Source organism: Novispirillum itersonii, from assembly GCF_014205675.1.
In the GTDB taxonomy this organism is placed as follows: domain Bacteria; phylum Pseudomonadota; class Alphaproteobacteria; order Rhodospirillales; family Rhodospirillaceae; genus Novispirillum; species Novispirillum itersonii_A.
Map to the genome: position 1 here is coordinate 226,475 of NZ_JACIIX010000004.1, position 40,625 is coordinate 267,099.

Genomic DNA, 40,625 nt, shown 5'->3' on the forward strand with positions numbered 1-40,625 from the left:
CGGCGGATGCTGAAGATCACCGTCCATCAGGACGACAACATCCCCGGCAGCGGCCCGCAGACCGGCGGCCATCCCGGCTTCCTTGCCAAAGTTACGGGCAAACCGGAAGCCCCGGACCGCCGGATCCACCGCCGCCAGATCGCGGATGACCTCAAAACTGCTGTCGCGGGAACCGTCATCAACCAGCACGATTTCCCAGCGGCTCAGGGGCATCGCCCCCAGCACTGCGGTTAACCGCGCATGCAGACTCCGCAGAGCCTCGCCCTCGTTATAGACAGGAACAACAACTGACAGAAACGGGCCACGCCCGGTTTCCCCCTGCACCGTTTCGTCGGTCATCACCGTCACACCATCATCCAACGCACAAGCCACGTTGCACCTGTCTCTAAACCCGTCTGCCACCCTTGCCCGGCTCTCTCCCGGCGGAACCCCAGTCCGCCTTGGCCTTGCAATCCGGCTGACGCCTCTCTAATACCTTGAAGTGGGCCAGACCGCCATAGACCGGAAGTTCCTCTATGACCAAATTCGCAAGTCCGGTACGCAGAATTCACCCGGTTGTCATCTGCGCAGACGATTACGGCCTGTCCCCCGGGGTCAGTCAGGCGATTGAAGGCCTGATTGCGCAAGGCCGCCTGAGTGCCACCAGCGTGATGACCACTCTGCCGGACTGGCAGACGTCCGGAGCCGGTCTGAAAGCGCTGACCCGGCAGCATCCGGCGGATATCGGCCTGCACCTGACTCTGACCGAGCAGCCGCCGCTGACCGCCTGCGCCGGACTGGCGGAAGGCGGACGCCTGCCGCCGGTCGGAACTGTCCTGTCCCGGGCCCTGCTGCGTCGCCTTCCGGCTGCCGCGATCCGCAACGAGATCCGTGCCCAGCTCGACCGGTTTGAGGATGTCTGGGGAGATATCCCGGATTATATTGACGGCCACCAACACGTTCACAGCTTTCCCCAGATCGGCGGCCTTCTGGTGCAGGAGATGACGCGCCGCTATGGGCATCTGCCCCGGCGCCCCTATCTCCGCTCCGTCTTTGAAACCCCCGGGCGTCTCCGCCGCCATGGCGGGTCCACCGCCAAAGGCCTGATCCTGACGGCCCTCTCGCTGCCGTTTGACCGGCTCGCCCATCGGGCCGGATTTCAGGCCAACAGCAGTTTCCGCGGACTTTATGATTTTTTTATGGCGGAGGACTACCGCCCCCTGTTCCGTCGCCTGCTGCGCGATCCGGGGCCGCGTACCCTGATCCACTGTCACCCCGGGCAAACTGATGACGTGCTGAAAAGCCGGGATGGCCTGACCTGGCCCCGGGAGCGGGAACTGGCCTATCTGTCCTCTGCCGCCTGCGCTGAGGATCTGGAGGAAGCCGGGGTCCGCCCGGCCCGCTTCAGCGCGTTGGCAGACTGACGCCATCTCCTCTTGCCAAGCGGGGCGGAAGGCGTTACCTCCTGCCCACACGATCTGGCCCGAGCATTCTGGCTGACCCCCGCAGCACCGCCCCGCATCAAACCGGCTGGCGGTTTTGGCTGTTGAGAATACGGATTTTCACCGATGACCAAAACCATCGCCCCCGCGCCGCGCGTCGGCATCGTCAGCCTCGGCTGCCCGAAGGCCCTTGTTGATTCCGAACGGATCCTGACCCGCCTGCGTGCGGAAGGCTACGAAGTGTCGCCGACCTATGAAGGGGCTGACGCCGTCATCGTCAACACCTGCGGTTTTCTGGATTCGGCCAAGGCGGAGAGTCTGGAGGCGATCGGTGAGGCTCTGGCCGAAAACGGCAAGGTGATCGTCACCGGCTGTATGGGCAAAGACGAAACCCTGATCCGGGAACAGTTCCCGAATGTGCTGTCGGTCACCGGCCCGCATCAGTATGAAGCGGTGGTGTCCGCCGTCCACGATGCAGCGCCGCCGCAGCATGATCCGTTCGTCGATCTGGTGCCGCCGGAAGGCATCAAGCTGACCCCGCGTCATTACTCCTACCTGAAGATTTCCGAAGGCTGCAACAACCGCTGCTCCTTCTGTATCATCCCGTCGCTGCGCGGCGATCTGGTCAGCCGCCCGATCAACCGCGTGCTGGCCGAGGCCGAAAAGCTGGTCAAGGCCGGGGTCAAGGAACTGCTGGTAATCTCGCAGGATACCAGCGCCTACGGCGTTGATCTGAAGTATGCCGAGGCCGACTGGAAGGGCAACCCGATCAAGACCAATATGCTGGAACTGTCGCGGGCGCTGGGCGACATGGGGGTGTGGGTGCGCATGCACTATGTCTATCCCTACCCCAGCGTGGACGCGGTGATCCCGCTGATGGCCGAAGGAAAGATCCTGCCGTATCTGGACATCCCCTTCCAGCACGCCAGCCCGAATGTGCTGAAGTCAATGCGCCGCCCGGCCAATCAGGAAAAGGTTCTGGACCGCATCAACAAGTGGCGGGACATCTGTCCGGATCTGACCCTGCGCTCCACCTTCATTGTCGGCTTCCCCGGCGAGACCGAGGAAGACTTTGAATTCATGCTCGACTGGCTGAGCGAGGCCAAACTCGACCGCGTCGGCTGCTTCAAATACGAACCGGTTGAGGGTGCCACCGCCAACGATCTGCCCGACCAGATCGACGAAGAGGTCAAGGAAGAGCGCTGGCACCGCTTCATGGAGCATCAGCGCCAGATTTCCGAAGTGAAGATGGCCGCCAAGGTCGGCACCCTGCAAAAGGTAATCATCGACGAGGTGGATGAAGACGGTGCCATCGGCCGGTCCACCGCCGATGCCCCGGAAATCGACGGCAGCGTGTTCCTGAACGGCGACACCGAGGTGAAACCGGGGGATATTGTCACCGTCCGCGTCGAGCATGCCGACGATTATGACCTGTGGGGCATCCGGATAGACTGATCAGTCTCCACCGTTTCTCATCAAAAAGCCGGGCAGAACACTCTGCCCGGCTTTTTGGTTCTGAAGCACCCGCTGCTCAGGTCCGGATCAGCGGGGCTGACCAGTCCAGCTGCTGCCACTGGGTCCGGCGGCGACGCTTGTCTTCATACATCCGGGTATCGGCGATGTGCAGCAGGTCAGTCTGGTTGCTGCCATCCTGAGGGGCCAGAACGCCGCCGATGCTCATTTCAATCTGGATTGGTTTTCCCTCCAGAACCACAGACCCGGATACGGACAGCCGCAGCCGGTCGATAAAGCGGTCAAGCCGCTCACGGGTGTTCACCTCACTCAACAGAATAACGAACTCATCCCCGCCCAGTCGGGCCGGATGCTCGCCGTCCCGGCAGATCTTCCGCAGGCGTTGCCCGATCTCAATCAACAGAGCATCCCCCATCGCATGACCGTTGACGTCATTGACCTGCTTAAACCGGTCAAGGTCAAACAGCACCAGCCCGAAGTGCTCCCCGGTCCGATCCAGCGCCAGCAGGGATTCTTCCAGCAATGCATCCATCTGGCGGCGGTTGGCCAACCCCGTCAGCGGATCCAGACGGGTCAGGGCTTCCAGCTCCCCCTGCTTCCGGTACAGCACCAGCGCCGCTGCCCCGGTCATCCACAGCAGAGTCCAGACCGTGAAGGTGAAGAACAGCGGCTCGTTGACCGCCTGCGCCCCCTGCTCCGTGCTGCCCAGCAGATAACGCAACGCATAGTTCCAGCGCATGGCAAAGCCGATGGCAAGGCAGAACAGCACCGCCGCACACAGGGTTTCCGCTGCCCGGGTGGCCCGGTCCTGCCGGTACAGCAGAATCAGGGCCCCGGACAGCAGCAGCAGCAGGTAATAGGTGTCGCTGAACATGTAGCGGTACGGCGGATAGGGGGCGGTGATCACCGAAACCGTCACCACAACCACGAAAAAGGCAATCCACCACGGCAGACGCCCCCGGATGGAGCCGATGCCCTTAAACCGCAGGATCCCCTCAAAATACAGCGAAAACAGCGTCATGGTCGCAACATTGACGCCCGCATTCCAGAACAGGGTATTAAAAACACCCAGCATCCCGCTGGAATAGGCGGTCATGCAGATGATGGAGGCAATCATCCAGCACCCGGGGCCCCGGGTCCCCGGCGTGGTCCGCCAGACGATGACCATCATCGCCACCGACGCGATATTGATGAACGCGTTGGTGATCGCCAGGGTCGCCGGATGCAAAACAATCGAAAACACCTTATCCCCCTTTTCCTGATCCCCCCGTTGCGGGCCGGATCACACCACGGTTTCCCCGGTGATATCGCCTGCGTTTTCTGCGGCCGGGCGCGGCCATGATTTCCGGCGCCGTTCCTGCTTGGCCTTATACATGCGCTGGTCCGCCACATGCAGAACGTCGGTCTGGTTGATGCCATCCCCGGGCACCAGCGCCCCGCCAAGGCTGAGACGGATCATCACATCCCGGCCATCCCGGGTCAGGGCCGGGCCTTCCACGGCAGCCTGTAAACGGGCCATCACGGCGGCCAGATCGTCCTCCGTGGCCACGGCCTTCACCAGTATCACGAACTCGTCGCCGCCAAACCGCGCCGGAAGATCGCCGGACCGGCAGAACGCCCGCAGACGCCTGCCAACCTCAATCAGGCAGTCATCCCCGGCAAGGTGGCCGATGGTGTCGTTGATTTCCTTGAAGCCGTCGAGATCGAAGGTCAGAACAGCAAAGGCCGGATTGGCCCGCGGCGGGGCAGCTCCCCGGATCCCGGCACGCTCCGGCACCGCCCCCGGCACCAGCGGCCGGACCGCCGCTTCAAACACCCGGTCGAACTCCCGCCGATTGGGCAGCCCGGTCAGGGCATCTTCGCGGGTCAGCGCCTCAATCCGGGCCTGAGAGCGCTTCAGGACCATCAGCACCACCGCGTAGGTCCACCAGAACGACCAGACAGTGAACAGAAACTGCGCAGTTCCATCTTTGGACCGCAGATCGATACCGGGTTCACCCTGATAAAAATCATAGGTATTCAGCCATCGGCTGATCAGGCTGCCGCCGATCATGACAAAGGCAATGCACCCGAAAATACGGATCGGAATACTGATATCCGGGGCACCGCGCAGGACCAGAAGCAGCGCCGCCACGATCAAAAGGATCAGGGCCGCATCCTGCGCCAGCAGACGCAGTGCCGGTTCTGACACCATATGGAACAGGACCGGCCCAGAGACCGCCGCGATCCCCAGCACCACCAACGGCCGGACGATCCCTCTTGCCGGGTCAGCAGCGCGGTGTCCGGCAGCCATAAACCGGATCACCCCTTCAATCACCAGCACCAGCAGCATTGCCACCAGCGAGGTATAGGCCATTTCCCACCGCAGGGGCGCTGCGCCCTCCCCGGCATCCCGCAACAGCACCGTCACCCCGGCAACGGCGGGAGACAGCAGGCTGCCAAGAAACCAGTATCCGGGGCCCGGCATCCGCGCATTGGCCCGCCAGATCACCCCCATCAGGATCACCGTGGCAACCCCGATGCAAATACTCAGCAAAGCCATTGTTGGCAAATCAAGCGTCCGCACCAGCACCCCCACACCCAAATAACGCGGTTTACAGCCTCCGCCCGCTCCGGCGGCCCGGATCCGATATCCCGGACATCAAAGGCTACCGTGGCGCAGCATCCGGGTAAAGAGCGCTTAAGACAACAAGGATAAAGTCATACGCAATTTAACGACCGAAGACCTGATTTCCTGCGGCGTATAAGCGGCAAAACCGATCAACAGGCCCTGTTCCTGAACCGGTGGTTGACAGTAAGAGGACAATGCCCGGACCATCACCCCGGCAGCCTCGCAGCGGGTCGCCAGATCCTGATCGGACCAGCCCGCCGAAACCACCCGTGCCGTCAGCCGGGCCAGAACGTGCATCCCGGAAGGCTGTATCTCCGGGATTGCCAGCCAGTCAGAACATTGTTCCGCCAGCGCCGTCAGCAGGCACTCCTGCCGTTCAGCATAGACCCGGCGCATCCGGCGCAGATGGCGGGCATAAGCGCCGCTGTCCATGAACTCGGCCAACGCCGGTTGCAGGGCCAGAGAGGCGCGGGGACCCGTCGCCTCCAGACAGGCGCGGTAGCGGTCGATCGCAGTCTCCGGGACCGCCAGATAGCCCAGCCGGACCCCGGACGCAAACACCTTGGAGAAGCTGCCCAGATAAAGCACCCGCCCGCCATGATCCAGCGAGGCCAGCGCCGCCAGAGGACGGCCGCCATAGCGGAACTCACTGTCGTAATCATCCTCCAGAATCATACAGTTATTGTGACGGCCCCAGTCAATCAGCGACAGGCGGCGGGACAGCGGCATGGTAAGGCCAAGAGGAAACTGCCGGGACGGCGTCACCATGATCAGACGCGGCGCACAATCCCCAGCCGCCTGCCGGGCAGCCAGACTGTCAAGGCAGAGACCGCTGCCGTCCACCGGGCAATGGATCACCTGCCCGCCACGGTCCGCCACCATATTCCGGGCCGGGGAATAGCCGGGGTTTTCCAGCACCACTCCCGCCCCGGCCTCAACAAAGGCCCGCAGGGTCAGGTCAATGCCCTCCCCGGCTCCGGCGGTGACGATGATCTGATCCGGCGTCACATCGATCCCCCGCCAGACCTGAAGGTGACGGGCCAGCGCCTGCCGCAGGGCGGGATCACCGAACACCGTCTCGCCGTGCCCCAGCACTCTGGGCGACGGACGGCGCCAGCTGTTGGACAAAGCACGGACCCAGTCAGCAGAGGGAAACAGCCGTCCATCCGGCTCCCCCGGCTGGAGGGGGGGAGCCCATCCCGGCGTTTCCTGCCAGTCTGCGGCCACCGTTTTCAGGGGCGGAGCGGAATTGACCGGGCCGGCAGGCCGACGGGCCGGGTGCCCACCGGTCACCATCAGGGTATCCTCCGGCAGCGGACAGACATACATGCCACTGCCCGGACGCCCGGCGATGTATCCCTCCCCGACCAACTGATCGTAGGCGGCAATCACCGTAGCCCGCGACACCCCTAGCTCTGTCGCCACCAGACGGCTGGACGGCAGCCGTTCCTGCGGGCGCAGGGCCCGGCGCAGGATCAGGTCACGCAGCTGCCCGTACAGCTGTACATATACCGGCCGGTTTCCCTGCGGATCCAGTGATACCCCAACCCATGCCCCGGCCATCTGCCCTCCTGCGGTGATACGGACGCCATCTTTGAAGGCGGTTTCAGGCCCAGCGGGCTGTCCGGAGCCGGAAACCCTCTCGGGATACAGCCCACAACTGGTCTGTATATTTTATCAAAAAGTGGATCTTTTTAACAGACCAGTAATCTCTGATTTTAGGCGGCAGAGCATCCCCTGCCCCCCAGACATCCGCTTTTTTCAGGAATTGGTAACGATGACCCATCAGGCTCCTCCTCCCTCCCCTCAGGCCACCGTCAAGCGGGGAGCCAAGCGCGCCAAGTACGATACGGACACCCTGTACGCCATCCTTGATGCCATGCCGCTGTGCCACGTCGGGTACATCATCGACGGGCGGCCGGTGGTGATCCCGACCCTGCAATGGCGGGAAGGCGACACCCTGTACTGGCATGGCGCCAGCACCAGCCGCACCATCGCCGCCGCAGCGGAACAGGATGTCTGCGTCACCGTCTCCATCCTTGATGGTCTGGTGATCGCTCGCTCGGCCTTCAACCACAGTGTCAACTACCGCTCGGTGGTGGTACACGGCCGTCCGCGCCTGATCGACGATCCGGAGCACAAGGAAGCCGCCCTGAAAGCGATGATCGAAAGCCTGACCCCCGGCCGCTGGGATGCACTGCGCCCGATGCATGCCAAAGAATTCAAGGCCACCGGGGTTCTGGCGCTGGATCTGAGCGACGCCTCCTGCAAGGTCCGCTCAGGCAGCCCGGTAGACGATGCCGAAGATTATGACCTGCCGATCTGGGCCGGGGTTCTGCCCCTGCGCAGCCAGTGGGGGACACCTGAACCCGACGGGCGGGTTCTGCCCGGCGTGGAAACCCCGGAAGCCATTGCCAGCTTCCCGCAGGGGCCGATGTTCCGCGGCCTGTAAGCCGTCTCCGGTCGCAACGGCCCCCTTCCACGCAGGATAAGGCCGCTGCCGAACCCCCGGTCCGCACCACCCCGGACCGGGGGCTTTTTTATGATATGCCAAGTGGCGACGAGGCAGAAAAAACAAAACCCCGAGGTTTCCCTCGGGGTTTTGATGGTGGGCGTGGCAAGGATTGAACTTGCGACCCCTGCGATGTCAACACAGTGCTCTCCCACTGAGCTACACGCCCGTCTGTCACATAACCGCTTGGAAGTTTTCGTTTTTTCCACTCAGTCACCGGCTGCGCCGTCGTGAGGGCGGCTTTATATCCAGCCAATCAAAACCACGCAAGCCCTTTTTTTGATATTTTGACTTTTTTGTTCCCAGCCCCCGTCCGGGGCCCCGTCAGGGCCGCATTGCCCCTGCACACCTCCTCACCGATGCCCTTTCATCCGGCACCCGCCGGGGATAAGGCAAACCCACGAGATTTATGTGAGGCTGGAAAAGACAAAACCCCGAGGTTTCCCTCGGGGTTTTGATGGTGGGCGTGGCAAGGATTGAACTTGCGACCCCTGCGATGTCAACACAGTGCTCTCCCACTGAGCTACACGCCCGTTTCGCGGTGCGTCGGATCGTTTCCGGTTCGTCGCTGCGAGGACGGCTTTATACTCAGCCAATCCGGGGATGGCAACACCTATTTTTCAAATCATTGCATTTTTTTGATGCCCCCGCTCCACATCGCCGACAGACACGCCTGCCCCCTTGGAGGGGGCAAAGGCTTGGTGTAGCGTGCCGGTATGGAAGCAGGATCCCGACACCCCCTTTCCGCGCCCCCCTCCCCCCTCCCCGCCTCTCACCCGGCGGCAGAGCGGCAGCCCTTCATTCTGGAACAGCCCCACCGGCAGACGCTGCCGCTGGTGGTGACCTCCCCGCACTCAGGCGATTATTACCCGCAGGCGTTTCTGGCCTCATCTCACCTTGACCCTCTGAGCATCCGCCGCTCAGAGGACTGCTATGTCCATGAGCTGGCATCCGACATTGTCGCCCTGGGGGCCCCGCTGCTGCGGGCGGTCTACCCGCGCGCCTATCTCGATCTGAACCGGGAACCGTGGGAACTGGACCCGGAGATGTTCGACAGCCCCCTGCCTCCCGGCATCAACACCCAGTCTCCGCGCGTTGCCTCCGGGCTGGGGACGATTGCCCGCGTGGTCGGCAACGGCAACACCATCTATCGCGGCAAACTGTCGTTTGAGGATGCCGAGGCCCGGGTTCACACCCTGTACTACCCCTACCACCAGACCCTGCGGCAGCTGATTGACGAGACGCAGCGGCAGTTCGGCTACTGCGTGGTGGTGGACTGCCATTCCATGCCGTCTGCCACCGTCCCTGCCGGACCACCCGCCACCGGGTTTGTTCTGGGGGACTGCTACGGCGTCAGCTGTCACCGGTCCCTCAGCGATGCCGCCCGTGCCGCTCTGGAACGCGGCGGCTGGCGGGTGATGCGCAACACCCCCTATGCCGGGGGCTTCATCACCCGCCATTATGGGCAACCCGAGAGCAGGGTTCACGCCCTTCAGATTGAGATCAACCGCAGCCTGTACATGGACGAAGCCACCTACGGGCAGCGGCGTGGCTTTCCCACCGTACAGGCCCTGCTGCGCGACACCCTCGCCGCAATCGCCCATCGTGCCGCGATTGTCCTGCGGCGATGACGGCCATCACTGTTACATAAAAAACAGTGTCAAGATTATTTTTTCCGGGACTCGGTGGTTTTAAGGCTCGACACCCATGCTGTGATCAGTACTATGCCGCGCAACAACGCCCTTTACGGCACAGGATCCGGCCAACACCGGCCACGCAGGGGTTCTGCAAGCAAGCCCAGAGAGTTAAATCCCACTTCAAAGTCATTCGATGATGATTTTGTCGGAATACTCTGAGTTTTCTTTCTAAACTGACTGTGTTCCCGGTTGACACCCCGGCTTATGTCGCCATCATTCTGGCGTTGCAATGAAATTGTCGTGTTGGTCTGGGTTTTCCGGGTCGACTCGCCAAACCCAAGCAAGCTGATCCCAGCCGGACGGGACCGCCCCGACTGACAGGGATCAGACACCAGGATCACGAACTTCTGCCGATCCTCTATATCACGGCAGATGACGGCAGAGACGGGGGACTTGATGCGGTTTTGCAAGCCGATGCTGTTTGCGGGTCTGGGTATGGTCTGTGGTGCCAGTTCTGTGGCACTGCTGGCGTCCCTCCTTCACTCCCAGCCGGAAACCGCCGCAGCACCGCAGCCTACGGCACCGCAGGTTGCTCAGGCCGGAAAACAGTCTGACACCAAGCCTCAGACACAGACCGCTGAAGCGCAGATCCAGAACAGCGACGCCCGTAGCCTGACCGGCCCCCGGACTCCTCCGCGTCCGCTGGGCCGGACCCCGCAGCAGGGCGCACAGAACCCGATCCAGACCGTTTCCCTACAGGCCGGTGACGCGGCGATCGCGCCGTCCTCTCCTGCTGAAAGCGTCAGCACCCGCGTGGTCACGGTCGGCCGCGGCGATACCCTGATGAGCGTTCTCGGGGCCGGGGGTGTCGAACGTCAGGATGCCGTGACCGCCGTCGAGGCCCTACAGGACATTTACAACCCGCGCGCCCTGCGCGTGGGCGATGAACTGACCCTGACGTTCTCAATCAACGAAGACGGCGAACAGGCTTTTCAGGGGTTCTCCTTCACTCCCAATCCCGGGGTGCAGATTCTGACCTCGCGCAGCGAGGACAACGGGTTTTCCTCCAGCCAGCTGAAAGCCAAGCTGACCGAGGAACTGGTGCGCTTTAAGGGCAGTATCAACAGCAGCCTGTTTGATGCCGCCATCGCCGCCGGGGTTCCCCACTCAGCGCTCAGCGAATTCATCCGCGTCTTCTCCTACGATGTCGACTTTCAGCGCGACATCCAGAAAGGCGACACCTTCGAGCTGGCCTTCAACCGCAAAGCCACCGCCGCCGGCGAAACGGTGGATGTGGGTGATCTGGTTTATGCCTCAATGACCCTGTCAGGCAACACCATCACCCTGTTCCGCTTCAAGTCGCCTGACGGAAGTGAAGACTTTTATAACAGCAAGGGCGAAAGCATCCGCAAGGCCCTGCTGCGGACCCCGATCAACGGCGCCCGCCTCAGCTCCGGCTTTGGGTCACGCAATCACCCGGTTCTGGGCTACACCACCATGCACAAGGGCGTGGACTTTGCCGCCCCGACCGGAACCCCGATTTACGCCGCCGGGGACGGCGTCATTGAAATGGCGTCGCCAAACGGCAGCTACGGTAACTATGTCCGGGTCCGCCACACCCCGGACTATTCGACCGCCTACGCCCATATGTCCGGTTTCGGAAAAGGGATTTCCAGCGGCGTCCGGGTCCGTCAGGGTGATGTGATCGGCTTTGTCGGCACCACCGGCCGGTCCACCGGCCCGCATCTGCATTATGAAATCCTACAGGGCGGCAAGCAGGTTAACCCGATGGGGGTCCGCTTCCCGACCGGCCGTAAGTTGGCTGGGGCTGATCTGAAGAAATTTGAGGCAGCCCGCGCCGGAATGGAAAAGACTCTGGCTGGCCTTCCAAACGGCATTCCGTCCAGAACTGCCAAGCGCTGAAGGTCCGAACACCTGCCAAAAACCCCCGGAAGATCCTGTCTTCCGGGGGTTTTTCTTTTCTCTGTTCCGCAGCCTTGACAGGGGCAACACTTTAGCGCCTTAATAACTGACCAGTCAGTTATTAAAAGGCAGATCATGCCGGAAGTCCCCCGTAACCGCCGCCGTAAACAGGCACGCCCCGCTGAAATTCTCGCCGCCGCGCTGGAGGAATTCAGCGAACGCGGCTTCGCCGCCACCCGCCTTGATGCCGTCGCCGCCCGGGCCGGGATCTCCAAGGGCACGCTGTACCTCTACTTTCCGACCAAGGAAGAGCTGTTCAAAGACATGGTGCGCCAGACCATCCTGCCGATGGTGGCCGCACTGGACCAGACTGTCGGGCAGGCCACCGACAGCCAGCGCTCCGCCGACCTGCTGCGACAGGTCCTGACCGGGCTGGCCCTGACACTGGCCACATCCTCCGCCGGGCGGCTGCCGAAGCTGATTGTGGCGGAAGCCACCGCTTTCCCCGATCTCGCCGCGTTTTGGGCCGAGGAAGTGATCGGCCGCGCCACCGCCATGCTGCGCCGCCTGATCGAACGGGGCATCTCCCGGGGGGAATTTTCTGCCGGAGAGACCGATCCGCTGCTGCTGTTTGCCCCCTTCCTGCTGATGACCCTGTGGAACACCGCCATTGCCCCGGCCACCGGCCGGGACATTGACCCTGTATCCTACACCCGGCAGGCGGTGGACCTGCTGTTGAACGGACTCCTCCCACGCCCGGAGGCCTTACCATGACCCACTCTCTCTTCCGGACAGTCTGCCTGAGTGTCGTCAGTCTGGCCCTGCTGACCGCCTGTCAGGACGACACCACCACCGTCACCGGTTATGTTGAGGCGGACCGGATTCACGTCGGCCTGCCTGCCGGGGGGCAGATTACGGCAGTTGAGGTGACCCGGGGACAAAGCCTTCAGCCCGGCCAATCCCTGTTCCGGCTGGATGACCGGGCAGAACAGGCCCGCCGGAACGCCACTGCCGCCCGCCTTGAGCAGGCCCGGGCCCAGCGGGATGACCTGCTGACCGGCCTGCGCCCGAACGAGATTCAGGCCCTGCTGGCACAACGGGATCAGGCGGCGGCGGATGCCCGGCAGGCCGGAGCGGAACTGGCCCGGCAGCGTGGCCTTAGCCGGGCCGAGGCCAGTGCCCGGACCCTGCTGGACAGGGCGGAAGCCGACAGCGCCCGCGCCCAGGCCCGGATTGCCGAACTGGAGGCCCGTATCGCACAGGCCCGGGAGGGCGCCCGCAGCGCCGCCGTTAATGCCGCTGAAGCCGCCATCGCCGCCGCCGAGGCCGATCTGGCGGCCACAGAGTGGGCTCTTTCCCAACGGATAGCCACTGCACCGGCAGCGGCCCGGGTCGAGGATATTCTGTTCCAGCCGGGGGAAACCGTTGCCGCCGGTGCCCCGGTGGTGGCCCTGATCGATCCGGACCGGATCATGATCCGGCTGTACCTCGGGCCGGAGCAGATCAGCCGCATCCGCCCCGGTCAGGCGCTGCCGGTCCGCTGCGGTGGCTGCCCGTCCGGGATGACCGCGCAGGTCCGGTTCATCGCCGGGGAGGCCAGTTATGCCCCGCCGGTGCTCTATTCCCGCGACAATGCCGCCGCGCTGGTGTTCCGGGTTGATGCCGCTCCGCAGGCGGTAACCGGGATCCTCCACCCCGGCCAGCCGGTGCAGATAACCCTGCCCGGTCCGGACGGAGGATGACAGCATGAACACCGCCATCGCCGTTTCCGGGCTGACCAAGCGCTTTGGCAGCAAGACAGTGGTTGACCGGCTGACCATGACGGTTCCGGCCGGGCAGATCGTCGGCTTCCTCGGCCCCAACGGATCGGGCAAAACCACCACCCTGCGGATGCTGTGCGGCCTGTTGACCCCCGATGCCGGAAACGGCACCTGTCTTGACTTAGATATCCGATGTCAGGCTGCCGAGATCAAAAGGCAGATCGGCTACATGACTCAGAAATTCTCATTTTATGAAGATCTGAGTATCGCCGAGAATCTTGACTTTGTTGCCCGGGTCCATGGCCTGCCGGACCGGCGGAATCTGGTGATGGTAACCCTTGACCGGCTGGGCCTGTCGGAGCGGCGGACCCAACTGGCGGGGGAGCTTTCCGGCGGATGGAAGCAGCGGCTGGCCCTTGCCGCCTGCATCCTGCACCGCCCGCGCCTGCTGCTTCTGGATGAGCCAACCGCCGGGGTTGACCCCAAAGCCCGCCGCGCCTTCTGGGAAAACATCCACGATCTTGCCGCCGACGGGATGACGGTTCTGGTCTCCACCCATTACATGGATGAAGCCGAACGCTGCCACGCCATTGCCTATATCGCCTACGGCCAACTGCTGGCACAGGGAACCGTGCAGGACGTGATTGCCTCCGCCGGGCTGACCACCTTCACCGTCCGGACCACCGGAGACAACCATCACACCCTGAATACCCTGACCACCGCCCTGCGGAAAGCGCCCGGGGTTGATCTGGTTGCCGCCTTCGGGGCGGCCCTGCATGTCGGTGGGGCGGACAGGAGCGCACTGCTGGCAGCCATCGCGCCATGGCGGACGGACCCCGCCCTGATATGGCAGGACGACCAGCCGACGCTGGAGGACGTGTTCATCCATCTGATGGCCCGGTCGCAGGACCAGTATGCCGCACCGACAGGGAACAGACCATGACAGCAGACGGCTTTTCCCTGCCCCGGCTGTGGGCGATGATCGTCAAGGAATTCATTCAGATGCGGCGGGACCGCCTGACCTTCGCCATGATGGTCGGCATCCCGTTGATGCAGCTGGTTCTGTTTGGGTTCGCCATCAATTCAGACCCCAAACATCTGCCGACGGCCGTCGTCGATGCCGATCATTCACCGGAAGGGCGGACCCTGATCGCCGCCATGCAGGCTTCCCGCTACTTCGCCATCACCGCCGCCCCGGAGACGGACACCGAAGCCGACCGTCTTCTGGCAACCGGTGCCGTACAGTTTTTGGTCCGCATCCCCGCCGGGTTCAGCCAGCAGCTGCGGCGGGGAGACCGCCCGGCCCTGCTGGTGGAGGCAGACGCCACCGACCCGGCCGCGACCTCCGGCGCAGTCGCCACCCTGACGGTTCTGGCCCGCGATGCCCTGATCCCGGATCTGACCGGCCCGCTGGCATCACTGGCCCCAAAACCGCCGCCCTTCGATCTGCGGGTTCACCGTCGCTACAATCCGGAGACCAGCACCCAATATAATATTGTCCCCGGCCTGATGGGGGTGGTGCTGACGATGACCATGGTGATGATGACCGCGCTGGCCGTCACCCGGGAACGGGAGCGCGGCACGCTGGAAACCCTGCTGGTCATGCCGTTACACCCGGCGGAGGTGATGCTGGGCAAAATCATTCCCTACATCGCTGTCGGCTACATACAGGTGGCGATTATTCTGCTGGCGGCCCGCTGGGTCTTTGCGGTGCCGCTGGCCGGGGGGCTGGGATTGCTGACCGGGGCCAGCATCCTGTTCATCGCCACCAATCTGGCCATCGGCTACACCTTCTCCACCATTGCCCGCAATCAGATGCAGGCGATGCAGATGGGGTTTTTCTATTTTCTCCCGTCCATCCTGCTGTCTGGCTTCATGTTCCCCTTCCGGGGTATGCCCGGATGGGCGCAGGTGGTCGGGGAATGCCTGCCGCTGACGCATTTTCTGCGCATCATCCGGGGGGTGATGCTGAAGGGGAATGGCCTTGCCGACAGCGCGGTGGAACTGGGAATTCTGGGGCTGACCCTGCTGCTGACCACCGCTGTTGCCCTGCGGCGATACCGTCGGACGCTGGATTGAGGCCCCCTCTTCGGCCGAGCTTTTCTGACTCAGCCGAAGGCTGGTTATCCGGCCGCCCCGACCTGCCCGGCCCGCACCAGAACCCGGAAACCTTCCGCGCCCAGCCCCAGAGCAATCGACCACATCACCAGCGCAATGATCACATCCAGAATCCGCCACGCCCGCGGGCTGCGGAACACCGGCCGCAGCAAACGCGCCCCATAGCCGAGAACACTGAACCACGTCAGGGAGGACAGCATCGCCCCGATGACAAAGGCCATCCGCCCCTCTCCGGTATAGCGGGCGGAAATGCTGCCAAGCAGGATCACCGTATCCAGATAGACATGGGGATTCAGCAGGGTCACCCCGGCCAGCGTCAACAGCAGGGCTTTCAGCGGTTTCGCTGGCTCCTCGGTCGGCAACAGCGCCCCGGGCCGCAAAGCCCGGCGGGCGGCGGCAATACCATACCACAGCAGGAATGCCGCCCCGCCAAAGGTCACCACCAGCAGCAGGGATGGCACCGCCTGAATCAGCGCCCCCAGCCCGAGAGCCCCGGCGAGAATCAGCACCGCATCACTGACCGCACAGAAGGCCACCACCGGCCCGACATGGGACCGCAGAAGCCCCTGCCGCAGCACCAGCGCATTCTGCGCCCCAATCGCAACAATCAGGCTGGCCCCCAGGCCAAACCCCTCAACCGCCGCATGAAAATCCATTCTCTGTCCCTTGATCCAGACCACCACCGCGCCTTCCCGCCCTGTCGGGCAAACTTTCAGCGTCGTCGGGCTGTCAGGTCGGGGACACCATTACGTTTCAAGGACATCAGGCACACCTGAACGGAAGCTCCGGAGAAAACCGCCCTCCGGGGGCGATCCGTTCCTGTATGGCATGAAACCGACCGGATCCGCCACAAGAACAAAACGGGGCTGCCCGAAAGCAGCCCCGCTGTTATGACCTTTGACGGTCAGGATAAAACCGGCTGTGCGTTCAGTGCGCCGCAGACGGGGTTTCCACTTTGTCCGGAGCCGGAGTTTCCTCATCCCCCAGCCCCAGACCGGCTTCACGCTGACGGCGGGCCAATTCCTTGGCGCGGTGATCATCAGCGATAAAGGTATAGATCACCGGCAGCACAAACAGGGTGAACAGGGTACCGATGGTCAGGCCCCCGGCGATCACCACCCCGATGGAGAAGCGGCTGGCCGCCCCTGCCCCGGCTGCCATGGTCAGCGGGATAACCCCGGCAACCATCGCGGCGGTGGTCATCAAAATCGGCCGCAGACGCAGCGCCGCGGCATGGGCCACCGCGTCCGTCTTCGACTTCCCGTTCTTGACCTGCTCTTCCATCGCCACTTCGCAGATCAGGATCCCGTGCTTGGTGATCAGACCAATCAGGGTGATCAGGCCGACCTGCGTATAGATGTTGAGCGTCAACACCCCCAACGCCAGCGGTATCAGCGCCCCGACCATCGACAGCGGCACCGAGGTCATGATCACCAGCGGATCGCGGAAGCTTTCATACTGGGCCGACAACACCAGATAAATCACCACCAGCGCGAAGACGAAGGTCAGCATCAGCGCCGAGCCTTCCTTGACAAACTGGCGCGACGGACCGGCGTAATCAACAGCAAACCCTTCCGGAAGGATTTCCTTCGACTTCTGCTGGAGGAAGGACAGCGCCTCGCCCATCGTAACGCCGGGCATCGGCACGGCGGCAAAGGTGGCAGAGTTGAGCTGATTGAACTGGTTCAGGCTGTTGGGCCGGGTCCGGTGTTCCAGCGTCACCAGACTGGCCAGTGGCACCAGAGACCCGTCCCCGGCGGTCACATGCAGCTTGGTGATCTGTTCCGGATCAAGGCGATACTGGCGTTCCGCCTGCGGGATCACCTTGTAGCCACGGCCTTCCAGATCGATCCGGTTAACTTCCCCGGCCCCGAACACCGTACCAAGGGCATTCCCGATCGCCTGCATGGTCACGCCGTATTTCCCGGCGCGGTCACGGTCAATGGTCACCACCACTTCCGGGTTTTCAAAACGCAGGTCAGACGTCTGGAAGATGAAGCGCCCGCTGGTGCGTGCCGCCTCCTCCAGCTGGGTCATCACCCCGAACAGGGTGGCATAATCCGAGGTCGTCGAGACCACGAACTGGATCGGCAGACCATCCGACCCCGGCAGCGGCGGCAGGGAGAACGCGGAAATCTGAAGACCGGTCACCGCATTCAGGCCACCCTGAAGGGATTCCGAGATCGCCTGTTCGGTCCGCTCCCGCATCGCCCACGGTTTCAGGATCACCCCGGCGATACCGTCGCTGACCCCTTCACTGCCGTTAACGAGGAAATATGTTTCCTTCTCGGGAACCGCATCAAAGATCTGACCAACCTGACGGCCATACAGGTTCATGTATTCCGGGTTGGCCGTGGCCGGGCCGGTCATCTGAGTCAGGACAATGCCCTGATCCTCCGGCGGCGCCAGTTCAGACGAGGCAAAGTGCAGCATCACCGGCAGGGTTGCCAGAACCACCGCTGCCAGCATCAGCGTGCTGCCCCGGCGGGTCAGGGACCGCTCCAGCAGATGTTCATACTTATCCGACAGGGCGGTGAACCACTTGTCGATCAGTTGCGCCATCCGGCTGTCATCATGGGCTTTCAGCAGGCTGGCACACATCATCGGCGACAGGGTCAGCGCAATCACCCCGGACACCGTGACCGCACCGGCCAGAGTCAGGGCGAATTCCTTGAACAGCGCCCCGGTCAGACCGCCGAGGAACGCCATCGGCGCATAGACCGCCGCCAGCGTAATGGTCATGGAAATCACCGGAGTGGCAATTTCCCGTGCCCCGACAATCGCGGCGTGGAACGGGGTTTTCCCTTCCTCGATATGGCGGTGAACGTTTTCCACCACCACGATGGCGTCATCGACCACCAGCCCGATCGCCAGAACGAATGCCAGCAAGGTCATCAGGTTGATCGAAAAGCCCATCGCCAGCATCACCACGCAGACGCCGATCAGCGACAGCGGAATGGTGACAATCGGGATGATCACCGACCGCAGCGACCCCATGAACAGGAAGATCACCACCACCACGATCACCGCCGCCTCGGCGATGGTCTTCAGCACTTCCTTGATGGATTCCTGAATGAACACCGTGGAGTCATAGCTGACTTCCAGACTGATCGCCGGGGGCATATCGTTTTCAATGGCGGGCAGAACCGCGCGGACGCCCTTCACCACCGTCAGCGGATTGGCATCCGGGGTGGAGTCGATGGAGACGAACAGTGCTTCCTTGCCGTTGGCCAGCACCGTGGTGTTGGTGCTTTCCGCGCCCAGCGTGATCTGCGCCACATCTTTCAGGCGGACCACCCCGTCCTTGGTGGTTTTCACCACCAGATTCTCGAAGGCAGAGGTATCGGAGATATCGGTCTGAGCCTTGATGATAAGGGTATCATAATACCCCTTCAGGCTACCCGCCGCCGATTGGAAGTTGTTGGCCCGCAGGATCGACTGCACCGCCTCGGCGCTCAGGCCCTGCTGTGCCATCTTCTCCGGGTCCAGCCAGATGCGGATCGCAAACTTCTGGGCCCCCAGCAGGTTGACTGCCGCCACACCCGGCACCGTCGACAGACGCGGCTTGACCGCCCGGCTGACATAGTCGGTGATCTGCGCCGTGGTCAGGCTGGAACTGTAGAACGCCAGATACAGGTTAGAGATACCGGAACCCGACTTCTTGTCGATCACCGGTTCCTCGGCACCGCTGGGCAGATCGCCCTTGGCGGCAGCCACCTGCGCCATCACGTCCGTCATCGCCGCATTGGGATCGAAGTTCAGACGGATGCGCGCGGTCACCACCGATGAGTTGGCCGAACTTTTGGAGGTGATGTAGTCAACACCGTTGACCTTGGCCACCGCCGCCTGAATCGGGTCGGTGACAAAGCCCTGCATCAGCGCCGCATCGGCCCCGGCATAGGAGGTGGTAACGGTGATCACCGTATTGGAGAGTTCAGGATACTGCCGGACCTGCATATCCTGAATGGACCGCAGGCCCATCAGCAGGATCAGCAGACTGACCACAATGGCCAGCACCGGCCGCCGGATAAAGGGATCGGTAAAACGCATGATGCCGCCCCTTTCTTACTGCACGCCGATTTTCGGCGTGACGTTCAGGGTGGCGCCTTCGACGACCGTCACCTTCGATTTATTGTTCAGTTTCAGGGCTCCGGTGGTCACCACCTGATCCCCCGCCTTCAGGCCGGAGCGGACTTCAACCACCCCGTTCTGGCGGTGCCCCAGCGTCACGGAACGGCGTTCCACCCGCATATCGCCCTTGTCATCCTTGCCGATGACATAGACGGAGTCGCCATACAGCGAATAGGCCACCGCCGTCTGCGGTACCGTCATCACCGCGTCGCGGGTCGCCATTTCGATATCCAGCTTGGCGAACATCCCCGGCCGCAGCTTTCCGTCCGGATTGGGGAAGCGGGCCTGAATCTTGACCAGACCGTTGGTATCCACCAGTGGCTCGATGGCACTGAGGGTGCCGGAAAACTCTTCATCCGGATAAGGCGTCAGATGCGCCTTGACGGTCTGCCCGACCTGAAGCGACGGCAGAGCCGACTGCTCCAGCGTTGCCGTCAGCAGAAGCTCCGACAGATCCTGAATGTTGACAACGGCCTCCCCGGCCTGGAGGTACTGCCCCTTGTCAATCTTCACAATCCCCAGCACCCCATCGAACGGGGCATTGATCACCTTTTTGGCAATGGTGGCGCGGATCGAGTCCGCCTGCGCAATTGCCATATTGAGGTTGGCTTCAGCCTCGTCGAGTGTCGCCTGCGAGGTCGCGTCGGAAATACGCAGCGACCGCAGGCGGTTGACCGTCAGGCTGCCCAGCTTGACCTTGGCTTCGGCAGACTTCAGGTCCGCCAGTTCCACATCATGGTCCAGCTCGACGATGCGGTCTCCGGCCTTCACGGTTGCCCCGGAGCGGGCCTGAATCGTCTTGATAAGCCCCGGCTGGGAGCTGGCGATCATCACGCCGTTGACCGCCTCCAGCGTACCGATGGCGGGAATTGTGCGGGTCCAGGTTTCCGATCCGACCGGTGACGCCGAAACAGAGATGGTCGGTTCCGGCATATTGGCCAGAAAATCAGCGATCATCGTTTCGCGGAACTTCGCAAATCCGATCACCCCGCCCAGCACGACCACGGTCACGCCAATAACAATATACGACTTTCTCATCTTCCAGCCTTTCGCGGTCATCCAGCATGGGTGCCGCCATTCTATCTTATTCCTGACTCAGCGGCTTTACTTTATCAGCCCTGCTTCACGAACAATCGCGCCACAACAGCGGGGATTGGCCTGCTTTACAGGGATAAAAAAAGCGGCGCTTTTGCGCCGCTCTGCTTACTTTTTCTCGATCAGCTCGATCTTGTATCCGTCGGGATCTTCGATAAACGCGATCACCGTCGTTCCATGCTTCATCGGCCCGGGTTCCCGGGTGATTTTCACCCCGTCTTTGCGCAGACCGTCGCAGGTGGCATAAATATCCGGCACACCCAGTGCCAGATGCCCGAAACCGGTGCCAATGCTGTAGGGTTCCGCCTGATCCCAGTTATGGGTCAGCTCCACCACCGTATTGGCCTCTTCGGAGCCATAGCCGACAAAGGCCAGCGTAAACCGGCCATCGGGATAATCCTTCCGACGCAGCACCTGCATGCCAAGGTGACGGGTGTAGAAATCCAGTGATGCCTCCAGATCCTTCACCCGGATCATGGTGTGCAAAAACTGAAAGCTCATCGCGTTACCCTCTTCTCAGCAAATTCAAGCACAACGGAGGCCGCCCGCCTGCTGGGCAGGTCGGCACCTCCCCCCAGATGGGCCAGCGCCTGCGAAAATGCAAGCCGTTGCTCGGTCCGCGCCGCCTCATCCCGCAATAATCGCAATGCTGTTTCCGCCAGACGGCCCGGTGCGCAATCTTCTTGCAAAAGCTCCGGGATCGCCAGCCGGTCCAACTGAAGGTTGATAAGATTGACGAATCGGATCCGCGTCAACCGCCGGAACAGCCATGCGGTAAACGGTGCCACCCGGTACGCCACCAGATGCGGCACCCGCGCCAGCGCCAGTTCAAGGCTTACGGTCCCCGAGGCCGCGATTGCCGCATCAGCCGCCGCAAAGGCATCATACCGCGCACGCTCCCCATGAACCACCGTCACCGGAACCGCCCAATCCCCGACCGACCGCTCCACCTCGGCAGCAACCGTGGCCACCGTCGGCATCACCACCTTCAGGCCGGGCACGCGCTTCGCCATCTGGGCGACTGCATCAGCAAAGGGCGGCAAAAGGCGGCTGACCTCGCTGCGGCGGCTGCCGGGCAGCACGCACAGCAACGGTGCCGACAGGGGAATACCGTGTTTCTCACGAAACCCGACACCATCCCCACGGTCCGCCCCGCCTTCAATGACCGAATGGCCAACATGGGTGCAGGACAGGCCATGCTTCTGGAAATAGGCAGGCTCGTTGGGCAGCAGACACATCAGGTGGTTCACCGTCCGCGCCACGTCCTCCGCCCGCTTTTCCTTCCACGCCCAGACCATCGGCGCCACATAATGCAGCCGGGGGATCTCCGGGCAGGCGCGGGCCACCGCCTGCTGAACCCGCTTGGTGAAGCCCCAGCTGTCAATGGTCACCACCACGGCCGGGCGACGGGTGGCAATGGCGGCGGTCACCTCCCGCACCCGGCGCAGGACCAGCGGGATCCTAGGAACCACCTCAAGAAAGCCCATCACCGCCAGATCAGACTGGTTCACCAGCGTATCCAGCCCTTCAGCGGCCATACTCTCGCCGCCGACACCCATAAAACGGACCCGGCTCCCGCCCCTGTCCTTCAGCGCCGCCATCAGCCGGGCGCCGAGAAGGTCGCCCGAGGGTTCCCCGGTGATGATACAGATCAGCAGATCGTCCGACGGTTCCACACCGTTCATGGCGTCCCCTCTTCGGTCAGCCCGATCACAAACAGCCCAAGCGCATCGGCCTGACGGCGGATCTCCGCGACATCCACCAGAACCGCCGCCCCCGCCTGCACACCAATCCCGCGCAGACCGGCCTCCGCCGCCCGCATCACCGTCACTGGCCCGACAGTCGGCAGATCCGCCCGCCGATCCTGCTGCGGCTTACACATTTTGACCAGAACCCCTCCGGGGCCTTCCCGGCGTAATCCGGCACAGCGGGACAACATGGCATCGGTGCCTTCAACGGCTTCCGCCGCAAGGACGATCCCCTGCTGGACCACAACGCCCTGCCCGACATCCAGTTGCCCAAGAGCCCGCGCCACTGCCGCCCCATGCGCCAGATCAGCCAGAGCCTGATCATCCGGCTGAACAGAGCCCAGAGTCCCGCGCCGCGCGACATGGCCCCCCAGAATCTGGTCAACCCCGATCACCCGGAAACCTTCCTGCTCCACTTCAGCAATCACGGCCCGCAACAGCCCATCATCACCAAGGGCCTTCAGGCCAACCTTGGCAAACAGCCGCGTCGCCCGCCAGTCCGGACGCAGATCGGCAAGGCTGGGGCGGCGGACCGGACCAACCATGACGATATCCTGAACATTGTGGGCATGCAGATGCCGGAACCCCTCCCCGGCCGCGCCGAGCCGGATCCACGCATGGTCCACTTCTGCAAGGCAGTCGGGGTTGGTGAAGCCCTCAAGGGCCAGTACAAACAGGGGGCGTCCAGCCTCCCGGCAGGCGGCGATCACCCGGGCGGGCAACTCCCCGCCACCGGCGATCAGCCCCAGTTTGCGCAGATCCGCTGCGGCCGGCAGAGGATCAGAATATCCGGGGTCAGGCGGCATGGCCCCCTGCCGACGGACGACACAGGGCACGGGACGAATCGGCCTCGATGAAGTCGATGACATCCTTGACCGCCGACAGACCGGCATAGGCCGTCTTCACCGCCTGCACACGATCCGACAGGACCGTGTCATCAGCGGTCAGGAACAGATCCTTGTAAGCATTGCGCAGCCCATGGATCTCTTCCCGGCTGTAGCCGCGGCGCTTGATACCGACCAGATTCAGGCCTTCAAGGCGGGCGCGGTTGCCCATAACCGTTCCGTAAGGAATGACATCATTCTCGACGCCGGACAGGCCGCCGATCATCGCATGCTTGCCGATCCGCGCAAACTGGTGAACGGCAGAACCGCCCCCCAGCACCGCGTAATCCCCAATGACGACATGGCCGCCAAGCAGCACATGGTTCATCACCAGCACGCTGTCGCCGATCAGGCAGTCATGGGCGACATGGCAGCCGATGGCCAGCATGCAGCGGTTGCCGACACGGGTCAGCATCCCGCCGCCTTCGGTGCCGATGTTGACGGTGACGTGTTCCCGGATGATCACGTCAGAGCCAATGTCCAGCCGCCCGGCCTCGCCTTTGTATTTCAGGTCCTGCGGGATCTGGCCGACCGCCGCGAACGGAAAAATACGGGTGCCTTCGCCGATCGAGGTATGCCCTTCGACCACGACATGCGACATCAGTTCGACCCGCTCGCCCAGCTCCACGTCGGGACCGACGATGCAATAGGGACCAATGCGGACGCTTTCCGCCAGACGTGCCTTGGGGTCTACGACCGCCGTGGGATGGATGTGAGGCATTAAAAACCCTGAAAACCGGATCAGAACAGAAGGACCACAGACCGGAAAACCGGGATCAGTTGTCCAGAATCATCGCCGCGTAAGTGGCTTCCGCCACCAGCGTACCGTCAACCTTGGCCAGCGCCTTGAACTTCCAGACATTACCACGGGACCGTTCCTTGGTCACATGCAGTTCCAGACGGTCCCCCGGGCCAACCGGCTTGCGGAAGCGGGCTTCGTCAACGCTCATGAAGTAAACCAGCTTGCCTTCGGCGTCTTTCCCAAGGGTCGCCACCACCAGCACCGCCGCCGTCTGCGCCATCGCTTCGATGATCAGAACTCCCGGCATCACCGGGCGCTGCGGGAAATGCCCCTGGAAGAAATTCTCGTTGATGGTGACGTTCTTGACGCCAATGGCGCTCTCGTTCAGATGAACGCCGATTACCTTATCAATCAGCAGGAACGGATAGCGGTGCGGGATCATTTCCATGATCCGCTCGATGCCAATATCCGGCAGGATGTTATCCGGGGTTGCGGTGTCGGTCGTCACGTCGTTGCTCATCCGCCTGTACCAGTCTCGCTCTCTAAATCCACTCAGTCTTGCGTCTTCGGGCCGGTGGGTTTGCGGGCCGCCAGTTTGCCGACCGCCGCCACTTCCCGCCAGAATTCCTTGATCGGCTTTGCCGGGTATCCCATGACCGTGGTGCCCGGGTCAATATCGCGCATGATGCCGGACTGCGCCGCCACCTGCACCCCATCCCCCAGCGACAGGTGCCCGGCAACCCCGGTCTGGCCGCCCAGCACCACGAACCGCCCGAGCTTGGTGGAGCCGGAGATCCCGACCTGCGAGACCACCACACAGCCCATGCCCAATTCGACGTTATGGCCGATCTGCACCAGATTGTCGATCCGGCAACCGGACCCGATCACCGTATCCGGCCCGGCACCCCGGTCAATGGTGGTGTTGGCACCGATCTCCACGTCATCGCCGATCAGCACCCGGCCCAGCTGCGGCACCTTCAGGTGCCCCTTCGGGCCCATGGCAAAGCCGAAGCCATCCTGACCGATCCGGCACCCCGGATAGATATGGACCTTGGCCCCGGCAATGGTATGGCTGAGCGAGGCATTGGCCCCGACCGACCCCGCCGGGCCGATCACCACCCCCTCACCGATCACCGCATTCGGCCCGATGATGGTCCCGGCCCCGATTTCCGCAAGGGCACCAATCACGGCCCCGGCATCAACCTGTGCCGTCGGATCGACCACAGCGGTTTCGTCAACGACAGCCCGCGGGTGGATCCCCGGGACGGCCGCCGCCCGCGGATAAAACAACGCGGCAATCGCCGCATAGGCCCGGTAGGGCTCCGGTGTCACCAGAAGATCCATTCCCGCCGGAGCAAGCGCCGCCAGATCGGGGTGAACAATACAGGCTCCGGCGGCGCTGGCCTGAAACTGCTTGATATAATTGCGGTTATCGAGGAAAGAAATCTGATCCGCACCCGCCGTGGACAGCGGGGCAACGTCAGCGATCATCCGGGCATCATCAGCCGCACGGGCCTCAGCCCCAACCGCCTCAGCCAGAGATTTAAGGGAAAAAGGCCCCTCATTGCGGAAAAAACGGCTATCCGCCATGGTCAGCGCCCTCCCTTTTTTGTGGCCGGTGTTTCGGTGTCTATCTTTTCAGGATCCGTCATCGTCACCGACGGCAACACCCGGTTCAGGCGGGCGATCACCTCGTTGGTCAGATCCATTTTCGGATCGAACAGAAAAGCCTGCGACCGATACAGCACAAGGTTCATCCCGCGCTCCGTCGCCACCTCTTCGGTGATCCGGACAACCGTATTCTGGACTTCTGTGATCGCCTGAGCATACGCCCGTTCAAGATTCCGCCGCTTCAACTGGAGGAGCTTCTGGAACTCATTGACCTGACTTTGAAATTCCGTCATCCGGGCGTTGAACATTTCCGGAGACAGCGTTCCACGCTCTGTCGACAGTTTTTCATCAAGCACCCGGAGGCGCTTTTCCTCATCCGCCGTAAAAGCCTGATAAACGTCCTGAAACTTATCTCTCTGCGTACTGGCGGCCCGGGCTGCGGTTGAATCCGCCATCACCCGCTGCTGATCAATAACGCCAATGACCGGACGCGGCGTCGCGATCCCACCCGTCGGCTGAGATGCCGCACCCGCCTGCGCCCCCGCTGCCTGCACGGCACCGGGAAAGAGAGCCGCAGCGATCACCGCAGCAGCAAGCCATGCCCGCCGAGATCGGGGGAGTCTGTTACAGCCCCCCCGCTGCCCCTGCATCAGGCTGAAAGACATCAGAACTGGGTCCCGAAGTTGAAGCGGAAAATTTCTTCCTTGTCGAAGTCTTCCTTCATCAACGGATAGGCAAGATCAATGCTGACCGGACCCATCGGCGACTTCCAGACAATCCCTACACCCGCCGAGGCACGGATAGAGCTGGAATAGTTCATCGCCGAAGCATTCACCCCATCCGGTTTGCCAACCATCCCGGCATCGGTAAAGGTTTTCCCGCTGATACCAAGCTCTTCCGGCAGACCGAGCGGGAAGCGGACTTCCGCCGTAACCGTTCCGATCCAGGTGCCGCCGAGAACGTCACTGGTGCTCTTGTCACGGGCACTGCCGCCACCGGTGCGGAAGCCGCGCAGATTTTCACCACCCAGCTGGTAGTTGCGGATGAACATCACATCCTGACCAATGCCCTGGATCGCTCCGAATGACCCTTGAACCATCAGGACGGTGTCATCGGTCAGCGGCGTGTAATGAGCGCCATCAATCATCCCGCGGACAAATTTTTCATCCCCGCCCGCTCCGGCCACATCGGTGGACAGCTTGACGACATAGCCTTCGGTCGGCTCAATCACGTTATCCCGGCGATCATAGGACAGGGTCTGGCCGAACATCGACAGCAGATACTCCCCTTCCCGCTGCTTGATGAACGTCGAGGCCGTGGACGCCACATTGCTGACTTCCGACTGGCTGAGGGTATAGCGGAAGGTCTGACGCCAGTTTTCGTCGTAGTTGAAGCCCAGACGCAGCGAGCCGCCGGTGTCCTTCAGATTGTAGGAGGACGTCTTCTGATAGTCACGGTCACGGGCAAACAGATCGAAGCCCGCCGCCAGCGGCCGGTCGAGGAAGTACGGCTCGGTGAACGACAGGTCGATTTCCGACTTGCGCTGGGCAATGGTGGTTTTCAGGCGGATATCCTGCCCCCGGCCCAACAGGTTGCGTTCGCGCAGGGTAACGTCGAACAGCGCCCCGTCAGAGGACGACCAGCCCACCCCGAACGACAGTTCCCCGGTGGACTTCTCCCGCACATCGACCTGCACCACCGTCCGGTCCGGCGAGGTTTCCGACGGAACGTTGGTGACATCAACCTTTTCAAAGAACCCGAGGTTCCGCAGCTTTTCCCGCGAGCGGCGCAGCTTGGCAGAGTTGAAGGCGTCGCCTTCCACCAGCTGCATCTCACGGCGGATCACCCGGTCGAGGGTCCGCATGTTCCCGGCGATATCAATCCGCTCGACGAAGACCTTCGGGCCTTCCTGAACGTCGAAAACGATATCGACAATCTTATTGGCCTTATCGCGCTTCACACGCGGGCGGACATCAACGAAGGCATAGCCAAGCGCCCCGACACGGTCGGTGATCGCCTGAACGGTGTTTTCCACCAGATCGGCATTGTACCAGTCGCCGCTGACCGCCTTGATCGACGGCATCAGGTCCTCGGGCTTCACGTCCGGGATCTTCACGTCAACCTTCAGGTCCCCGAATTTGTAGCGTTCGCCTTCCTCAACCGTAAAGGTCATGAAGAACCCGGCGCGGTCGGGCGTCAGCTCCGCCACCGACGACACAATCCGGAAGTCGGAGTAGCCGTTCCGCAGATAGAACCGGCGCAGCAGTTCGCGGTCATAGGTGGTGCGGTCGGGATCATAGGTGTCAGAGGAAGAGAAAAACCGGTACCAGCGTTCCTCGCGGGTCGACACCACTTCGCGCAGCGCGGAATCGCTGTAGCGCTTGTTGCCGACGAAGTCGATCCGGCGGACGTAGGTTGACGGGCCTTCGTTGACCTCAAACACCAGATCAAGCCGGTTCTGTTCCAGCTGGATCACCTTCGGCTCAACCGTCACCGCAAAACGGCCGCTGCGGCGGTAAACGTCGAGGATGCGCTTGACGTCATCCTGAACCTTGCTGCGGGTATAGACCTGACGGGCCTTCAGCTGCACTTCCGCCTGAAGGGTCTTTTCCTCGACGCGCTTGTTCCCTTCAAAGGCAACGCGGTTGATGATCGGGTTTTCAGTAACCTTGACGATCATCCGGTCATTCTGGAAGCCGATGGCAACATCGGCAAACAGGCCGGTGGCGAACAACGCCTTGATCGCCTTATCGACGGCATCGGGGGAATAGCGGTCGCCTTCCTTAAGGCCCATGTAGGCCTTGATGGTGTCGGCTTCAACGCGCTGACTGCCCTGCACATCCATCGACTGGATGGTCCCCTCGCCGGACACCGGCATCGGCTGGGCAACCGGGCGGCTGCCAACCGTCACCGTGCCAAGCGATGACTGCGCAAACGCCGGACCGGAGGCTGACACCAGCCCGATAATCGCTGCTGAACCCAAAACAACCGCGCGGATACGACCCGAACCAGTCAAGGGAACCCCCTTCGTACAATCACTGCCGACGGATGACACGATATGCTCAGCCGCGGACGAACCGCAGGATATCGTTCCACGTCGTAAAAATCATCACCCCTAATAACAGCATCAGACCGATTTTCAATCCGATCTGCTGCGCCGTGTCACCCAATGGGCGACCACGAAGGGCTTCAAAGGCATACAGGATCAGATGGCCCCCGTCCAGAACCGGGATGGGGAACAGATTGATCAGTCCAAGATTAACCGACAGCACCGCCACGAACATCACCAGATTGATCAGGCCCATCTGGGCCGCCTGACCGGAATATTCGGCAATCCGCAGCGGCCCGCCCAGATCTTCGGTCCCCCGCTTGCCGGTCAGCATCTGCCCGAAAGCGACAAAGGTCCCCGAGGTCACCCGCCAGGTCTGCATCACCGCCTCCCCCAAGGCCTCATGCAGTTCCAGACGTTCCATGCGGCTGCTGCCTGCACCGACCGCAACCCCCAGCACCGGCATCCGGGTGACGTTCCCAAGGGCATCCTTGGTTTCCCGCATCTGCGGATGGGTGGTGACGGTCAGTTCCTCGCCATTACGCTCCAGCGTCACCGCCATCGGTTCCGCGCCGTACAGAGGAACCAGCTGCTGGATTTCCTCAAACCGGGTGATGCGGATTCCGGCAATGGCGACAATCGTGTCCCCCGGCTGAAGCCCGGCCTGCTGCGCCGGGCTGCCATCCACCACCGTACCGATCACCGGCGCGGTGAACGGGCGGCCGGAGGTGGCGAACACCGCCGCAAACACCAGAATAGCAAACACAAAATTGGCGGCCGGACCGGCAAATACAATGGCGGCACGCTGCCCGACCCGCTTACAGGGGAAGGCAACCTTCTGCTCCGCGTCCGTCAGATGCGATACATCGCCCGGGGCACTGGCCTCGTTGGCATCGCCAAAAAACTTCACATAGCCGCCCAACGGAATCAGGCTGATCCGCCAGCGGGTGCCGTGCCGGTCGGTGAAGCCGACGATCTCCCGGCCGAAACCGACAGAAAACACCTCGACCTTCACGCCGTTCCAGCGGGCGACAAGGAAGTGTCCCAATTCATGCACAAAGACCACCACCGTCAGAATGACGAGGAAGGGAAGCACATAGGTCCACAGGCCAGAGAGCAAATCCATGGGGCTCGGTATTCCGTCTTAAGGCCGGTCCTCAGGCAGAACATCCGTCCGCCCGGATATTCCGGACACAGGTCATCAACGTAAGCGGTCCTGCCCGGTTCAGGCAGCGGCATCACAGGCGGCAGCCGCCATCCGGCGGGCCTGCGCATCCGCCTCCAGAACATCTTCCAGAGAGCCCGGAACGGATGTTTCCAGCTGCGACAGAACCTGCTCGACCACCGAGATAATGTCGAGGAACCCGATGTCACCCCCCAGGAACCGCGCCACCGCCACTTCATTGGCCGCGTTCAGCACCGTCGGAGCCGCCCCGCCACTGCGCAGGGCTTCGCGCACCAGACGCAGCGCCGGAAAGCGCTCCGGGTCCGGCTGTTCAAAGGTCAACTGCGCCACTTCGGCCAGATCCAGCCGCTTGCACGGGGTGGAAATACGCTGTGGCCAGCCAAGGGCATAGGCAATCGGCGTGCGCATATCCGGGGCACCAAGCTGAGCCAATACTGACCCGTCAATATAGGCGACCAAAGAATGGATCACCGATTGCGGATGCACCAGAATGTCGATTTTCGGCTCCGGCATGGCGAACAGGTGATGGGCCTCGATCAGCTCCAGACCCTTGTTCATCATGGTGGCGGAATCAACCGAGATCTTGGCCCCCATCGACCAGTTGGGATGGGCCACCGCCTGCGCCGGGGTAACAGTGCGCATCGCCTCCTGCCCCCAGGTGCGGAACGGGCCGCCGGAAGCGGTGAGGATGATTTTTTCCACCCGGTCCGCCTGCGCGAAATCAAAGACCTGAAAGATGGCGGAATGTTCGGAATCCACCGGCAGCAGGGTCGCGCCATGGCGGGCCACGTCCCGCATCATCAGGTCTCCGGCGCAGACAAGGGTTTCCTTGTTGGCAAGACCGATAACAGCCCCCCGGCGCGCAGCCGCCAGCGTCGGCTCCAGACCGGCAGCGCCGACAATCGCCGACATCACCCAGTCCGCCGGGCGCTGCGCCGCTTCGATCACTGCCGGACGCCCGGCCCCGACCTCAATGCCGGTTCCGGCAAGGGCATCAGCCAGCACCTGATACTGGCTGGCATCCGCCGTCACCACAAAACGCGGCGACAGGGCTTTTGCCTGCTCCACCAAAAGCGCAATATTGCGGTTACCGACCAGAGCCTCCACCCGGTACGCCCCGGGATCCCGCAGCAGCAGATCAACCGTACTGCGCCCGACCGAGCCGGTGCAGCCAAGAACGGTTACGCTGCGTGGATCTGTCGCCCCGCTCATTGCCAGATCTCCAGACCACCGCCCATTGCAACCACAGCCAGCGCCACCAGCGGTGCAGCGGCAATCAGGCCATCTACCCGGTCGAGAACCCCGCCATGACCGGGAATGATCCGGCTGGAATCCTTGACGTTAAAACGCCTTTTGATCGACGACTCAAACAGGTCCCCGATCTGGGCCGTCACCGCCAGCACGGCGGCAAAGGCGGTCAGCGCAAAGGGGTTGCCCCCGCCGACCCACAGCGGAGCAGTCGCACCGACCACAGCCGCACAGGACATGCCACCGAGAAGGCCCGCCCAGGTCTTATTCGGGCTGACCCGAGGGGCCAGCTTCGGGCCGCCGATGCTGCGGCCAAAGAAATAGGCACCACTGTCGGTGGCCCAGACCACCAGCAGCAGCCAGACCAGTGTTTCCACGCCGCCCGCTTCGCGGACCCAGCACAGGGCGATCACCGGCAGACCGACATAGAGGCTGCCCATCGCCAGCCAGCCGGACCGGCTGAGGGCCGCCGTGGTCAGCGTCGATACCCACACCAGACCAAGAGCGGCAAACGGCATTTCCGGGGCCAGAACAGCGGCCACGGCAGAAGCGACAGCCGCAATCTGTCCGGCAAGACTGAAGCGACCCCGGGTCATCCGGTCCCATTCCCACACCATCACCGCCGCAGCCGCAGCCGCCAGCAGGGAAAACAGCAGGGAATTGACCCAGACAGCCAGCAGGGCCACCGGCCCCATCACCAAGGCAGAGAGAATACGGGTCCGCAGCATCGCCCGCCCCTTTACGCCGGAACCGCGCCGAAACGGCGCTCGCGGCTTTGGAACTGTGACAGGCAACGCTCCAGCTCGCGCGGGCTGAAATCGGGCCACAGCACGTCGGTGAAGACAAATTCGCTGTAAGCGCACTGCCACAGCAGGAAATTGCTGATCCGCTGCTCACCGCTGGTGCGGATCACCACGTCGGGATCCGGCACTCCGGCCGTATAGAGGGAGCCGGACAGATCCGCTTCGGTCAGGCTGTCCGCCGTCCGCTGTCCGGCGGCAACCTGCCGGGCCAGCGCCTGCGCCGCCTGCACAAGATCAGCACGGCCGCCGTAATTGATGGCAATGATCAGGGACAGGCCCGGATTGGTCCGGGTCTTCTGTTCCGCATCTTCCATCAGCGTCACCAGATCACGGTCAAGCCGGGAGCGGTCACCGATAAAACTGAGGCGGACACCGTTTTCCGCCAGCCGCCCGAGTTCAGAGCGGATGTACAGACGCAGCAACCCCATCAGGGCTGACACTTCATCGTCAGAACGGCGCCAGTTCTCAGACGAAAAGGCAAAGAGGGTCAGATGGGTCACCCCAAGGTCCGGGGCGGTCTCGACCACCGCCCGGACGGCATCCGCCCCTTTCTTATGACCGGCAACCCTCGGCAGGCCACGCGCTTTCGCCCAGCGTCCGTTGCCGTCCATGATAATGGCAACATGCAGCGGCGCGGCTGGCGGCGATACCGAAAGAGAAGCTTTAGAGGTCATAAACCCTACACCACGCTTAAAAGGCCGGGCCCCGACCATAAGCCACCGTACAGCGGCCTGCGCCGGGGTCCGTCAGACGCGACAGGCGGTGAACTGCGCCACCGCCCGCCAGACGTATCCTCCGGAGACCGGGCCATCCAGCCCGGACAGACCGGTCAGACGTGCATGATTTCTTTCTGCTTGTGCTCAAGCGTATCATCGAGATGCTTGATGGTATCGTCGGTCAGCTTCTGGATCTCGGCAGAATACTGGTGCAGTTCGTCCTGCGAGATCTTGCCGTCCTTTTCCATCTTCTTCAGGGCGTCGTTGCCATCACGGCGCACGTTGCGCACGGCAACGCGGGCGGCTTCGGCATACTTGGAGGCGACCTTGGTCAGATCCTGACGACGCTCTTCGGTCAGCGGCGGAATCGGCACGCGGATGGTCTGGCCGTCCGCCATCGGGTTCAGGCCCAGACCGGCATCCCGGATGGCCTTTTCAGTGGCCTTGACCATGCCCTTGTCCCACACGCTGACGGTCAGCATGCGCGGTTCCGGCGACCCGACAGTCCCGACCTGCTGCAACGGCATCGCCTGACCGTAGGCCTCAACCATGACCGGATCCAGAAGGCTGATGTGGGCGCGGCCGGTCCGCAGACCCGCGAATTCCTTCTTCAGGACCTCAATCGTCTGGTCCATCCGGTGTTTGACGTCTTTCTTTACCGACGCGTAATCAGCAGCAGAACCCGACACGATTATTTCTCCTCGATAATGGTATAGCGGCCCTCGCCGCGCATCACGCCGGCAAAGGCACCATCGCCATGCATGTTGAACACCAGAATCGGCAGGCGGTTTTCCCGCGACAGCGCGATCGCCGACGCGTCCATCACCCGCAGATCCTTCGCCAGAACCTCGGTGTAGCTGAGGGTTTCGTACCGGCGGGCATCCTTGTCCTTTTTCGGATCAGCGGTGTACACGCCGTCAACCTGCGTCGCCTTCAGCAGGGCATCACAGTTCACCTCGATCGCGCGCAGGGCAGCAGCGGTATCGGTGGTGAAAAACGGGTTTCCGGTCCCGGCGGCGAAAATCACCACACGGCCTTTTTCCATATGACGGACCGCCTTACGGCGGATGTAAGGCTCGCAGACGGCTGACATCGGAATGGCCGACTGGACCCGGGTATCAACGCCGATCTGTTCCAGCGCATTCTGCACCGCCAGCGCATTCATCACCGTCGCCAGCATGCCCATATAGTCGGCGCTGGTGCGGTCCATGCCCTGCGAAGCACCGGAAATTCCCCGGAAGATATTGCCGCCGCCGATCACCAGACACACCTGAACGCCGGTATCCACCACAGCCTTCACATCGCGGGCGGTGGCTTCGATGACGGCGCGGTCCATCCCGAACTCGCGGGAGCCCATCAACCCTTCACCGGACAGCTTCAGGAGAACGCGGCGATAACCCAGCGGTGCGGACATGGATCTTCCTTCTTCATCTATCAGCCGGCAACCCGGAACGCCTCTGTGGAGGCAACAGATGGCACCGGCCCTGTACCTGACATGACAGCGGGACTGTTCAGCCCTGTGCCATCAACCCGCCGGGCAATAACGGCAGAAACCGCCCCACGGGTACGGAAGGGGCGACACCGGCCCGGAAGTTTACACAAATCCGGTCCCGTGTCGCCCCTTTTGTTCCAAAACCGGGGTGCGGCGACACACCCCGGCGGTCCGGTCCGGCTTTTGGCCGGACCGTTAACCCATTACGCCTTCCCGGCGGCAGCAGCGACTTCGGCAGCGAAATCGGTTTCCTGCTTTTCGATGCCTTCGCCGAGGGCGAAGCGCACGAAGCCCTTCAGCGCGACCGGCTTGCCGACAGACTTGGCCAGACCTTCGACGACCTTGGAGATCTTGGTTTCGCCGTCGATCACGAACAGCTGCTCCAGCAGGCAGACTTCTTCGTAGTACTTGCGGATACGGCCTTCGAGCATCTTGGCGATGATCTCTTCCGGCTTGCCGGAAGCGCGGGCCTGATCGGCGAGAACGTTACGCTCGCGGTCCAGCGAAGCGGTGTCAACGCTGGCGACATCCAGGAACTGCGGGTTGGCAGCAGCCACGTGCATGGCGATCTGCTTGCCGACTTCTTCCAGCTTCGCGGCATCGCCTTCGGATTCCAGGGCGACCAGCACGCCGATCTTGCCCAGGCCCGGCTTCACAGCGGTGTGGACGTAGGACGCGACGACGCCGGAGGTCACCGACAGGGAGATCGAACGGCGCAGGTTCATGTTTTCGCCGATGGTGGCGATGGCGTTGGTCACTTCGCCTTCGACGGTGCGGTCGGAACCCGGGAAGGCAGTGGCCTTCAGGACTTCGACGTCACCTTCGACGGTCAGGGCAACCTTGGCAATGCCTTCAGCCAGCGCCTGGAACTGATCGTTGCGGGCAACGAAGTCGGTTTCGGCGTTCAGCTCGACGACAGCGGCCTTGGAACCGGCGGAGGCAACGGCGACCAGACCTTCGGCGGCGACGCGGCCGGCCTTCTTGGCAGCAGCAGCCAGACCCTTCTTACGCAGCCAGTCAACGGCAGCTTCCAGATCGCCACCGGTTTCGGCCAGCGCCTTCTTGCAGTCCATCATACCGGCGCCAGACTTTTCGCGCAGGTCCTTCACCAGGGCAGCGGTGATCTCGGCCATGAGAATACCCTCTTGTGTTTGGTCGTTACGGTGATCCGTCGGGATCACCAGATAGGGACAGATCGGTCAGCACCCTATCACCCTTTTCCGGGCAAGGAAGCGCTGAGATCCAGTGTCACAAAAATTCAAAATCCCGCAGGGATCCGCAGCGGCATACCGGTCGGCATCCGGCGAAATTGCACCGGGAAGACCAGCATGCAGGATCCCCTTAAAGCAATGGCGGCGACCGGAGCCGCCGCCATTCCCGGGGACCGGACCGCCTTAGTTGGCGGCGCCAGCGTCCAGAACCGGCTCAACCGGAGCATCAACGGCAGCACCGACGTCAACACCGGCGGCGGACATCTCGGCCTGAATGCCATCCAGAACGGAGGCGGCGATCAGGTCGCAGTACAGCTTAATGGCGCGGATGGCGTCGTCGTTGCCCGGAACCGGGAAATCGATGCCGTCCGGCGAGGAGTTGGAGTCGAGAACGGCGACCACCGGAATGCCCAGCTTCTTGGCTTCGGCAACGGCGAGGTCTTCCTTCACGGTGTCGATGATGAACAGAACGTCCGGCAGGCCGCCCATGTCCTTGATGCCGCCGAGAGCGCGGTCCAGCTTTTCCTTCTCACGGGAGAGGTTCAGCTGTTCCTTCTTGGTGAAGCCCTGAAGCGCACCGCTGTTGAACATTTCTTCCAGTTCGCGCAGGCGGCGGATGGAGTTGGAAATGGTCTTCCAGTTGGTCAGCATGCCGCCGAGCCAGCGGTGGTTGACATAGTACTGACCGCACTTCTGAGCGGCTTCGGCAACGACTTCCTGAGCCTGACGCTTGGTGGCGACGAACAGGACGCGGCCACCGGCGGAGGTCACTTCACGGACCTTCTCCATGGCGCGTTGCAGCGCCGGAACGGTCTGCTGAAGGTCGATAACGTGCACGCCGTCACGCACGCCGTACAGGAACGGAGCCATACGCGGGTTCCAGCGGCGGGTGCTGTGGCCGAAGTGGCAGCCAGCTTCAACAAGCTGACGCAGGGTAAAAGTCGGAAGGGCCATGATGTCCTCTTTTCCGGTTGAGCCTCCACGGGGCGGTGTTATCAGGGCCATCCCTGACACCGGATGGATCGGCACAAAAGAACCGACCCGCGCACCCGTGTGCGTGGTTGAGGCGGGGTTAATAGCGCGATGAAACGCCTTTGGCAAGAGAGATCAGATCTCGCGGATCTCCCGGACGCCGCCGACATCTTTCAGTGCGCCGATGGTGGCCCCGCTGAGGGCAAACCCGTCCTTCAGCGGCAGCTCCACCTCCTGCGTCGCCGTGCAGGCCACCAGCACGATCCGGCCATGGCCGCGCCCGTCGCGGGAAATCACCTGACGCAGCGGTTCCAGCGCTTCCGGCGCATCAAAGAACACCATCACCTTCTTGGTGGCGCGGGACACCGCATTGTCCAGCAGTTCCACATGCTGACCGTTCAGCCGCACCTGCTCGCCGTCCAGCCGGGCATCGATGCTGACCAGCAGCGGCTGACCGGAGTCCAGAAGATCGCGGCTGGTCGACAGCACCTCGGAAAAGAACATCGCCTCATAGGACCCACCGGCGTCTGACATGGTGACAAAGGCGTAGCGGGAGCCGTTTTTGCCGATCTTTTCTTTACGGCCGCCGACAATCGCCGCCATTTTCACCGGCGACTGCCCGCCGTTCTTCAGATAGGTCAGCAGATCGCTGGATTTCACCGCATCCAGCCGGGCCAGCGTGGTGGCATAGGCATCCAGCGGATGGGCTGACAGGAAGAAACCGATCGCCGCCCGCTCTTCGTTCAGGGTTTCGGTGCGGGCCCACGTCACCCCGTCCGGCAGGGTGAAGCGCGGGGTTTCATCGGCCCCGCCGAACAGACTGACCTGTGCCGAAGACCGCGCTTCCGCCGAGGCCTGCGCATGCCGCAGGACCAGTTCAATTCCGGCGAACAGGCGGGCGCGGTTCTTTTCCAGTCCATCAAACGCCCCGGCCCGGACAAGGTTTTCCAGCAGACGCTTGTTGATCGCCTTGGGATCCAGCCGCTTGGCGAAATCCTGAATCGATTTGAACGGTCCCCCGGCGCTGCGGGTATCCACCAGTGCCTGCATCGCTGCCTCGCCGACGTTTTTCACCGCCGCCAGCGCATACCGCACCGCCCCCTGCGGGGTCTCTCCGCCGAACTCTACCGAGAACTGCACCACCGAGCGGTTGACGTCCGGCGGCAGCAGCGGAATTTTCAGGCGCTGCAATTCGCCCTTGAAGGCCGCCAGCTTATCAGTGTTCTGCATATCGTAGGTCATGATCGCGGCCATAAACTCGACCGGATAATTGGCCTTCAGATAGGCGGTCTGATACGCCACATAGGCATAGGCGGCGGCGTGGGATTTGTTGAACCCGTACCCGGCGAACTTGGCGATGGTATCGAAGATCATGGAAGCCTGTTCCGCCGGAATCCCCCGGGCCGAACAGCCTTCGCAGAACATGGCCCGCTGCTGGTCCATCTCCTCCTTGATCTTTTTACCCATCGCCCGGCGCAGCAGGTCGGCGCCGCCGAGGGAATACCCGGCCAGCACCTGCGCCGCCTGCATCACCTGCTCCTGATAGATCATGATCCCGTAAGTTTCCTTCAGGATCGGCTCCAGGTTCGGGTGCATGTAATCCAGGGGCTCCTGCCCCTGCTTGCGCGCGATATAGGACGGAATGTTATCCATCGGGCCGGGGCGATACAGGGCCACCACCGCGATGATGTCCTCCAGACAGTCGGGCTTCAGCTTGGTCAGCACATCGCGCATGCCCTGCGATTCCAACTGGAACACCCCGGCAGTTTCGCCCCGGCTGAGCATCTCGTAGGTCAGTCTGTCATCCAGTGGCAGGGCCGACAGATCAATCTCGATGTTGCGGTCCTTCAGCAGCTCCACCGCCTTTTGCAGCACGGTCAGGGTCTTCAGGCCGAGGAAGTCGAACTTGACCAGACCGGCGCTTTCCACCCACTTCATATTGAACTGGGTCACCGGCATATCGGAATGCGGATCGCGGTACAGCGGCACCAGCTCATCCAGCGGGCGGTCACCGATCACCACCCCGGCGGCGTGGGTGGAGGCGTGGGAATACAGGCCCTCCAGACGCTGCCCGATGGACAGAAGCTGCGCCACCTGCGGATCACTGTCGCGCAGGGTCTGAAGCTGCGGCTCCTGCTCGATTGCTTCCTTCAGCGTCACCGGGTTGGCCGGGTTGTTCGGCACCAGCTTACAGATCTTGTCGACGTAGCCGAGTGGCATTTCCAGCACACGGCCGACGCTGCGCAGCACCGCCCGGGCCTGAAGCTTCCCGAAGGTGATGATCTGCGCCACCCGGTCCCGCCCGTAGGCCCCCTGTACGTAATCAATCACCTCGCCGCGCCGGTCCTGACAGAAGTCGATATCAAAGTCAGGCATCGACACGCGTTCCGGGTTCAGGAAGCGTTCGAACAGCAGCTGGAATCGCAACGGATCAAGGTCGGTGATGGTCAGCACCCACGCCACCACCGAGCCCGCCCCTGAACCACGGCCCGGACCGACCGGAATTCCGTGATCCTTCGCCCACTGGATGAAGTCCGCCACGATGATGAAGTAGCCGGGGAACCCCATCTGGATGATGACGTTCAGCTCGAACTCCAGCCGCTCGCGGTAGGGTTTGGCAACCTCGGCTTTCTGCTCCCCGGTCATCTCCGGGGTGTAAACATGGATGGCAAGGCGCTTTTCCAGCCCTTCCTCTGCCATCTGGCGCAGCACCTCTTCTTCCGAAGAATCGGCGGCACGGGAGGACCGCGGCAGAATCGGCTTGCGCTTTTCCACCATCACCGCGCAGCGCTGGGCGATGACCAGCGTATTTTCAATGGCTTCCGGGATGTCGCTGAACAGCTCGATCATCTGCGCCGGGGTTTTCAGGCAGTGATGCGGGGTCAGGCGGCGGCGCTCCGTCACCGACATCGTCACTTTCTGCGACATGCAGATCAGCACGTCGTGGGCATCGAACATCCCGGCGTCAGGGAAATAGCAGTCGTTGGTGGCAACCAGCGGCAGATCCAGCGCATAGGCCAGATCAATCAGATCAGGCTCCACCCGGTCTTCCTCCGGCAGGTCGTGGCGCTGCAATTCCACATACAGCCGCCCGGGAAACACCGCCGCCAGATGCTCCAGTGCCAGCCGGGCCCCGGCCTTGTCATTGTCCAGCAGGCAGCGCCCGACCGGCCCGCTCAACCCGCCGGTCAGGCAGATCAGCCCTTCCGACCAGCGTTCCAGATCCTCCATCGACACCTGTGGCGTCGAGATCCCGTCACTGCTGATAAAGGCCTTGGACACCAGTTTCATCAGGTTGGCGTAACCGGCGTCATCCTGACACAGCAGCACCAGATCATCCGGCTCCGGTCCGCGCAGATCGCGGTTGCCGACGCTGCGGCTTTCGCCGGTTTCCTCCCGGGTCACGGCAATCTGACAGCCGATGATCGGCTGAATGCCATCCCCTGCCACCGTTACCGAAAACTCCAGCGCCCCGAACAGGTTGCGGGTATCGGTCAGGGCAACGGCGGGCATCCCCATGTCTTTGCACATCTTTCCCAGCTTTTTCAGCGGGATCGCCCCTTCCGACATCGAATAGGCGGAATGCAGGCGCAGATGCACGAAGGTGCTGGGGGATGCGGCGGTCGGGGCGGCGGCGGTCGTATCAGTCATGGCCGGACGATGCCATGACCGGCGAGGGAAGGCAACGGGGTGCCCCTTGCGCCGGATAACAACAAAAACGCTTATAGGGCGCAGGTTTTTCTGCTACAAATACCTATGCAGGTATTGCATAGGCCGTTTGCACTGCAAAAACAGGCTTGCCAGCAGCGGGGCAATGTAATACCTTAAGACACATAAGGTCTTGGCTCACACGGGCTGGACCGACCGAGTTTTACGGTCGCCGTCATCGTTCTGGGGAGTCCGGTGACAGGCCCGATGGGGAAGCGTACTTAGGGGGTCGCTTCCCCATCTCTTTTTCCGGCCTTCTTTCTGAAGAAACAGGGCCAGACAGACAAAAAGCATCCATCAAGGCACCGATACAAAAACGCTCCGTCCGGCTGACCCGGGCGGAGCGTTCTGGCTTTAGAGCATCGAGCCTTTAATCTGATACATATCCTGCATGCTTGAGATAATTCCAGCATTCGTCGGGAGAGTAGAGATCGCAGATGCTGCCGACGGCTTGCCATAGGGCGCTGATGGTTCGAGCACCGATGCGGCGGAGATGAGCCTTGAGTTTGGCGAAGGCCATTTCGATGGGATTGAGGTCGGGGCTATAGGGCGGCAGGAACAGAAACCATGCGCC

34 protein-coding genes and 2 tRNA genes (1 of these 36 cut by a window edge) are annotated in these 40,625 nt (G+C 62.5%); 9 read left to right on the forward strand and 27 right to left on the reverse strand.

What is annotated here, in order from left to right:
• Positions 1-339 carry the start of a glycosyltransferase family 2 protein gene (locus FHS48_RS07735; RefSeq protein ID WP_184262974.1) on the reverse strand. Its footprint begins 657 nt before the window's first position, so only the first 339 of its 996 coding nucleotides appear in the window; it begins with the start codon at positions 337-339; its stop codon lies off the left edge, out of view.
• 176 nt (positions 340-515) lie between these two features.
• On the opposite strand from FHS48_RS07735, the gene FHS48_RS07740 reads away from it, so the two are divergent.
• Positions 516-1,403: a ChbG/HpnK family deacetylase gene (locus FHS48_RS07740; RefSeq protein WP_184262975.1), complete on the forward strand. Its 888-nt coding sequence runs from the start codon at positions 516-518 to the stop codon at positions 1,401-1,403.
• A gap of 144 nt (positions 1,404-1,547) precedes the next feature.
• Positions 1,548-2,876: a 30S ribosomal protein S12 methylthiotransferase RimO gene (gene rimO / locus FHS48_RS07745; RefSeq protein ID WP_184262976.1), complete on the forward strand. Its 1,329-nt coding sequence runs from the start codon at positions 1,548-1,550 to the stop codon at positions 2,874-2,876.
• A 76-nt stretch (positions 2,877-2,952) separates the two neighbouring features.
• Here the strand turns inward: rimO and FHS48_RS20420 are convergent, their stop codons facing one another.
• From FHS48_RS20420 to pdxR, 3 genes are all read right to left on the reverse strand, one after another.
• Complete coding sequence (locus tag FHS48_RS20420; RefSeq protein ID WP_184262977.1) at positions 2,953-4,137, reverse strand: GGDEF domain-containing protein; 1,185 nt, start codon at positions 4,135-4,137, stop codon at positions 2,953-2,955.
• A gap of 39 nt (positions 4,138-4,176) precedes the next feature.
• Positions 4,177-5,436, reverse strand: coding sequence for a GGDEF domain-containing protein (locus FHS48_RS07755; protein ID WP_184262978.1), 1,260 nt, complete (start codon positions 5,434-5,436; stop codon positions 4,177-4,179).
• Between the two features lie 138 nt (positions 5,437-5,574).
• The gene (pdxR, locus tag FHS48_RS07760) at positions 5,575-7,068 is read right to left on the reverse strand and encodes a MocR-like pyridoxine biosynthesis transcription factor PdxR (RefSeq protein ID WP_184262979.1); all 1,494 of its coding nucleotides are present in this window, start codon (positions 7,066-7,068) and stop codon (positions 5,575-5,577) included.
• Positions 7,069-7,282: 214 nt separating this feature from the next.
• On the opposite strand from pdxR, the gene FHS48_RS07765 reads away from it, so the two are divergent.
• Complete coding sequence (locus FHS48_RS07765) at positions 7,283-7,957, forward strand: pyridoxamine 5'-phosphate oxidase family protein (protein ID WP_184262980.1); 675 nt, start codon at positions 7,283-7,285, stop codon at positions 7,955-7,957.
• 154 nt (positions 7,958-8,111) lie between these two features.
• Here FHS48_RS07765 and FHS48_RS07770 read toward each other — a convergent pair.
• Together FHS48_RS07770 and FHS48_RS07775 are read right to left on the reverse strand one after the other, a co-directional pair.
• A tRNA-Val gene (locus FHS48_RS07770) sits at positions 8,112-8,186 on the reverse strand.
• A 289-nt stretch (positions 8,187-8,475) separates the two neighbouring features.
• Positions 8,476-8,550 (reverse strand) — tRNA-Val (locus tag FHS48_RS07775).
• Positions 8,551-8,853: 303 nt separating this feature from the next.
• Between FHS48_RS07775 and FHS48_RS07780 the strand changes: the two genes are divergently transcribed.
• The 6 genes from FHS48_RS07780 to FHS48_RS07805 all read left to right on the forward strand — a co-directional run bounded on the left by FHS48_RS07780 (position 8,854) and on the right by FHS48_RS07805 (position 15,416).
• Complete coding sequence (locus FHS48_RS07780) at positions 8,854-9,648, forward strand: N-formylglutamate amidohydrolase (protein ID WP_311769104.1); 795 nt, start codon at positions 8,854-8,856, stop codon at positions 9,646-9,648.
• A 462-nt stretch (positions 9,649-10,110) separates the two neighbouring features.
• Complete coding sequence (locus FHS48_RS07785; RefSeq protein WP_184262982.1) at positions 10,111-11,577, forward strand: M23 family metallopeptidase; 1,467 nt, start codon at positions 10,111-10,113, stop codon at positions 11,575-11,577.
• Positions 11,578-11,712: 135 nt separating this feature from the next.
• Positions 11,713-12,351, forward strand: coding sequence for a TetR/AcrR family transcriptional regulator (locus FHS48_RS07790; RefSeq protein ID WP_184262983.1), 639 nt, complete (start codon positions 11,713-11,715; stop codon positions 12,349-12,351).
• On the forward strand, positions 12,348-13,319 hold the full coding sequence (locus FHS48_RS07795) for an HlyD family secretion protein (protein WP_184262984.1): 972 nt from the start codon (positions 12,348-12,350) through the stop codon (positions 13,317-13,319). Before FHS48_RS07790 ends, FHS48_RS07795 begins: the two co-directional genes overlap by 4 nt.
• A gap of 4 nt (positions 13,320-13,323) precedes the next feature.
• Complete coding sequence (locus tag FHS48_RS07800; protein WP_184262985.1) at positions 13,324-14,280, forward strand: ABC transporter ATP-binding protein; 957 nt, start codon at positions 13,324-13,326, stop codon at positions 14,278-14,280.
• A complete protein-coding gene (locus FHS48_RS07805; protein ID WP_184262986.1) occupies positions 14,277-15,416 on the forward strand; it encodes an ABC transporter permease in 1,140 nt (379 codons plus the stop codon). The genes FHS48_RS07800 and FHS48_RS07805 overlap by 4 nt, the downstream gene beginning before the upstream one ends.
• A gap of 44 nt (positions 15,417-15,460) precedes the next feature.
• Here the strand turns inward: FHS48_RS07805 and FHS48_RS07810 are convergent, their stop codons facing one another.
• From FHS48_RS07810 to FHS48_RS07910, 21 genes are all read right to left on the reverse strand, one after another.
• A complete protein-coding gene (locus FHS48_RS07810; protein WP_184262987.1) occupies positions 15,461-16,111 on the reverse strand; it encodes a LysE/ArgO family amino acid transporter in 651 nt (216 codons plus the stop codon).
• Between the two features lie 271 nt (positions 16,112-16,382).
• Positions 16,383-19,505: an efflux RND transporter permease subunit gene (locus tag FHS48_RS07815; RefSeq protein ID WP_184262988.1), complete on the reverse strand. Its 3,123-nt coding sequence runs from the start codon at positions 19,503-19,505 to the stop codon at positions 16,383-16,385.
• A 15-nt stretch (positions 19,506-19,520) separates the two neighbouring features.
• A complete protein-coding gene (locus FHS48_RS07820) occupies positions 19,521-20,624 on the reverse strand; it encodes an efflux RND transporter periplasmic adaptor subunit (protein ID WP_184262989.1) in 1,104 nt (367 codons plus the stop codon).
• A gap of 165 nt (positions 20,625-20,789) precedes the next feature.
• Positions 20,790-21,182 carry a lactoylglutathione lyase gene (gene gloA, locus FHS48_RS07825; RefSeq protein ID WP_184262990.1) on the reverse strand — a complete coding sequence of 131 codons (393 nt, stop codon included), beginning with the start codon at positions 21,180-21,182 and terminating at the stop codon, positions 20,790-20,792.
• On the reverse strand, positions 21,179-22,366 hold the full coding sequence (gene lpxB / locus FHS48_RS07830) for a lipid-A-disaccharide synthase (protein WP_184262991.1): 1,188 nt from the start codon (positions 22,364-22,366) through the stop codon (positions 21,179-21,181). Before lpxB ends, gloA begins: the two co-directional genes overlap by 4 nt.
• On the reverse strand, positions 22,363-23,235 hold the full coding sequence (locus FHS48_RS07835) for an LpxI family protein (RefSeq protein WP_184262992.1): 873 nt from the start codon (positions 23,233-23,235) through the stop codon (positions 22,363-22,365). Before FHS48_RS07835 ends, lpxB begins: the two co-directional genes overlap by 4 nt.
• The gene (gene lpxA, locus FHS48_RS07840; protein ID WP_184262993.1) at positions 23,225-24,034 is read right to left on the reverse strand and encodes an acyl-ACP--UDP-N-acetylglucosamine O-acyltransferase; all 810 of its coding nucleotides are present in this window, start codon (positions 24,032-24,034) and stop codon (positions 23,225-23,227) included. The genes FHS48_RS07835 and lpxA overlap by 11 nt, the downstream gene beginning before the upstream one ends.
• A gap of 55 nt (positions 24,035-24,089) precedes the next feature.
• Positions 24,090-24,575 (reverse strand): 3-hydroxyacyl-ACP dehydratase FabZ, encoded by a 486-nt coding sequence (fabZ, locus tag FHS48_RS07845; protein ID WP_184262994.1) that lies wholly within the window; start codon positions 24,573-24,575, stop codon positions 24,090-24,092.
• Positions 24,576-24,607: 32 nt separating this feature from the next.
• Entirely contained in the window at positions 24,608-25,645 is a 1,038-nt protein-coding gene (lpxD, locus tag FHS48_RS07850; protein WP_184262995.1) for a UDP-3-O-(3-hydroxymyristoyl)glucosamine N-acyltransferase, read from the reverse strand.
• Between the two features lie 2 nt (positions 25,646-25,647).
• On the reverse strand, positions 25,648-26,331 hold the full coding sequence (locus tag FHS48_RS07855) for an OmpH/Skp family outer membrane protein (protein ID WP_184262996.1): 684 nt from the start codon (positions 26,329-26,331) through the stop codon (positions 25,648-25,650).
• Positions 26,331-28,682 (reverse strand): outer membrane protein assembly factor BamA, encoded by a 2,352-nt coding sequence (gene bamA, locus FHS48_RS07860; RefSeq protein ID WP_184262997.1) that lies wholly within the window; start codon positions 28,680-28,682, stop codon positions 26,331-26,333. Before bamA ends, FHS48_RS07855 begins: the two co-directional genes overlap by 1 nt.
• Before the next feature lie 46 nt (positions 28,683-28,728).
• The gene (rseP, locus tag FHS48_RS07865) at positions 28,729-29,841 is read right to left on the reverse strand and encodes an RIP metalloprotease RseP (protein ID WP_184262998.1); all 1,113 of its coding nucleotides are present in this window, start codon (positions 29,839-29,841) and stop codon (positions 28,729-28,731) included.
• Positions 29,842-29,940: 99 nt separating this feature from the next.
• The gene (locus FHS48_RS07870) at positions 29,941-31,113 is read right to left on the reverse strand and encodes a 1-deoxy-D-xylulose-5-phosphate reductoisomerase (protein WP_184262999.1); all 1,173 of its coding nucleotides are present in this window, start codon (positions 31,111-31,113) and stop codon (positions 29,941-29,943) included.
• Positions 31,110-31,877 (reverse strand): phosphatidate cytidylyltransferase, encoded by a 768-nt coding sequence (locus FHS48_RS07875; protein ID WP_184263000.1) that lies wholly within the window; start codon positions 31,875-31,877, stop codon positions 31,110-31,112. Before FHS48_RS07875 ends, FHS48_RS07870 begins: the two co-directional genes overlap by 4 nt.
• Before the next feature lie 11 nt (positions 31,878-31,888).
• Positions 31,889-32,626, reverse strand: a complete 738-nt coding sequence (locus tag FHS48_RS07880) for an isoprenyl transferase (RefSeq protein WP_184263001.1) — start codon at positions 32,624-32,626, stop codon at positions 31,889-31,891.
• A gap of 155 nt (positions 32,627-32,781) precedes the next feature.
• On the reverse strand, positions 32,782-33,303 hold the full coding sequence (frr, locus tag FHS48_RS07885) for a ribosome recycling factor (RefSeq protein ID WP_221443423.1): 522 nt from the start codon (positions 33,301-33,303) through the stop codon (positions 32,782-32,784).
• A 56-nt stretch (positions 33,304-33,359) separates the two neighbouring features.
• Positions 33,360-34,082 (reverse strand): UMP kinase, encoded by a 723-nt coding sequence (gene pyrH / locus FHS48_RS07890; protein WP_184263003.1) that lies wholly within the window; start codon positions 34,080-34,082, stop codon positions 33,360-33,362.
• A 281-nt stretch (positions 34,083-34,363) separates the two neighbouring features.
• Positions 34,364-35,293: a translation elongation factor Ts gene (gene tsf / locus FHS48_RS07895; protein ID WP_184263004.1), complete on the reverse strand. Its 930-nt coding sequence runs from the start codon at positions 35,291-35,293 to the stop codon at positions 34,364-34,366.
• A 261-nt stretch (positions 35,294-35,554) separates the two neighbouring features.
• Positions 35,555-36,325, reverse strand: a complete 771-nt coding sequence (gene rpsB, locus FHS48_RS07900) for a 30S ribosomal protein S2 (protein ID WP_184263005.1) — start codon at positions 36,323-36,325, stop codon at positions 35,555-35,557.
• Between the two features lie 153 nt (positions 36,326-36,478).
• Positions 36,479-39,994, reverse strand: coding sequence for a DNA polymerase III subunit alpha (gene dnaE / locus FHS48_RS07905; protein WP_184263006.1), 3,516 nt, complete (start codon positions 39,992-39,994; stop codon positions 36,479-36,481).
• 427 nt (positions 39,995-40,421) lie between these two features.
• Positions 40,422-40,625, reverse strand: a 204-nt coding sequence (locus FHS48_RS07910) for a transposase (RefSeq protein WP_184263007.1), incomplete at its 5' end; no start/stop codon positions are given.

Bases quoted from the DNA above. Each gene is read 5' to 3' on its own strand.
- FHS48_RS07820 (WP_184262989.1), bottom strand. From the start codon at position 20,624: ATGAGAAAGTCGTATATTGTTATTGGCGTGACCGTGGTCGTGCTGGGC.
- fabZ (WP_184262994.1), bottom strand. From the start codon at position 24,575: ATGAGCAACGACGTGACGACCGACACCGCAACCCCGGATAACATCCTG.
- FHS48_RS07870 (WP_184262999.1), bottom strand. From the start codon at position 31,113: ATGAGCGGGGCGACAGATCCACGCAGCGTAACCGTTCTTGGCTGCACC.
- FHS48_RS07880 (WP_184263001.1), bottom strand. From the start codon at position 32,626: ATGACCTCTAAAGCTTCTCTTTCGGTATCGCCGCCAGCCGCGCCGCTG.
- FHS48_RS07795 (WP_184262984.1), top strand. From the start codon at position 12,348: ATGACCCACTCTCTCTTCCGGACAGTCTGCCTGAGTGTCGTCAGTCTG.
- frr (WP_221443423.1), bottom strand. From the start codon at position 33,303: ATGGACCAGACGATTGAGGTCCTGAAGAAGGAATTCGCGGGTCTGCGG.
- lpxD (WP_184262995.1), bottom strand. From the start codon at position 25,645: ATGGCGGATAGCCGTTTTTTCCGCAATGAGGGGCCTTTTTCCCTTAAA.
- FHS48_RS07810 (WP_184262987.1), bottom strand. From the start codon at position 16,111: ATGGATTTTCATGCGGCGGTTGAGGGGTTTGGCCTGGGGGCCAGCCTG.
- FHS48_RS07765 (WP_184262980.1), top strand. From the start codon at position 7,283: ATGACCCATCAGGCTCCTCCTCCCTCCCCTCAGGCCACCGTCAAGCGG.
- lpxB (WP_184262991.1), bottom strand. From the start codon at position 22,366: ATGAACGGTGTGGAACCGTCGGACGATCTGCTGATCTGTATCATCACC.
- rseP (WP_184262998.1), bottom strand. From the start codon at position 29,841: ATGGATTTGCTCTCTGGCCTGTGGACCTATGTGCTTCCCTTCCTCGTC.
- tsf (WP_184263004.1), bottom strand. From the start codon at position 35,293: ATGGCCGAGATCACCGCTGCCCTGGTGAAGGACCTGCGCGAAAAGTCT.
- FHS48_RS07790 (WP_184262983.1), top strand. From the start codon at position 11,713: ATGCCGGAAGTCCCCCGTAACCGCCGCCGTAAACAGGCACGCCCCGCT.
- lpxA (WP_184262993.1), bottom strand. From the start codon at position 24,034: ATGCCTCACATCCATCCCACGGCGGTCGTAGACCCCAAGGCACGTCTG.
- FHS48_RS07875 (WP_184263000.1), bottom strand. From the start codon at position 31,877: ATGCTGCGGACCCGTATTCTCTCTGCCTTGGTGATGGGGCCGGTGGCC.
- FHS48_RS07740 (WP_184262975.1), top strand. From the start codon at position 516: ATGACCAAATTCGCAAGTCCGGTACGCAGAATTCACCCGGTTGTCATC.
- rimO (WP_184262976.1), top strand. From the start codon at position 1,548: ATGACCAAAACCATCGCCCCCGCGCCGCGCGTCGGCATCGTCAGCCTC.
- gloA (WP_184262990.1), bottom strand. From the start codon at position 21,182: ATGAGCTTTCAGTTTTTGCACACCATGATCCGGGTGAAGGATCTGGAG.
- dnaE (WP_184263006.1), bottom strand. From the start codon at position 39,994: ATGACTGATACGACCGCCGCCGCCCCGACCGCCGCATCCCCCAGCACC.
- FHS48_RS07835 (WP_184262992.1), bottom strand. From the start codon at position 23,235: ATGCCGCCTGACCCCGGATATTCTGATCCTCTGCCGGCCGCAGCGGAT.
- FHS48_RS07800 (WP_184262985.1), top strand. From the start codon at position 13,324: ATGAACACCGCCATCGCCGTTTCCGGGCTGACCAAGCGCTTTGGCAGC.
- FHS48_RS07815 (WP_184262988.1), bottom strand. From the start codon at position 19,505: ATGCGTTTTACCGATCCCTTTATCCGGCGGCCGGTGCTGGCCATTGTG.
- FHS48_RS07855 (WP_184262996.1), bottom strand. From the start codon at position 26,331: ATGTCTTTCAGCCTGATGCAGGGGCAGCGGGGGGGCTGTAACAGACTC.
- FHS48_RS07755 (WP_184262978.1), bottom strand. From the start codon at position 5,436: ATGGCTTTGCTGAGTATTTGCATCGGGGTTGCCACGGTGATCCTGATG.
- rpsB (WP_184263005.1), bottom strand. From the start codon at position 36,325: ATGGCCCTTCCGACTTTTACCCTGCGTCAGCTTGTTGAAGCTGGCTGC.
- pyrH (WP_184263003.1), bottom strand. From the start codon at position 34,082: ATGTCCGCACCGCTGGGTTATCGCCGCGTTCTCCTGAAGCTGTCCGGT.
- FHS48_RS07805 (WP_184262986.1), top strand. From the start codon at position 14,277: ATGACAGCAGACGGCTTTTCCCTGCCCCGGCTGTGGGCGATGATCGTC.
- FHS48_RS07785 (WP_184262982.1), top strand. From the start codon at position 10,111: ATGCGGTTTTGCAAGCCGATGCTGTTTGCGGGTCTGGGTATGGTCTGT.
- pdxR (WP_184262979.1), bottom strand. From the start codon at position 7,068: ATGGCCGGGGCATGGGTTGGGGTATCACTGGATCCGCAGGGAAACCGG.